This is a genomic window from Mesorhizobium sp. M0062 (assembly GCF_040323125.1).
Taxonomy (GTDB): Bacteria; Pseudomonadota; Alphaproteobacteria; order Rhizobiales; family Rhizobiaceae; genus Mesorhizobium.
This window is the reverse complement of record NZ_JAMYUO010000011.1, coordinates 109,750-165,534: the sequence shown is the minus strand read 5'-3', so window position 1 is coordinate 165,534 and position 55,785 is coordinate 109,750. Positions and strand designations below refer to the sequence as shown.

Sequence of the window (55,785 nt, the reverse complement as noted above, 5' to 3'; positions counted from 1 at the left end):
GACCGACGACCCCGCCACCATGATGGCGGCGACGATGGCCTCGGGGTCTTCGACCACCAGCGGCTTGACCCGTTGCGCGGTGTGGATGAAGCCTTCGCTGGCCATATGGTCGAGCAGCGCCAGCATCGGATCCCAGAACCCTTGAACGTTGGCGAAGACGATCGGCTTGCGGTGATGGCCGAGCTGGCCCCAGGTCATGATCTCGACGATTTCCTCGACCGTGCCGATGCCGCCGGGCAGCGCCACAAAGGCGTCGGATTTCTCGAACATCTTGTGCTTGCGCTCGTGCATGTTGTCGGTGATCAGCAACTCGTCGAGCCGGTCAAGCGCGGTTTCGGTTGCCTCCTTGTTGATGAGGAAGCGCGGAATGATGCCCGTTACCTTGCCGCCGGCCTTGAGCGCGCCTTCGGCGACTGCGCCCATAATGCCTTTGGTGCCGCCGCCATAGACCAGCCGCAGGCCGGCTTTGGCGAGCGAGCGGCCAAGCAGGTGCCCGGCCTTGGCATAGATTTCATCGCGGCCCGGAGACGAGCCGCAATAGACGCAGACGGATCGAATCGTGTTCATTCGTGATTGGTGATTGGGTCTGAATGCGGGGTCAAGCCCCAAGGGCTGACAAGCCCGGGCTTTTTCTTGTCGGTGCCGGCAAAACACGCTAGACCGGCTTCAGGTGGCTAAGGGGTAGGGGAAATATGGCTGTTAATCCATTGAAGGCGTTTCTGTTCGCGGCCGGTGGGACCGTCGCGGTCGTCGGAACCGCCTATGTATCGGGCGCACTCGACCCGTATCTGAATCCCACGCCGCCTGCGGCGATTGCATCGCTGACGCCGCCGGCTGAAAAGCCGGCCGATCCGGGGACCGAGGGAAGGCTGCCGCCGGCGCCCGCCGCGCCCACCGATGCCAAGGCTCCCGCAGCACCCGCGCCTGCCGACGCAACGGCTCCCGCGACCGAAGCTGCGGCTCCGGCGGCACCTGCCGCGCCCGCTGCTGCCCCAACAACCCCAGCGCCGGCCGCGGCCGGCCCGGTTGCGCCGAGCTTCGACGTCGTGCGCGTCGAAAGCAACGGCTCGATCGTCGTTGCCGGCAATGCTGCGCCCAATTCGAAGGTCGAGATCCTCAACGGCTCCTCGGTACTTGGCTCGACTGTCGCCGGTCCGGACGGCGCCTTCGTCATCGTTCTCGACGATCCGCTGAAGCCCGGCGACTATACGATTGGGTTGCGCGCGACGGCCGGCGATGTGGTTACCCCTTCCGTGCAGACCGCCGTCGTTTCGGTTCCCAAGGACGCCGCCGGCCAGGTGCTGGCGATGGTCGAGGAACCCGGCAAGCCGGCCGAGCTGCTTAGCGTCCCGGCGCCTGAGACCAAGCCCGCGGCACCGGCCGCCGGCGATCAGGCCGCTGCCCCAGCCGCTGAGGCGCCTGCTACGGCTGCGCCTGCCGTGGCCGCTGAAACAGCACCTGCTGCTCCGGCTGTGGAAGCCGCAACTGCCCCTGCAGCGCCAGCAGTACCTGCAGCGCCGCCGGCGGCAGGCGTGGCTGCACCCAAGATCGTCGTCGAGGCGGTCGAGATCGACGGCAACAAGATCTTCGTCGCCGGTCTGGCTGACGCCGGCCGCAAGGTGCGCGCCTATGCCAATGATATCCTGCTTGGCGATGCGGTGACCTCGCCCGACGGTCATTTCCTGGTCGAGGCGACGCGCGACATCCCGGTCGGCAGCTACACCATCCATGTCGACGGTCTCGACGCCGACGGCGTGAAGGTCGTGGCCCGCGCCGCCGTGCCGTTCGAGCGCGAACCCGGCGAAGCGATCGCCGCCGTGGCGCCCGCGGAGGCCAAGCCCACCGAGACCAAGCCCACCGAGACCAAGCCCGCCGAAGCAAAGCCTGCTGAGCCGGCCGCACCGGCTGCTGCCGAAGCACCGGCCGCTCCGAAGCCTGCGGCGCCAGCCACTATCGCGGCTGCCCCTGCGAAGCCCGCACCGGCTGCTGCCGCATCCGCACCAGCCGCACCGGCGGCTGAAGCGCCGGCTCCGGCTGCCCCGGCGGTTGCCGGGGCACCTGCGGCACCGGCAGCGCCCGCCGCTGAGGCTCCAGCCGTCGTCGCGGCGGCAACGCCCGACGTGCCCGAGACGGTGGCGCCAAAGCTCGAACATGCAGACGGCGCGGTCATCATCCGCAGGCACGACACGCTGTGGCGGATCTCACGGCGCGTCTACGGTCACGGTGTGCGCTTCTCGACCATTTATCTCGCCAACCAGGACCAGATCAGCGATCCCGACCGCATCTGGCCGGGGCAGGTGTTCAAGGTTCCGGAAAAGTCCAAGGAAGGCGAAGCCGCCGACCTCAAGGCGATGGGCGAGCAGGTGACAACGGCGCCGGTGAAGACGCAGTAGCGGCCGAGCGCTTGATCTCCTCCCTTGAGGGGGAGATGGCCGGCAGGCCAGAGAGGGTCGCCGCGCATAGAACGCCGACCTTCTCTTTGCTGCAAACGACGTTGCGTCAGGACGTACCGACCCCCTCTGTCGCCTTCGGCGACATCTCCCCCTCGAGGGGGGAGATTAGGTCGCTCTACCCATCGGGTTAGCTTGCCACGCACCCGTTCATCGTCTATCGCCGATGAACGATGGCAGACTCGCTCACTGAACCAGACCACGCAAACTGCGCACCGCCCCAAAGCCGCGCCGTTGCCGCTCGCTTCGCCGCACTCTCGCACCCGGCGCGCATCGAGATCCTTAGACATCTCTCGGCCAGCAATTCCTGCTGCTGCCGCGAGGTGGTCGATCATCTCGATCTGGCGCAGTCCACCGTGTCCCAGCATCTGAAGATCCTGGTCGAAGCCGGGCTGGTCCGCTTCCAATCCGACCGTCAGCGCTCGCGCTACGAAGTCGACCGCGCCGCGCTCGCCGACGTTTCCGCATCGCTGACCGCACTCGTCAACTCCTGCTGCTCCGGCCGCTGACCTCTCACCCCAAAGGCAAGACAAGTGGCAGAAAAAACCGTTTCCGATAGCTCGACCTTCGGCACCTTGCGCAATCTGTGGCCCTATATGTGGCCGGCCGACCGCCCCGATCTCAGGGCACGCGTCACCTGGGCGACGCTGCTTCTGGTCGTTGCCAAGCTGACGCTGGTTGCCGGGCCCTATTTCTTCAAATGGGCGACGGATGCCCTGGCCGGCGACGCCAAATCGCCGCCGCCGCTGCCATCTTTCCTGCTGGCGCCAGTGATGCTGGTCGTCGCCTACAATGTCGTGCGGCTGGTGCAGCTTGGCTTCAACCAGCTGCGCGACGCGCTGTTTGCCCGCGTTGGCCAATATGCGGTGCGCCAGCTCGCGTTCCGCACCTTCGTTCACATGCACCAGCTGTCGCTGCGCTTTCACCTCGAGCGCCGCACCGGCGGCCTGTCGCGCATCATAGAGCGCGGCACCAAGGGCATCGAGACGATCGTGCGCTTCATCATGCTGAACACGGCGCCGACCATCCTCGAATTCGCGCTGACCACCGGCATCTTCGCCTACACCTATGGCTGGAAATATGTGGTCGTGGTGGCGGCCACGGTGTGGCTCTACGTCTGGTTCACGGTTCGCGCCAGCGACTGGCGCATTTCGATCCGCCGCGACATGAACGACAGCGACACCGACGCCAACACCAAGGCGATCGACTCGCTGCTCAACTACGAGACCGTCAAATACTTCAACAACGAGGGTATGGAGGCTGAGCGCTTCGACCGTTCGATGGCGCGCTATGAAATGGCGGCGACCAGAATATGGACCTCGCTCGGTTGGCTGAATTTCGGCCAGGGCATCATCTTCGGTCTCGGCACCGTCATCGTCATGTGCATGTCGGCGCTGGAGGTGCAGGCCGGCACGCAGACGGTCGGCGATTTCGTCTTCATCAACGCCATGCTGATGCAGCTTGCGGTGCCGCTCAATTTCATCGGCTTCATCTACCGCGAAATCCGCCAGGGGCTGACCGACATCGAGCAAATGTTCGACCTGCTCGATGTGCCGCAGGAAATCACCGACAAGCCGGATGCCAAGCCACTGGCTGTTACAGCCGGCAAGGTCGAGTTCCGCGACGTGCACTTCGCCTACGACCCCAGCCGCAAGATTCTGAAGGGCGTCTCCTTCGAGGTTCCGGCCGGCAAGACGGTGGCCATTGTCGGTCCGTCCGGCGCCGGCAAGTCGACGATTTCGCGGCTCTTGTTCCGCTTCTACGACGTCCAGGGCGGTCAGGTGCTGATCGACGGCCAGGATGTCCGTGATGTGACGCAGGCGAGCCTGCGCGGCGCCATCGGCATGGTGCCGCAGGACACCGTGCTGTTCAACGACACCATCGCCTACAACATCCGTTACGGTCGCATCGGTGCCAGCGAAGAGGATATGCAGAAAGCCGCCGAGCTTGCCCAGATCGGCCCGTTTATCGAACGGCTGCCGGAAGGTTATCGCTCGATGGTCGGTGAGCGCGGGCTAAAGCTGTCGGGCGGCGAAAAGCAGCGCGTGGCGATTGCCCGCACGATTTTGAAGGCGCCGCCGATCCTGATGCTCGACGAGGCGACCTCGGCGCTGGACAGCCACACCGAACAGGAAATCCAGGCCGCCCTCGACCTGGTCAGCAAGGGCCGCACCACCATCGTCATTGCGCATAGGTTGTCGACGGTGATCACCGCCGACGAGATCATCGTGCTCAAGGACGGCGAGATCGCCGAGCGCGGCACCCATGCCGAGCTGATGCAAAAGCATGGCCTCTACGCGTCGATGTGGGACCGCCAGCGCGAAGCGACAGAAGCCGAAGAGAGGCTTCGAGTTGCACGCGAGAGCGATGAGCTGGGTGTGGTTGTGCGCAGGCGGACTTCGGAGGTGAGCTAGGCGGCGGAGCGCCGATCTCCCCCCTTGAGGGGGAGATGTCGCCGAAGGCGACAGAGGGGGTCGCAGCGCGTGGAGCGCTAACCTTCATCGGTCGCAAGGGGGGCGCATCCAGTCGAACCGACCCCCTCTGGCCTGCCGGCCATCTCCCCCTCAAGGGGGGTGATATGCAGCGTCGTCGCCATCATCACCACCGAAAATTTCCCCTTGACCTCAACCTAAGTTGAGATCGCAAACCCGTTCCTGAGCCACCGAACCCAAGTCGTTCAAGAACGGAGACAGATTCAAATGGATAAACTTGCCGAGGCAGCCGTGTTCAGGGTCGACAAATTCGTCGTTCCTGCCGAGGCCCGTGAAGAAATCCTTCGCAAGGTCAGGGCAACGCATGAACTGCTGCGCCTGCAGCAAGGCTTCGTCCAGGATTTCGTGCTCGAGCAATTTTCGGGTCCGGGTGAGTTCAACCTGGTCACCATTGTCGAATGGGAAAACCAGGCGGCCGTCGACAATGTCGTGCCGATCGTCAAGGCGGCCCACGAGCGGGCGGGCTTCAACCCGCAGGAGACCATTGCCCGGCTGGGTGTGAAGGCCGATATCGCCAACTATCAGCGTCTGCCTGAGATGTAGGAGGGCCAGCCCGTGCCAGGTGCTGGCGCCTCGACGCTCAGCACCTGGCCGGTGCGGGCATCGCTGATCATGTTCTCGAAACCACGCCATTCGGCGGCGACGATGAACAGTGTCGTGCCATCCGGCCCGCCCAGCATGCAGGCAAAGCAGCCGCGATCGGCATCGACTGTCTGCAACACCTCGCCACCTTCGCGCACCCGCACACAGCGTTTGTTGGGAACATCCGCATACCAGGCAGTTCCTTCGGCATCGAGGCAGACGCCGTCGGGAAAGCCATCGAGATCGGCCCAGACCCGGCGGTTGGAAAGCCCGCCATCCTCCGCGATATCGAAGGCGGTCAGCCGGTTGGCATGCGACTCCGCCACGATCAGTGTCCTGTTGTCCGGCGTCACCGCCATGCCGTTGGCGAAAGCGATGTTCTCGGCCACTTGTCGAACCGAGCCGTCCGGCGTGATCAGCACGATGGTGCCGGGCCCGAAATGCTCGCCCGGTGCAGGCGCCGACCCGCCGCCATTGACATAGATGTTGCCGCGCCCGTCGACGACGATCTCGTTCCACGGGCTGTTTGACAGCGACCGAAGATCGGAATGGGTGGCCAGCGTTCCATCCGCCTCCTGCCGCAGCAACAAGCCATCCCGACCCGAGATGACCAGCAGCCGCCCGTCCGGCAGCCAGTCGATGGAATAGGGCAGGGTGGCTGGTATCTTGAGCAGGATCTCGCTGTCGCCGTCTGCATCGACGGCGACGATCTCGCCGGTGCCCCAATTGCAGAGCCACAGCCGTCCGTCATGCCAGCGCGGCGACTCCCCGAACGCGAGGCCGGCGGCAACGAGACGCGTCTGGTTCAGCATTTTGGGGTAACTCCTTGTTGGGTGCGCAATCATGGCAAGGAACCATGATCGCCGTCTCACCAAGGACGGGTGAGGGGTGGTTTTGCCGACAGCAGGTTTACTGTTTTTCGCTCAGGAAGAACGTGCCATCGGCATGGCCGTTGGCACCGCATGACAAGGGATCCGATCTGCCATCCTTGCCGGCGCCGCTCTGCTCGACGACAAGCGCATCGCCGTCGCGTCGGAAGGTAAAGACAAAACCGGTTGGGTTGTCGTTGTCGTCGGTGTCCTCAAGTCGAAGCGTATTGCGCTCCTCGACCGTGCCGTCGATCTCGCATGACCCACTTCCCGAGACTGGATTGGAAACGACCTCTTCCGAGATCTCGACCTTGCCTCCGCCAACAGCCTTGATGTCGACGCTGCCGCGCACGCTGCTCCATGTGCCGATCAAGCCGCCATCAGCCGGCTTGCGTATGCCGGACAGGAAGGTTGCGCGGTCGCGCAGGAATTCGCCGAGATCGAAAGCCTGTTGGTTCTTGGGCGAACTTTCGTTGAAACCGGCGATCTGATCGCGATAGGCGATGAAATCGCTTTGGTCGTCCCGCAGCGCCTTGCCGGCATGAGCATCGAGCCTCTTCAGCAGCGCGGCATAATTCTTCGCGACCTCGGCATCGGCCTGCGCCAGGGTCGGATCGGCGCATATGGCCTTTTCCGCCACGCTGGCGGCCTTGGCGCAATCGAAGGATGGCTTGCCTTGCGCCGCTGCGTGGTCGCTCGCTGCCAGGAATACGGTCAAAACGGCACCCATGGCTGCCAGTCGTATGGCAACAAGGTACGCTTTGCCTGTGTTTGGCATCATGGGCGGTCGGCCTTTTCGCCGCGCACTGAGCCAGCGGCGGTATGAACTCTGGCGGCAAAGCCGCCGGCAGGCAAGCACGTGACCGTTCCTGCCGGCTGCGGCCGATGCGGCCTTGCCCAATGTTGCGTTGCGGCCGCGGAGCCTTTCCGGTATTGAGGCCGGACCTGAAACAGGGACCGCCCCCAGCCCATGAGCTCCAGCCAATGAGCCTCGTCGACTCGATCAAGAATGCCTTCGTTCCGATCCATCGCGAGGGCTATCCGTTCATTGCCGCCTTTGGTGCGGGCACGCTGTTCCTCGGCTATTTCTCCTCGGTGCTGTTCTGGATCGGCCTGATCCTGACCGCCTGGTGCGTCTATTTCTTCCGTGACCCCGAGCGTGTCACCCCGGTCGATGACAGGCTGGTGGTCAGTCCCGCCGACGGCGTCATCTCGGCGGTCGGCCCGGCCGTGCCACCGCGCGAGCTCGGCCTCGGCAACACCGAAATGACCCGCATCTCGGTGTTCATGAATGTCTTCTCCTGCCATGTGAACCGTGCTCCCGTGCGCGGCCGCATCACCAAAATCGAGCACCGGCCGGGCAAGTTCCTGAATGCCGAACTCGACAAGGCAAGCTCGGAGAACGAGCGCAACGGGCTGGTCATAGACAGTCCCAACGGCATCGTTGTCGCCGTGCAGATTGCCGGCCTGGTGGCGCGCCGCATCGTCTGCTGGGCCGAGACCGGCGGCTCCATTGCCGTCGGCGAACGCTTCGGCTTGATCCGCTTCGGCTCGCGCGTCGATGTCTTCCTGCCTTCGACCGCGGTGCCGCGCGTCGCCGTCGGCCAGACGGCGGTCGGCGGCGAAACCGTGCTCGCCGAATTCGGCGGCGTCGCCGCAACCCCGCTCGTCAGGATTTCGTAAGCGGTGGGCGCGCCGTTCAAAAAGTTCGAGGCCCATGGCAGCGGCGGCCCGCGCATCCGCGAGATTCCGATGCGCATGGTGCTGCCCAATCTGGTCACCGTACTTGCCATCTGCGCCGGCCTGTCCGGCATCCGCTTCGGCTTCGAGGGCCGTTTCGAGCCGGCCGTGGTGATGGTGCTGCTCGCCGCCTTCCTGGACGGCATAGACGGGCGCCTGGCGCGCATGTTGAAGGCGACATCCAAATTCGGCGCGCAGATGGATTCGCTGGCCGACATCGTCAATTTCGGCGTCGCGCCGGCACTGGTGCTCTACGCCTTCCTGCTCGACCGCGCCGGCTCCTTCGGCTGGATCGCAGCTCTTCTGTTCACCATCGCCTGTGGCCTGCGGCTGGCGCGCTTCAACGTGCTCGACGAAGACCATGACCGGCCGATCTGGCAGAGCGAATACTTCGTCGGCGTGCCGGCGCCGGCCGGCGCCGTGCTGGTTATGCTGCCGCTCTATCTGTCCTTCCTCCGGCTCGGTCTCGAGCCGGACCGCCTGACGGCATTCGTCGCCACCGGCTTCACTGTGCTGGTCGCTTTCCTGCTGGTCAGCCGGCTGCCGGTCTATTCCGGCAAAAGCCTGAAAGTGCCGGGCGACAAGGTGCTGCCGATCATCCTGGCGGTCGTTCTATACGTCCTGCTGTTGATGACCTATCCCTGGTACACGCTGACCGCCTCTGTCGCAGGCTATCTCATCTTCCTGCCTTTCAGCGTGCGGGCGTATTCGAAGCGCGCCAAGCGCGAGGGCGAAAAAGTGCCGCCGTCGGATATTGGGTAGTTGTTATCTCCCCCCTTGATGGGGAGATGTCGCCGAAGGCGACAGAGGGGGTCGGTACGCCCCGGACGCGACCTCGTTTGAGCGAAGAGGACGTCGGCGCTTCACGCGAGGCGACCCCCTCTGGCCTGCCGGCCATCTCCCCCTCAAGGAGGGAGATACGCTAAGCCGCCAGGCCCAGCCCCAGCTTCTCGATCGCCAGGTTCCGCGTCGAGACATAATCCGTCTTACCGGAACCCAGCACCGGGATCTCCTCGACCTTGACGATGTCGTTGGGCACCATCAGTTCGGCCGCACCTGCCTTCTTGCCGAAGGCGCGCAGTTCTTCCGGATCGGCGTCGTCGGCGGTGGTGACCAGCACGATGCGCTCGCCGCGCCTCTTGTCCGGCACCGCCACCGCGGCGTGGCGCTCTTCCGGCCACAGCGACTGCACCAGCATCTCGACGGCGCCCAACGACACCATCTCGCCAGCGATCTTGGCGAAGCGTTTTGCCCGCCCGCGAATGGTGATGAAGCCTTCGCGGTCGACCGAGACGATGTCGCCGGTGTCGTGCCAGCCGTCCAGCGGCTGCAATTCGCCGGGCCGGTCAGCGGTCATGTAGCCCATCATCAAATTCGGCCCGTCGAGCCACAGGCGGCCGGCACCCTCGATACCCTCGACCGGTTCGAGCTTCATGCGCATCGCCGGCAACAGCCGTCCGACCGTGCCGTCGCGACCATGGATGGCGGTGTTGACGGCGACGACGGGAGCGGCCTCCGTCAGCCCGAACCCCTCGATGATCGAGGCATCGAAGCGCTCGCGATAAACGCGCCGCGTCTCCGGCTTCACCGCTTCCGCGCCGGCGACGACGAAGCGCAGGCTTGAGAAATCGCCATCCTTGGCGGTGCGGGCATAGTTGGCAAGGAAAGTGTCGGTGCCGAACATGATGGTCGGCTTCACCTTGCGGGCGATCTCCGGGATGATCTTGTAGTGCAGCGGTGACGGGTAGAGGAACAGTTTCACCCCGGTCACCAGCGGCAGGATGGTACCGCCGGTCAGGCCGAAAGAGTGAAAAACCGGCAGCACGTTGAGCAGGATGTCGGACGGCGAAATGGTAATGCGCGCCTCGGCCTGCATGGCGTTGGCGTGGAGATTGCGGTGCGACAGCACCACGGCCTTGGGCGTGCCTTCCGAGCCTGAGGTGAACAGGATTGCGGCGGGCTTGGCCGCATCCTGCCGCTGCAGCGGGAACCGCCACAGCACCGCTGCTGCGAGCTTTTCCAGCGTCGTGACGCTTGCGCGCACATCCTCCAGCCACAGCATTTTGGCGCCGCCGGCCTCGATCGCGGCGATGATGTCGGCAAGCGCCGCCTTCTCGACGAACGCGCGCGAGGAAACCACCGTTCGGATGACTGCCGCGCGCACCGCGGCGGTTACGCTGGCCGGCCCTGCCGTGTAGTTGATCATCGCCGCTACCCGGCCGGCCGAGAGCAGGCCGACGAAGGACAGCACCACGCCATTGGCGTTGGGCAGCAAAACCCCGACCGCTTCGCCGGGCGCCGCCACCGCCTGGAAACGGCGGCCGAGCACGCGCGCGCCGATGAACATTTTTCGATAGCTGAGCGAGCCGCTGATCACATCCTCGATGATCGGATGCGAGGCGCCGGTCCGATCCGCGGCATCGCGCATGGCCAGGAACAGGCCGCGATCGAGGTTGCTGCCATAAAGCCGCGCCTCGGCGATGCGGTCGAACAACGCATTGGTGTTGGAAGCCTGGTCGGGGTTGCGCGCCACCAGTTCGGCAATCGTCATTGGCTCCAGCACGCTGATCGAGAGTTTTGGGAACCAGTGGCGCGGCGCCCGGTTCTTTGGCGTCAAGGAAACCGGCAGGTCGCGCGAGCCGGTGACGAAGATCGGCACGATGCGGGCGTCGGCCTGCATGGCGATGCGGGTGACGGCGCGGAACAGGCGAAACGTCTTCACATCGGGCTCGACGTCATCGGGCAGATAGACGGCAAGCCGGCCTTTACCCTTCAGCACCCTGACCAGCCGCCGGCTGACGAAGAGATGCTCGGCGTTGAAGGCGATGGTGCGGCCAAGCTCGCGCCAAGGCTCCATCCAGGGCGAGCGCGCCGAGGCCTCGTCGAGAATGTGCAGCGTGTCGTCGGGCAGCAGCGACAGCATCAGCGCCGGCTCGAAGCGTGACTGGTGCGAGACCACATAGATCACCGGCGTCGGCGCGTTGCGGGCAATGCGGATGCGCCGGTCATCTATCCGGTAGGCGAGCTTGAACGGCACATAGAGTAGCGCCTGGGTAAAGCGCAGGTCGAGACGAAACGTCTCGATCGCGCCAATCAGCAGCCAGGCCAGCACGAGGCCTGCAAGCAGCGCCAGTGTCAGGATCATGCCGCGTCTCTCCCAACGGTCCGGTATGCGGCTCTTCGTCCGCTTCGAGAGCAGAGGGTAGCGCAATGGGGAGCAAGGTCAATGCGCGGGTGCGAGGGAGCGGTGTTCCACCTGACCTCACCAGGCAATGACCCAAACGCAGGCCTTGAAATGTTGCGACACGTGTCGTAAATAAAGCGACACGTGACGGAGAGGTAATATGGCCAGTTCCCCGCTGGGTTTTGCCGAGGCACCACATATGGAGCCGGAGTTCGAACGAATGGTCGACCTGTTTGGTGGACGGAAGGTTCTTGGATTCTCGGTAGCCAGTCCTCTTGAGGCACATGAAATGATCCTGCATGGAATTCCGGGCCAGGCGCTCGAAAGCCTCGTCAGGCATCTGATGGTCATTGATCCCGCCGATGCGTTTGAGACCGCATTCGGCATGAGCGAGCGGACATTTCAGCGGCACAAATCGGATCACTCCAAGACCCTCAGTCGGGAGCAAGGTTCCAGAACCTGGAACTTCGCCAAGCTCCTGACAAAGGCCACGTCCGTGCTCGGGACTCAGGAAGACGCGGAAAAATGGATGATCGAGTCTGCCATGGGTTTGGACAATCGCCGGCCGATCGATCTGCTGGCCACGGCGGCGGGCACTGCGCTTGTGCAGGAGTTTCTTGAGCGGCTCGACTATGGTATCTACGCGTGACGCCTTTGCCGGGCTCCCTCGGAACAGGGCAGTTGTTGGGCTGGAGGCTTGATCACAGACGCTTCAAGGCGAGCTGGGACAGTGGCGAAGGAGCCTTCAAGCTTGGGGGAAGGTGGAACAGCAAAGGGATCAGAGCCGTATATGCGTCCATCGACCCATCGACCGCCATCTTGGAGGTGGCGGTCCACAAGGGGTTTCGCACGCTGGATACTGTCCCTCACGTGCTGACGGCATTCGACATCGTCGATCCATCAGAGATTTATGTGGTCCAAACCGACGATATTCCGAACGCGAACTGGCTGCGTCCCGGCATCCCGGGCGCGGGACAGCAGCAGTTCGGCGATGGTCTGCTGGCAAAGCATCCGTTCTTTCTGATCCCCAGCGCGGTATCCCAGCACAGCTGGAACCTGGTGTTCGATCCCAACCGGGCGGCAGGCCTTTATAGCTTGCATCTCCGGGAGGATTTCGCGCTTGATACAAGGCTTCATCCTCCCGCTGGGTAGCAATCAGGCCGTGGCCTTCAGCCGCCCACTGATGAACCGGAACTCCTGGCTCTTGCCGCCATAGCCATAAGCTGCGGCCGGAACCTCGTGCACGAAGGCATAGCTCTCCTCATGCACGCCACCGAGCAACTTACCGAAGGCCTCAAAGATCGCCTTCAGATAGGCTTCCAGCTCCAGCTTGGTGTTGGTGCCGTCGACCACCTTGATGTCGAGCCAGAAAGTATTGGCGCCATGCTCTGCCAGCGACTTGCCGCCGGCGAACCAGTGCTGCGGGTCGATATAGGTGACAGCGACGGCGGTGATCGTCGGGTCCTTGCGCAGATGGGTTGCGGTCAGGCCGGTGATTTCCTTGGCGATTGTGGCGGACAGCTTGGCGTCGGGCTTACCAGTGACGCTGATGTTGATGATGGGCATTTTTCTCTCCTTCGTTTGAGCGGCGTCTGTTTGCCGTTGGAGAGACAATGCCATCATCTTGGAATCAAAAAAATCGAATTGTTTCGAACAAAAGGTTCTGTATTATCGAATTATGCAGGCGCTCGATCCCGATCTGCTCAAAACCTTCCTTGCCTTTGTCGATGGCGGCTCGCTGGCTCAGGCTGCGTCTGCTGTCGGCCGCTCGCCCTCGGCGGTGACCGCGCAGATGCAGCGTCTGGAGGAGATCGTCGGCGAACCGCTGCTGGTGGCGCAGGGGCGCGGGCGCGGGCTGACGCCGGCCGGCGAGGATCTTGTCGGTCATGCCCGCCGCATTCTTGCCGTGCACAGCGAGGCCTGGCTGGCGCTCAAGGGCGCGCGTGCCGCTGGTCGCGTCGCCATCGGCACGACACAGGATTTCGCCGATAGCGGCCTGCCGGAGCTGCTGCGCGCCTTCGCGACCAGCCATCCGCGCGTCAGGGTCGAACTCCGCGTTGGCCGTTCGGCCGAGCTTGGCGAGGCGCTGCAGGCCGGGCAGCTCGATCTGGCCATTGTCATGCGCAAGACGCCGGCCAATGACGAAGTCGGGCTGTTCAGTGAGCCGATGCTGTGGCTGTGCTCGCAAAAAAGGGCTTGCCGTGCGGGAAGAGGAATTGCCGCTGGCGCTGCTCGACCCCTATTGCGGCTTTCGCGAAGCAGCACTCGCGGCCCTCGATGCTGCCGGCCGCCGCTACCGCATTGCCGCCGGCAGCGCCAGCCTTGCCGGCTTGCGCACGGCGGTCAATGCCGGCATCGCGCTGACCTTGCGCACCGCCCGCTTTGCCCATTCAGGCATTGCCGAAGCACCGCGCGAATTCGCCCTGCCGCCGGTGCCGACAGCGCAATTCGCGATAAAACTCGGCCAGGGCGCCGAGCGGCCGGCGCGCGATCTTGCCATCCTGCTCAGCGACAACCTCGCCTTGCCCGGCTTTGCCGGCTGATGTCCAAAGAAAAAGCCGACCTTTACGGTCGGCTTTGAGGAGGACGGGTCGAGGGGTTTGGGGGGACTTGGGGGGTGACCCGTCGCACCATAAAACTGCCTGATCCGCATGATGGTTCCATGACTTGGAAAATAATTATTGGGTTGCCGCACTTTTTCTCGCGGCCAGCCAGTCGCGCCCCGCATGGGCGAAAACCGCGCACAGTACTATGGCGCCGCCGATCAGGCTGGCGGCCGGCGCGATCTCGCCGAGGAACAGGAAGGCGAACAGGATCGCAAACGGCACTTCGGCGGCACCGAGAAGGCCGGACTCGGGCGCAGGGATCAGCCGCGAGCCTTCCGTCCACAGGATCGACGCCGCCGCAAACGATCCTCCGAAGGCGACGAGCAGCACGGCGTCGCGAGCAGAAATCGCCAGGGGGTCGGTGACGAACCAGCCGAGCACGAACAGCAGAAGCGCCGAGACTGCGCCCGCCCACACCACCGGCGTGTCGCGGAAGGCGCGCACCATGATCATGTAGAGCGCGCTGCCGGCGGTCATCAGCAGCGCGAGCCCATCGCCAAACAGATGACCGCTGCCGAAGCCGGAGCCGACCATCATCGCCACGCCGCACAGCGAAACGGCGGCGGCGGCAAGCGTCTGCGCCCGGAACGGCTCGCGCACCAGCACGAAGGCGAGCAGCGCGGTGATGAAGGGCGCGGTGGCGTAGATGACCGCGACATTGGCGACATAGGTGAATTTGAACGCCGAGATGAAGGCGATGCTGGCCGCGGCGCCCTCGAGGGCCAGCAACCAGCCGCGCCAGCCAAGCCGCAAGCTTTCCCGCCCGCCGGAGCGGCGCCGGCGCCACAGCACATAGAAGGTGATCAGGATCGCGCCGACAAAGCCGCGCCAGCAAGTGATGGTCAGCGGGTCGGCGTGGATCGATTTGGTCAGCACGCCGGTCAGGGCGAAGAAAGCCGCCGAGGCCGCCACCAGCATGATGCCGAGCGTACGATCGGCAGCGGTATCTGTGGTGCCTGGGCCGTCGAGCGCTTCCGTCATCTCAGCAGCCTATCCGTCTTCTCCTGCCACCATGCTGTCAGCACGGGGTACTCATAGCCGCTTGCGGAAATGCTCGTTGCCGATGATCAGCAGGCCGGCGCCGACGATCAACGCCGCCCCCAGAAACACCTCGCGACGCGGCACGTCGCCCCAGATCGCAAAGCCGAGCCCGAAGGCCCAGACCAATGAGGTGTATTCGAACGGCGCCACGATCGACACCGGCGCCCGCTTCATGCCTTCGAACAGCATAAATTGCGCCACGCCGCCGAGCGCGCCGACGCTGATCAAAAGCAGCAACTGGCGCCAGTCCGGCATCTGCCAGACCAACAGCGCCGGCACCGTGGAAAACACCAGGAAGTAGAAATTGTTGAGCACAAGCTGGATCAGCGTGCGCTCGGCCAGCGCCGTCTTGCGCAACAGCACCACGGCAATGCCCCACAGCACTGCCGCAGCCAGTACCAAGAGCATCGGCACGGACAAGCCGAGACGAGTGGGATCACAGGCGATGAAGACGCCGACGAAGCCGATGAACACCGCCAGCCAGCGCAACAGCGGCACCTTTTCGCCAAGCATCACCACCGACAGCACGGTGACGATGATCGGGGCGGCGTAATAGATGGTGGTGAGTTCGGCCAGCTGCAGGGAGCGGGCCGCGTTGTAGTAGCAGAGCCAGGCGCCGAGCGTGAAGGCGCTGCGCACCAGCATCGGCCGCACGATGGGCGAGCGCATTGTGTCGGCAAAGATGGGCGGTCCGCCGATTGCAGCACAGCCGATAAGCACAGCGATCGAGCGGAAGAACATGATCTGCCAGACGCTGATGCCGACGACCAGAAGCTTGATCGCGGCGTCCTGCGTCGAAAACAGGAAATAGGCGCAGCCGGTGAACAGGATGCCGGCAAGCACCCTTTCGCGGGTTTCCAGAATGGCAATATCGGCCATGCGGCGTGTCCGGCGCTGTCAAGAGGACGAAGAAGAAGCCTGCCCCAATCAGGCTCCCATTGCAGGCTACACGGGCGAAAGCCTGCGGGGCGCTACGCCAGTGGCAAGCTTGCGTTGGCGCAGCCTGGCCGACAGCGTGGGCACGCCGTTCACTGTGTTGCCTGGTAGAGCTCCGAAGCGGCCTCCTTCAGGGCGCGCCGGCCGCCCGGCCTGAGATACATCATGTGGCCGCCCTCGATGACGTCGAGACGGATGGGTTTTGCCCCGCCGAGCGTCGGGATTTGGCTCACCAGATAGCGTGAGGCCAGATAGGGAGTGACCAGATCGGTGTCGCCGTTGACGATCACCACGCCGAGCCCCGGGTTGAGCGAGCGCGCCCGCTGCAGATCGTCCATCACCCCGGCATAGCCTTGCCGCGAGCCGCCATAGTCCCAGGCGTGGGTCACATCGCCATTGAGCAACCTGTAGCTGACATCGGTGCGAAAATTCAGCTCGTCGCGCGCATAACCGACAAAGGCCGAGGTCAGCGCCGGCACGCTGCGGTCGAGCACCGGATCTGGGCCGGCGCTGCGGGCGCTCTCCGGGGCGATGTCGCTGGTGGCGATGGTGCCGTCATACGGGCTGAGCACTTTGCCACTGGGGCGCTGGAATTCGCGCGCGAACAGGGCGGTCGGGATGCGGGCGAAATTGCGTTGCACGAGGTCGAGCGGCAGGCCGGTGATCTCGGCCACGCGCTGGCTGGCCAGCCGCCCACCCTGTTCCAGCCCGCCGGCCAGAGCGGTGAGGTAGTCACCCATAGCATAGTGTTCGACCTCGGCGAGCTTTTCGCGCAGCGCCTCGCCGCTGAGGCCTTCGCTGCGCAGGCGCACCGCCGCCAGCGAGGGCAGTTCCAGCGCCCAATGCAGTGGCTGGAATTCGTCGGGCAGCACCAGCGTGAACTCCAGTGCAGGCGAGATCAGCACGATGCCGTTGGGGCTCAGGCCGACATCTTCCTGCAGGGTCCTGGCGAGAAGTGCCGCGCGGAACCCGCCATAGCTTTCGCCGGCAAGGAAGAGCGGCGATCCGGTGCGGCCGTTCTGGGCGAGATAGAGCCGGATGAAAGCGCCGATCGAACTGGCGTCCTGGCTGACGCCCCAAAAATCTTTTGTGTCCTGGCCGGGGGCCTCGCGGCTGTAGCCGGTGCCGACCGGATCGACGAAGACGAGGTCGGTCATGTCGAGCCAGCTGTCGGGATTGTCGATCAGCTTTTGCGGCGGCGGCAGGAATTGGCCATCGGCGCCGGTCGCGACGACACGCGGGCCGAGTGCGCCGAGATGCAGATAGGCGGATGCCGCGCCCGGGCCGCCATTGAAGACGAAGGTGATGGGGCGAGCCTTCTCCGCGCCCGCCAGTGGCGGCAGCGTATAGGCGACATAGAAGATTTCCGCGGTGACCTCGCCCTTGCCGGATAGCAGTGACAGCGTGCCGGCCTTAGCCTGATAGTCCAGCTTGCGCCCGGCAATGGTGATTGAATGGCTGGTCGTCTGCGGTGCCGGCAGCAGCGACAGCACGCCGCCTGCCGGTGCGGGGCGCTCGGGCGTTTCGGCGACGACTGGCTGCGCGAAGGCTGCAAGCACCAACAGGGTAAGCGAGATCAGTTTCAGCTTGAACGGCATGATGCCTCCGCGGGAATGACTCTGCTTAGGTATGGCTCGGGCGGTCGAAGTCAAAGTAACTCTTCGCGAGCTAGCGTTCCTTCACGCCCCCTCTGTCCTGCCGGACATCCCCCACAGGGATGGAGATTGGATGTCGCGACCGCCTTCGCTAATCGCCGGCGTAGAAAGCGCCATCGGCGAAGCTGCAGATCTCCCCCCTGTGGGGAGGTGGCCGGCAGGCAGAGGGGGGCGCTGTCTCGCCGGCATATCAGTGCTATCAAAGCGCGACGGACTCGAAAAGGAATGCAACATGGACGCCACCGCACTCAAGGCCATGCAGGCACCGATCAAGGAGGCTTATCGCGACGATTCCTCGCGAGCGCTGATCACGCTTCGCGCCAAAGGCTCCATCGACGACCAGTCGATTGCCTGCAAGGTCGAGACGGGCAGGGCGCTGGCGGTCGCCGGCCTGCATCCGGCGACCGGCGGTTCCGGGCTCGAATTGTGTTCGGGCGATATGCTTTTGGAGGCGCTGGTGGCGTGCGCCGGCGTGACGCTGAAGGCAGTGGCGACGGCGCTGGAATTCAGGCTTGGCGCAGCCACCGTCGAGGCCGAAGGCGATCTCGACTTTCGCGGCACGCTGGGCGTGGCCAAGGACGCCCCCGTGGGCTTTCGCGCCATCCGGCTGAATTTCAACCTCGACACGGATGAGCCGCAGGCGCGCATCGATTCGCTCATCAAGCTGACCGAACGCTATTGCGTGGTGTTCCAGACCATCAACAGCAAGCCGGAGCTGACGGTGAGTGCGCGCGCCTGATCTCCCCCCTTGAGGGGGAGATGTCGCCGAAGGCGACAGAGGGGGTCGGGCCGACTGGACGCGACGCCCTTTGTGCGGAAGGAGGTTGGCACTCTACGCGAGGCGACCCCCTCTGGCCTGCCGGCCATCTCCCCCTCGAGGGGGGAGATTGCGCTACTGCGCAGCAGGCTCTTCCGCGTCGCCCTCATCGGTAAACGGCGAGGCGCTCGGCACGCAGTTGACCGCCCAGCCGGCCGGCGTCGGCTGCTTCTGATATTCGGTAATCGCGTTTGTGCACTGTTCGCGGGTGTCGAAGGTGCTGGGCAGCACCACCATGCCGCCTTGCGGGCCGGCGATCACCAGGTACCAGACCAATGCTACGCTGGGAGCAGCCATGGGAATTCCTCGCTTTGCTGAGTGTCGGAGTCGGGTCGACCCTAGCAACTCCCGGCTGATGGCGAAAGCAGGGCGAGCGGGGAGGGACCTGCCGGATCATCACAGACCCGTGAACGAACCGCTCCCAGACGTCTCTCAGTTCGTCGCAAAGCAGTAGAACAGGCCGTCGCCGCCGGTGCCTTTCAGCGCCTCCTGGCTGCAGCCGCCGCGCGAGGCATGCGAGGAGTTCCAGGATTTCGCCGCCGCCGACTCATCAAGGCCGGTGCGGTCGTGATGGCCCATCATCGCCGCGCCCTCCGCGCCGCTCAAGGTCCAGTCGCCGCAGGTCTGGTCGGCGAGCTTGGTGCCGTCAGGCTTCGAGCCGGTCAATATGTCGTGCCGGTTCGGCTTGTCGCCGCGGCCATTGACCACTTGGCCCTTCTCGGTCAGCGCCGTCTGCTTGTTGATGGCGTTGGCGTTGCTGTGCAGCGAGGCGACGTCATCGGCAATCTTCTCGCCCTTGGCGTTGACCCAGGGACCCTTGCCGATACGGTCGCGCGCATCGACATTGGCGCTCGAGAGATAGGCGTGCCATTCCTTGCCGGTAACCCCAGCCGCTTCCGCCAGCGAGGCGCAATGCGCGTCGGCACCCTTGAGACCGCCGAGATCGGCGCCCTTGCCGGAACCGACGCTGGTGACGAAGAAACTCATCTTGGCGTCTTGCGCCAGCGCCACCCCGGCTGTGGCGGCAATCGCGGCGGCGGCAACGAGAAGAAGTCTACGCATGTCGGTCCTCCGGTTTCGAATGTCCTACATTCGAAGAAACGTAACTGGAGGCCTGTTTAATCCCGCTACAACCCGGTTTATTCCGGCTGCCGGTAGGCGACGAAGCGGTTGTTCTTGACCTGGAAGATCAGCCCCGTCTCTTTCATCTCGGGGCTCGCCAGCGGCACGATGCGTTTTGCCACCTCTGACGGGTGCGGCAGCGTTTCCGGATCCTCGCCGGGCGCGGCCTGCGCACGCATGGCGGTGCGGGTGGCGCCGGGGTCGACGGCATTGACGCGGAGCGGCAGGCTCTGCGTCTCATGCGCCCAGGAACGCGTCATGGCTTCCACCGCCGCCTTCGACGCCGCATAGGGCGCCCAGAAGGCGCGCGCCGAATGCGCGGAGCTGGAGGACATGAGAATGGCGCGGCCGGCGTCGGACAGCCTGAGCAGCGGGTCGACCGAGCGGATCAGCCGCCAGGTCGAGGTGACATTGATGGTCATTACCTTCTCGAAGGTTTTGGCCTCGACATGGCCGATCGGCGAGATGACGCCGAGCACGCCGGCATTGGCCACCAGAATGTCGAGCTTGCCCCAACGCTCGTGAATGGCCCCGCCCAACCGGTCGATGCCGGCCATGTCTGAGAGGTCGAGAGGCACCAGCGTCGCTTCGCCCTTGCCGGTTTTCACACGTTCGGCCTTGATCTGGTCATCGAGTTCTTCCAGCCCGCCGACGGTCCGGGCAACCGCAATGACATGGGCGCCAGCGGCGGCAAGTTCCCTGGCGATGAAGTAGCCGATGCCGCGCGAGGCGCCGGTAACGACCGCGACGCGGCCGGAGAGGTCGAGGGTCATGCGAGCGCTTTCAAGGATAGCAGTTGGGCTTTACGCCCCGCTGTTCGCCAGCAGCGACAGCGTGCGCACATTGTCGTGGCCTTCGAAGTCGAGCAGGCGGGTCGGGTACTGGCCGGTGAAACAGGCGTCGCAGAATTGCGGCTGCTCATTGTCGCGGCTGGCTTCGCCGACGGCGCGGTAGAGCCCGTCAATGGTGAGGAAGCCGAGCGAATCGACACGGATGAACTCGGCCATTTCCTCGATCGACATGCGCGATGCCAAAAGCTTCGACTTCTCCGGCGTGTCGACGCCGTAGAAGCACGACGCGCTGGTCGGCGGCGAGGCGATGCGCATATGCACTTCCTTGGCGCCGGCGTCGCGCACCATCTGCACGATTTTCTGGCTGGTGGTGCCGCGCACGATCGAATCGTCGACCAACACCACGCGCTTGCCCTCGATCATCCGGCGGTTGGCGTTGTGCTTGAGCTTGACGCCCATATGGCGGATCGAATCGCCGGGCTGGATGAAGGTTCGGCCGACATAGTGGTTGCGGATGATACCGAGTTCGAAGGGGATGCCTGCCGCCTGGGAGAAGCCGATTGCCGCCGGCGTGCCGGAATCCGGCACCGGCACGACGATATCGGCCTCGACCGGGCTTTCCTGCGCCAATTCGGCGCCGATACGCTTGCGCACTTCGTAGACATTGCGGCCTTCGACCGAGGAGTCCGGGCGGGCGAAATAGACATATTCGAAGATGCAGAAGCGGGTCTTCTGCGGCTCGAAGGGGAACAGGCTCTCGATGCCCTTCGAGGTCACCACGACCATTTCGCCGGGCTTCAGGTCGCGCACGAAGCGGGCGCCGATAATGTCGAGCGCGCAGGTTTCGGAGGCCAGGATCCAGGCGCCGTCGAGGTCGCCGAGCACCAGCGGGCGGATGCCGAGCGGATCGCGGCAGCCGATCATCTTCTTGGAGGTCATCGCGACCAGCGAGAAAGCGCCTTCGACCTGACGCACGGCGTCGATGAAGCGCGAATTCAAATCGCGTTCCTTACTGGTGGCAACGAGATGCAGCAGCGTCTCGGTGTCGGAGGTCGACGAGAAGATCGCGCCCTGCTTCTGCAGCGCGCGCTGCACGGTCATGGCGTTGGTGAGATTGCCGTTATGGGCGACGGCAAAGCCGCCATCGGCGAGTTCGGCGAAGAAGGGCTGGATGTTGCGCATGCCGGCGCCGCCGGTCGTGGCATAGCGCGTGTGGCCGATGGCACGGTTGCCTTGCAGGCTGTCGATGACGTGCTGCTTGGTGAAGGTGTCGCCGATCAGGCCGACATGGCGTTCGACATGGAACTGCGTGCCGTCATAGGAGACGATGCCGGCCGCTTCCTGGCCGCGATGCTGCAGCGCATGCAGGCCTAGCGTTACGATGGCCGCAGCGTCCTGCCGGCCGAAAATGCCGAACACCCCGCATTCGTCGTGGAAATGATCGTCTGCTTCGGCGGAAAGCACGTCGTCCGCGTCTGCCTTCGAAACTGCCATGGGGCTCAAGCTCCGCTAAAATGGCCATATAGTGCGATAGCGCCGCGAAAGCAACGTAGTCAGGCCGGAACTGCCGGGATGGCGCCTGTCCGGCACCATCCGTCCGTATCAGTTTGCCGGCGCGGCCGGAGCCGGAGCCGGAGCAGCGGGCGCGGGTGCGTTATCGGCCGGAGCGTCGGTCTCGTCGTCGGGCGCCGGCGTATCGTCACCGGTTGCCGGAGCATCCGCCGCCGGTGCATCGGCCGCCGGAGGCGTCTCGGCTGCCGGCTGATTCGGATTGAGCTTCTTCAGGATGGCGTTTTCCGGATCTTCGGGCAGCAGGCTTTCCAGCTTGGCGCCGATGGTCTCGAGCAGCGGCTTCGACTTGGCGTTGGCGATCCAGGCAGGGGCCTTGGCGCCGGCCAGCCAGTTGAAGAACAGCAGCGCCACGGCGACGACGAGGACGCCGCGCGCGGCGCCATAGAGGAAGCCCAGCGTACGGTCGAGCGCGCCGATCCTGGAATCGATGATCCAGTCGGCAAGCTTCATGGTGATGACGGAAACGACGATCAGCGCGATGAGGAAGACGATGCCGGCGGATGCCGCCATGGCGATCTTGTCGCTTTCGACATAGGGCTGAACGTAAGGCAGCACCGGCTTGTAGAAGAAGAATGCCGCCGCGGCGGCAGCCGCCCAGGACACGACGGACAGGATTTCGCGTGACAGGCCGCGAACCATGGCGAGCATCGCCGAGACCAGGGTGAAGCCGACGAGAATTCCGTCCAGCAGCGTAATCGGCATGTCTTTCGCCCCACTCAGATTGTCTTTTCACGGCTCGGGCGAGCCGCGTCAATCTTCCACGTCGACACGGCTGCGCCGTGAGCCGGCTATGCGTGCGACGAGATCGGCAAGTTCGGTCGGCTGGAAAGCGCCGGCCCCGATCCCCCCGACAACCTCCTCGCTGCCCAAGGGCAGAACCGCACTTCCAAAACCCAGCTTTTCGGCCTCTTTAAGGCGCTGCTGCGCATGCGCAACCGGCCTCACTGCGCCCGACAGGCTGATTTCGCCGAAATAGACGCAATCGGCGGGAAGGGCAAGACCGGTGAGCGACGAAACCAGTGCAGCGGCAACCGCCAGATCGGCCGCCGGCTCGGAAATCCGGTAGCCGCCGGCGACGTTGAGGTAGACATCGTGGGTGCCGAAGCGCACGCCGCAATGGGCTTCGAGCACGGCAAGGATCATCGACAGCCGTGCGCCGTCCCAGCCGACGACGGCACGGCGCGGCGTGCCCAATGTGGACGGCGCCACCAGCGCCTGGATCTCGACCAGCACCGGACGTGTGCCTTCCATGCCGGCAAATACCGCGGCACCCGGCGATTTTGCGTGGCGTTCGCCGAGGAACAGCTCCGACGGATTGGCGACCTCGCGCAAGCCCTTGTCCGACATCTCGAAGACGCCGATCTCGTCGGTCGGCCCAAAACGGTTCTTCACCGTGCGCAGGATGCGGTAGTGATGGCCGCCTTCGCCTTCGAAATAGAGAACGGCGTCGACCATGTGCTCGACGACGCGCGGACCGGCGATCTGGCCTTCCTTGGTGACATGGCCGACCAGCACGATGGCAGCACCGGTGGATTTGGCGTAGCGGATCATCGCTTGCGCCGAGGCGCGCACCTGGGTGACGGTGCCGGGCGCCGAGTCGGCCATGTCGGTCCACAGCGTCTGGATGGAATCGAGGATGACGAGGTCCGGCCTTCTGCCATCGGCTATTGTTGCCAGGATATCCTCGACATTGGTCTCGGCGGCAAGTTCGACCGGCGTGTCGGCGACGCCAAGCCGCTGCGCCCGCAGCCGGATCTGCGCGACAGCCTCTTCGCCCGAGACATAGACGATGCGGTGGCCTTTTGATGCCAATGCTGCTGCGGCCTGGGTAAGCAGCGTCGACTTGCCGATGCCGGGATCGCCGCCGACCAGCAGCGCCGAGCCGCGCACGAAACCGCCGCCGGTGGCGCGGTCGAGTTCGCCAATGCCGGAGATGATCCGAGGCGCATCCTCGATGTCACCGGACAGGCTGGTCAGCACCACGGCGCGGCCCTTGCGCGCATTTCGCGTGTTGGCCGGTCCCGAGCCGATGCCGCCGGACGTGCCTTCCTCGACGAGTGTGTTCCACTCGCCGCAGGCATCGCATTTACCGGCCCAGCGCTGATGCACCGACCCGCAATTCTGGCAGATGAACTGGACGCGCGATTTAGCCATGGAGTGATGCTGCCTGCAAATGACCGAAGGAGGGTGATCCTGCACACCCCTCTCTGTCCTGCCGGACATCTCCCCCGCAAGGGGGGAGATTGGCTATCGTCGCTGCTTTCGCCAATCGCCAACGTCGCAAGATGAGCGCCATCCGCAAAGCTGCTGATCTGCCCCCTTGCGGGGGAGATGGCCGGCAGGCCAGAGGGGGGTGTGACGGAGCGCTGCGGTAGGCCAAAAAGCTACTCGAACCTCTCCGCAATATGATGCTCTTCGGCGAGGTCGGAAAACCGTGTGAACTCGCCATGGAAGGCGAGGCTCACCGAACCTGTCGGGCCGTGGCGCTGCTTGGCGACGATGACTTCGGCCTTGCCGCGCATCTCGTTCATCTCGTGTTCCCACTTGATGTATTCGTCGGTGCCGGGCTTCGGTTCGCGGTTCTTCAGATAATATTCCTCGCGGTAGACGAACATCACCACGTCGGCGTCCTGCTCGATCGAGCCGGATTCGCGAAGATCGGACAGCTGGGGGCGTTTGTCTTCGCGGCTTTCGACCTGACGCGACAGCTGCGACAGCGCGATGATCGGAACGGAGAGTTCCTTGGCCAGCGCCTTGAGGCCGGTGGTGATCTCGGTGATTTCCTGCACCCGGTTCTGCGACGATTTCGCGCTCGACCCCTGCATCAGCTGGATATAGTCGATGACGATGAGGTCGAGGCCGCGCTGACGCTTCAGCCGCCGCGCCCGCGCCGACAGCTGCGCGATCGAGATACCGCCGGTCTGGTCGATGAACAGCGGGATCTTCTGCATGGTCTGCGAGCAGGCGACCAGCTTTTCGAAATCCATCTCTGAAATCTCGCCGCGGCGGATTTTTGACGACGAAATTTCCGTCTGTTCGGAAATGATGCGGGTGGCGAGCTGCTCGGACGACATTTCCAGCGAGAAGAAGCCGACGACGCCGCCATTGGCTGCCTTGAACGAGCCGTCGGCCTGCTGCGCCGGCTCATACATCTCGGCGATGTTGAAGGCGATGTTGGTGGCGAGCGATGTCTTGCCCATGCCCGGACGGCCGGCAATGATGATCAGATCCGACGCCTGCAGGCCACCCATGCGGCGGTCGAGGTCGCGCATGCCGGTGGCGAGGCCCGACAAATGGCCGTCGCGCATATAGGCGGCGTTGGCCATGTCGACGGCGGTCTTGACCGCATCGGTGAAGCTTTCGAAGCCGCCATCGTAACGGCCGGTTTCGGCCAGTTCGAACAGCCGCCGCTCGGCATCCTCGATCTGTTCGGACGGCGCCATGTCGACCGGCGCGTCATAGGCGATGTTGACCATGTCCTCGCCGACGGTGATCAGCGCGCGGCGCGTGGCCAGATCGTAGATGGCGCGGCCATAGTCGGTGGCGTTGACGACGGTGACGGCTTCGACCGCCAGACGAACCACATATTGCGCCACCGTCATGTCGCCGACCTTCTCGTCGGCCGGCAGGAAGGTTTTCAGTGTGATCGGCGTCGCCACCTTGCCCATGCGGATGAGCTCGGCCGCGACCTCGAAGATTTTCCGGTGCAGCGGCTCGTAGAAATGGCCGGCCTTGAGGAAGTCGGAGACGCGGTAGAAGGCATCGTTGTTGACGAGGATGGCGCCGAGCAGCGCCTGCTCGGCCTCGATGTTGTTCGGCGCTTCACGATAAAGCGGTTGCTGCTCCGCCACGCCGAATTTTCGCGCTGCCTCTGCCATGATGTCCCCGATTTTGATCCCGGCTTCTCGATATCAGAACGAGATAAATCGGTGCTGACCTTTCTGCATCACCGCACGACCAATCAACCTCGATGCCCGTTGTTCACAGGGGCGGCAAACCGTCCACAGAAGAGTGTTTCCGCGCCCCGATTCCGGTTGACTCAGAAAGGCGCTGACTTTTATCCGAGTCGTTGGAACAGAGCAAGAACAATCTCGGTGATTATCCGCTTCTTCCGTCCAGTGTATCGCCCCAGTCCAGCCGCCGCGCTGCCTTGAACAGCTCGCCCTCGCGCTTGGTGAAAAGTGTCTCGCCGGCGCCGCCATCCGGCTGGCACAGTTTGAGCAGCACCTTGCCGGAGCCCGATTTCGGCGGCGCAATCACGCGGGGCGGATGTACAGGCGCGGGTTGCCGCGACGCCGCGACGTAGATGAATTTCTCGTCCTCCCACGGCACGTCCGCGTCTTTGGCCAGGCGATGAAGGCGCGAGCGGGCGACGCGGCGCGAAAAATGGCACCAGTCGGGCGGCTCAAGCGGGCAGGGCGCCTCATGCGGACAAGGCGCCAGCACATGCGCCCCGGCCTCCAGCAATTGCCTGCGCACTGCCAGGATGCGCTGCCAGCCTGCCGGTGTGCCGGGCTCGACGATCAGCAGTGTGTCGCCGGTCAAATGCCAGAGCCGGCCGACAAGCTTCGGCAGCGATGCCGGCGCGATCTCGTCCAGCACATAGGCGCAGGTGACGAGGTCGGCAGGCTTGAGATCGGCAAGGTCGATGGTCACGTCGCCGGCGCGCCAGTCCATCCTGGTGGCGATGGTATCAAGGGCGAGCGACTGGCCAACCTTGCGCACCGCGGCGCTTGCTTCAACCAGAACCGCCTCTTCGAGGTCGGGCCACAGGTCTGTAGCGGCCCAAAGCACCGTGCCAGGACCGGCGCCGACATCGAGCAAGCTCGTTGGCTGGAAATCGGGCCGCGCATAGGCGAGTTCGTCGAGACCGGCCCGTACCGCCGCGTAGGTCGCCGGCAGCCGCGTCGCCAGATAGGCTTTTACCGCCATCTCTTCGGCCATGTGCAGGCGGCCGTCGCGCAATTCGGCGCGGTAGCGGTCAGACAGCGTCTTCGCCGCCTGGCGCAGCACCGCCAGCGGTATCGTTTCGAACAGGCGCTGGACGCCTTGTCGCAGCGAGGCGGGGAGTTCCACGCTCAGGCTCCGCGTGGCGCGAGCACCGAGGCGCCGGCGAACTCGACAAGGGTGGTGGCGATGGTGGGCAGGCAGGTCATTAAAAAAGGTCTCGCGAGAACGAGACCTTTTTCAGTGTCAGAGCCGTCAATGGCAAGCGGCAATCGCAATCGAGGCGTTATTCGCGATCCGCCACCTTGCGACGGCGCGCTGGCTTGGCCGCAACGGACCTGACAGCAACGGACCTGGCAGGCACAGACCTGGCGACAGCAGGCTCGGCGGCCGCCGCCTCCTGACGATGCCCCATTTCGCGCATTTCGAGCGCCTTTTCACATTTGGCCATGTAGTCGCGCGTCATCGGCAGCGTGTCGTTCTTCTTGGCGATCTGGATCTGGAAGATGACCAGATCCTGCCAGCGGAAGGCGGCTTCCGAAGCCGCCAGATAGAACTCCCACATCCTGCAGAAGCGCTCGTCATAGATGGCCTTGGCCTTGTCGCGGTTGGCGGCAAAGCGCTGGCCCCAATGCTTCAGCGTATCGGCATAGTGCAGCCGCAGAATCTCGATGTCGGTGACCACAAGCCCCGACTTCTCGATCGCCGGCATCACCTCCGACAGCGAGGGAATGTAGCCGCCCGGAAAAATGTACTTGCGGATAAAGGCGCTGGTCGCCCACGGCACGCCGGAGCGGCCGATCGTGTGCAAGAGCATGACGCCGTCGGGCTTCAACAGCGTCGCCGACTTGTCGAAGAAGGTTCGGAAGTGGTTGACGCCGACATGCTCGAACATGCCGACCGAGACGATGCGGTCGAAGCGTTCGTTGAGTTCGCGGTAGTCCTTGAGGTCGAAATGCACGCGGTCCTGCAAGCCTTGCGCATGCGCCCGGTCGGTGGCGACGCCGTGCTGCTCGGTCGACAGCGTCACGCCTTGCACGTCGACATCGAAAGCCTTGGCGAGATAGAGGCCGAGCCCACCCCAGCCGGAGCCGATATCGAGCACGGTCTGGCCGGCCTTCAGCCTGAGCTTGGCGGCGATATGGCGTTTCTTGGCCATCTGCGCCTCGTCGAGCGTCATGTCCGGCTGTTCGAAGTAGGCGCAGGAATACTGCATGTCGTCGTCGAGGAAGAGCCGGTAGAGGTCACCCGACAAATCATAGTGGCGCTGCACGTTGCGGCGCGCCCGTGATGCGGTGTTGATCTGCTGCAGGCGGCGAAAGGCGTGGCGCAGACCCTCGATGGCCTTCGACCAGGTGGCGTCGATACCGCCACTGCCCATGTTCTGGAAGGCGATGCGCATCATACCCAGTACGCCGCCCTCGATGATGTCGAGTTCGCCGTCCATATAGGCTTCCGGCACGGCCAGCATCGGATCGAAGGTAATGGCGCGCTCGGCATGCGCGGTCTTGATGTGCATATGCACCGGCTCGCCGCTGCCGTCGCCGAAAACCACTGTCGAGCCCTTCGGGCCGGTGACTTTCAGATTGCCCGTACGCACTAGGCGGTCGAGAACGCGCTTCAACAGAATATTCATCACCAAATGTCCCCTCACGGTCAGACTGGCGGACCAATTCTGCAACAATATATAGGGGTTCGAAAAGTTCCATTTGGCACAAAAATGCCCGGGCGAGAGGCCCGGGCATTGGTCCAGAAAGGCTGGATCACGAGGAAGTGATTGGAGCGCTGCTCCCCTTGCTTCCCGATCAGGCCCCGTGCGGGATCAGGCGTTGTCTTCTTCGCCGCCTTCGAACTCGGTGTTCGGGTCGAAGAAGTTCTCCGGCCGTGCGTTGTCGTTGATGTCATCGCCATAGATGGCTTCGGCGGTGGTCAGCGTCTCGCCCTTGGCCTGGCGCTCGGCTTCGTCGGCCGTGCGGGCGATGTTGAGGCTGATGGTGACCTCGACTTCCGGATGCAGCGCAATCGCCACATTGGTGACGCCGATAGTCTTGATCGGCTGGTTGAGCTGGATCTGGTTGCGGTTGACCGAGAACCCTTCGGCGGTCAGCAGGTCGGCGATGTCGCGGGTCGACACCGAACCGTAGAGCTGGCCTGTCTCGCCGGCCGAACGTACGGCGATGAAGCTCTTGCCGTCGAGCTTTTCGGCAACCTGGCTGGCTTCCGACTTGCGCTCGAGGTTGCGGGCTTCGAGCTGCGCGCGCTGCCCTTCGAACTTCTTCTTGTTGGCTTCGTTGGCGCGCAGCGCCTTGCCCTGCGGCAAGAGGAAGTTGCGGGCAAAGCCGTCCTTGACCTTGACGGTATCACCCATCTGGCCGAGGCGGGAAACGCGTTCGAGAAGAATCACTTGCATGGTCTTGTTCCTTCGTCTGGCACCGACCGCGGGATCGGCGCCGAATTGAATGGAACAGGTCAGGAAGCTCTGAGCGCCTTGGCGCCGGTGTCGCTGTCCTGCCTGTCGCGGCAGTTAGAGGCTTTTCAGCTCAACTCGGGATTTCAATGCATGTCGCCAAAAGTGGTCCCGGTTTTGGGACAACGACATGCATCATCAAATTACCCCTGCGGCGCCCGTCGCCGTGGGAGAAGGAAGCAGGCGGCGAACCGCCCGCTCGAAAGTCTTAGCGAACCACGTAGGGCAGCAGGCCGAGGAAGCGGGCGCGCTTGATCGCCTTGGCGAGTTCGCGCTGCTTCTTCTGGCTGACGGCGGTGATGCGCGACGGCACGATCTTGCCGCGCTCGGAAATGTAGCGCTGCAGAAGACGCACGTCCTTGTAGTCGATCTTGGGCGCGTTGGCGCCGGAGAACGGGCAGGTCTTGCGGCGGCGATGGAACGGGCGCCGGGTCGGGATCTGATTGATGTCGACCATTATTCTGCACCTCCTTCAACGCCTTCGCGCGGACGGCGCGGACCACGATCGCCACCGGCGTCGCCAAATGAGCGCGGCGGACGATCGCCACGGTCGCCGCGATCACGGTCGCCGAACGAGCGCGGACCACGATCACCACGGTCGCGGTCGCCGAAGCCGCCGCGTTCCGAGCGCTCTTCGCGCTTCTGCATCATGGCCGACGGGCCTTCCTCATGCGCCTCGACCTTGACGGTCAGGAAACGCAGCACGTCCTCGGACAGGCCCATCTGGCGCTCCATCTCGTTGAGCGCTGCCGGCGGGCAGTTGAGGTCCATAAGCGTGTAGTAAGCCTTCCGGTTCTTGTTGACCCGGTAGGTGAGGGACTTCAGTCCCCAGTTCTCGACCCGGCCGACGGACCCGCCATTTGCGGAGATGACGCCCTTGTACTGTTCGACAAGCGCATCGACCTGCTGCTGCGAGAGGTCCTGCCGGGCAAGGAACACATGTTCGTATAGAGCCATAGTGGTTCAGTGCCTTTCTTCGTTTCTCTCCCGGATCCTCGCGGCAAAAGCCTCTGCAACTTCTCTGACCCGCTGATCCCGAAGGGGCGGGGAAGAAAGGAGCATTTCGAGACGGTCGAGAGCGGAGACACGGGAGGCGGAAGCGCTTCTGGCTTCACACGAAGGTTTTGGGTAAAACCTCCGGCCCTCCGTTCAGCCCCCAGCAAGGACCGGCAGATTGCGGGCGTCTATATAGCAATTTGGCTGGAAGGCAAGGGTAACGCATGCTCCGGACAGCGTCCTGGCGTCGCAGGGTTGGATAAAGACCAGGCATCAACTCGTATGCGGGGTACCACCGTTGATCGTTTCGGGGAAGAAGTCCGGAGCCGCCTTACGCTTGCCGAACATCATGTCGTATTGCAGCAAGCGGTAATCGTTGATCGCCGGATCAACGTCCTTCTGCCGCGCCCAGTCCGGCGTGGCCTCACCTGACGGTGTCAAAAGCAGATTGCGGTCGACGACGCGATAGCGTTCGCGCAGCGCGCCCAGGAAGCCGGTGTAGTAGGGGTGCGTGATCCCGGCCGTTGTCAGGATGTGGTAGGGCAGGAAGGCCGGGCTCACGGCGCCCATATCCTGCGCCGGACCGGTGCGGTTAGACCAGATGACCAGCGGCGTCTGATGATGCTCCAGTGCCGCCGCCGGCGTCGGTTCCTTGCGCGGCGCGACATTGTCCTTCAGGTAACCGGTTTCGACATAGACGGGGCCGAGCGGCGGCAGATGGTCGCCGAAGAAGGCGATGACCGTCGGCCGGTCGCGCTTCTTCGCCCATTCGATCAGCCGCTCGAGGCCGCGATCGGCATCGGCGGAGCCTTCGGCATAGCTGAGCAGCGATTCCCGCGCCCATGTGCTGATCGGCGCCGCGACCTTGTGGGTCGGATTGTAATAGCGGTACGGCTCGTAGGGACCGTGGTTCTGCAGGCTGACGGCGAAGAAGAACACCGGCCGCTCGCTGGCGTCGGCCTCTGCGATGATCTCGTCGGTCATCGAGGCATCGGAAGCCAGCGGCCCGCGCTTTTCCAGTGGCGGCAGCGTCTCTTCCGAGCGGAAATCGTTGAAGCCGAAATCGGCATAGACGGCGCCCCTGTTCCAGAACCAGTTGGTGCCCGGATGGATGGCGCGCGCCCGGTAGCCCTCGCTTTTCAGGAAGGTCGCCAGCGACGGCGTCGGCGTGCGCACATATTGCTGGTAGGGGATCGAGCCCGCCGGCAGGAAGGCATTGGAAAAGCCGGTCAGCGCCTCGAATTCGATGTTGGCGGTCATGCCGCCGAATTCCGGCGAAAACATATAGCCGGAACGCAGCGCCCTCACATTGGGGATCGGGTCAGGCGTGATTGTGACGCCGGGCAGCTTGGTCGGATCCCAGAAAGATTCGCTCATCACCACGATGATGTCGGGTTTCTCATCCGGTACCGAGGCCGCCACAGCAGGCCTGTCGATCGCGTCGATCGCCTTGTCGGAATAGCCCGCCGGCGCCGAGACATGCGCCATCGGCACGTTGAGCGCGAAGGCCAGCGCAAACCCGTTGGAGGCGTAGTTCTCCTTCTGGTCCCACATGATCGGGATGATCTGCAGCCGGTCGCGGGTCCACGAGAAGGTGGCGTAGTCCATGATCGAGACGAAGAAGGCGAGCAGCGGCACTGCCAGCGTCAGCCGCGCCAGCCGCCCTTTGCGGCTGAGGATCGGAACCTTGCGGCGCCACAACCGCCAGCCATAGATCAGCAGCGACAGGCCGGCGACGATGCCGACCGCCATGGCGAGCGCCGTCCAGGGCCGTTCGCGCACCAGGAGCGGCATCAGTGCCATGATCTGGCGCGAATAAAGAAAATCGGTTGGGTAGAGCGGATCGCCGAGATAATGCGACTTCTGATGCCCGACAAAGGCCAGCGCCAGCGTCAGCGGCGCCACGATCATCAGGCTCTGGTGACTGCGGCCAAGCACGGCGTCCAGTCCCATCAGCACCAATGCAAAGACAATGATGGTGGTCCAGCCCGGCTTGAATGGCTGCAGGAAGAAGTCGACCGTGCCGAAGAAGTCGCCGCGCACGATCCATTCGATGGCGAACACCAGGATGGCGGAGGCAAGCAGCGTGACCAGACCGTAGCGGATGACCGGCCATCTGCGCCCCGGCAGGTAGCCGGTGGACGGATCGTCTTCCAAGAACTGTGGCGCGGGTACGGTCGCGCCCTTCCTGATCCTAGCCACGTCTCTTCCCCCGGCCCAAGCAACGCGCATTTCCACTCGCGCCACCGTTCTGTCATAGAACTGTCATGCAAAAGCTAGCGCCTGTGGCGAAAATAAGAAGAGCCAGCAAACGATTCGTGAGCGGTTTTCATCAGGTGTGATCGGCAAAAAGCCTTTGGGAACAGGGACTCGAGGTCAGCTCCGGTTCAAGCGAGAGCCGAAATGCCGCCTTCGGGCTTGACTTGGCGGTCCGCCTTGCGTCACAGGCAGGAAAAATCAGCCGCTGGAGAGCGCCCAAATGGCCGTCGCATTCACCTTTCCGGGACAGGGCAGCCAGGCTGTCGGCATGGGCAAGGACCTCGCCGACGCCTTCCCCGAGGCACGCAGGGTGTTCGAGGAAGTCGATGATGCGCTGGGCGAAAAGCTGTCGAAACTGATCTGGGAAGGCCCGGAAGAGGCGCTGACCCTGACTGCCAATGCCCAGCCGGCGCTGATGGCGGTCTCGCTGGCGGGAATCCGCTCGCTGGAAGCGCGCGGCTTTTCGCTGAAGGACAAGGTTGCCTACGTTGCCGGTCATTCGCTCGGCGAATATTCCGCCCTTGCCGCGGCCGGTTTCGTTTCGGTCGCCGATGCCGCCCGGCTGCTGCGCATCCGCGGCAACGCCATGCAGGCGGCGGTGCCGGCCGGCGAGGGCGCCATGGCGGCGATCATCGGACTGGAACAGCCCGACGTCGAAGCCGCTTGCACCGAGGCCGCAACGGGATCCGGCAAGGTCTGCCAGATCGCCAACGACAATGGCGGCGGCCAGCTGGTGATCTCCGGCGCCAGGGCGGCGGTGGAACTCGCCGCGAAACTGTGCACCGAAAAGGGCGCCAAGCGGGCGCTGATGCTGCAGGTCTCCGCACCCTTCCATTCGGCGCTGATGGCGCCGGCGGCCGATGTCATGCGCGAGGCGCTGGCCGGCGTGACCAAGAATGCACCGGTGGTGCCCGTCGTCTCCAACGTCACTGTAGTCCCGACCAGCGACCCCGACGAGATCGCGCGCCGCCTGGTCGAGCAGATCACCGGCCGCGTGCGCTGGCGCGAAACGGTGGAGTGGTTCGGCGCCAATGGCGTCGCCACGCTCTTTGAGATCGGCGCCGGCAAGGTGCTTTCCGGCCTGGCGCGGCGGATCAGCCGCGACATCGCCACATCGGCCGTCGGCACGCCGGCCGATGTCGAGGCGGCGCTGGCCGCGCTTGCATAATCCACTGGCGATTCAACCCCTCCCGTGGGAAGGGTGTTCTCTTAAGATCAGGAGACGAAAATGTTCGAACTGACCGGCCGCAAGGCGCTCGTCACCGGCGCATCGGGCGGCATTGGCGAGGCGATTGCCCGGGTGCTGCATGCGCAAGGCGCCATTGTCGGCTTGCACGGCACCCGCGTCGAGAAACTGGAGACCCTGGCCGGCGAACTCGGCGACCGGGTAAAGCTGTTCCCGGCCAATCTTGCCGACCGTGACGAGGTCAAGGCGCTTGGCCAGAAGGCCGAAGCCGAACTCGAAGGCGTCGACATACTGGTCAACAATGCCGGCATCACCAAGGACGGCCTGTTCGTGCGCATGGCGGACGCGGATTGGGACAGCGTGCTGGAGGTGAACCTCACCGCCGTGTTCCGGCTGACCCGCGAGCTGACCCATCCGATGATGCGCCGCCGCTATGGCCGCATCATCAACATCACCTCGGTGGTCGGCGTCACCGGCAACCCAGGCCAGACCAATTATTGCGCCTCCAAGGCCGGCATGATCGGCTTTTCCAAGTCGCTGGCGCAGGAGATCGCCACCCGCAACATCACCGTCAACTGCGTCGCCCCGGGCTTCATCGAATCGGCCATGACCGACAAGCTCAACGACAAGCAGAAAGACGCGATCATGGCGGCGATCCCGACGCGCCGCATGGGCACGAGTGTTGAAGTGGCGTCGGCCGTCGCCTATCTCGCCTCCAACGAAGCCGCCTACGTCACCGGCCAGACCATCCACGTCAACGGCGGCATGGCGATGATTTGACGGGACAGGGTCGGCTTGTGAAAAGAGACCATTTCGCCTTGGACCTTAGCCAATTTTCGTGTAATGCGGCCCGCAACCCGGCGGTTCGGGCAAAAACCGGTCCGGCACCGTTGCGTTTCCGGCAGGACCATCTTTCAGCTTGATTAGCGGCATTCTGCCCGCTAACGAAGACAGACAAACAAAAGACGAGGATGCCCAAATGAGTGACACCGCAGAGCGCGTCAAGAAGATCGTCATCGAACATCTTGGCGTCGATGCCGACAAGGTGACGGAGCAGGCGAGCTTCATCGATGATCTGGGCGCGGACAGCCTCGACACGGTCGAACTCGTCATGGCGTTCGAAGAAGAGTTCGGCGTCGAGATTCCGGACGATGCGGCCGAGACCATCCTGACCGTCGGCGATGCCGTGAAGTACATCGACAAGGCTTCGGCCTGACGCTATCCGCAGTCATCACCGGGGAGGACCTGCGATGAGGCGTGTCGTCGTCACGGGCCTCGGCCTGGTTTCACCGTTCGGCATGGGCTTCGAGCACAGCTGGAAGGAACTGCTGACCGGCCGCAGCGCCGCCAAGCGCGTCACCGAGTTCGAAGTGGAAGATCTTGCCTGCAAGATCGCCCACGTCATTCCGCGCGGTGACGGCACCAACGGCACGCTCAATCCCGAAGCCGTGCTCGAGCCCAAGGAACTGCGCAAGATCGGCGACTTCATCCTTTACGGGATTGCGGCCGCCGACGAAGCGCTGAAGGATTCCGGCTGGGAGCCCAGCACCGAAGCCGAGCGCTGCGCCACCGGCGTCATGATCGGCTCCGGCATTGGCGGCCTCGAGGGCATCGCCGAGAACGCTATCATCCTGAAAGAGCGCGGACCGCGCCGTATCAGTCCATTCTTCATTCCCGGCAACATTATCAACCTGGTATCTGGCCAGGTATCGATCCGGCATGGGCTGAAAGGCCCCAACCACGCCGTCGTCACCGCCTGCTCGACCGGCGCGCACGCCATTGGCGATGCCGCCCGGCTGATCATCTTCGGCGATGCCGACGTGATGCTGGCCGGCGGCGCGGAATCGCCGGTGACCAGACTATCGCTTGCCGGCTTCGCTGCTTGCCGGGCACTGTCCACCGACCGCAACGACACGCCTGAGAAGGCCTCGCGTCCCTATGACCGCGACCGTGACGGCTTCGTCATGGGCGAGGGCGCCGGGGTCGTCGTGCTGGAAGAACTCGAACACGCCAAGGCGCGCGGCGCCAAGATCTATGCCGAGGTCACCGGCTACGGCCTGACCGGCGATGCCTATCACATCACTGCACCGGCCGAAGACGGCGACGGCGCCTTCCGCTGCATGACGGCGGCGCTGAACCGGGCCAAGCTGACGCCCGCCGACGTCGACTACATCAACGCGCACGGCACCTCGACCATGGCCGACACGATCGAACTCGGCGCCGTCGAGCGGCTGGTCGGCAACGCCGCCTCGAAAATCTCGATGTCATCGACCAAGTCGTCGATCGGCCATCTCCTGGGTGCCGCGGGCGCCGCCGAGGCGATCTTTTCGATCCTCGCTATCAGAGACAACATCGCGCCAGCCACCATCAATCTTGACAACCCGGAACGCGAAACCGCGATCGATCTTGTTCCGAACACGCCACGGCATCGCCAGGTCGACGTGGCGCTGTCCAACTCCTTCGGCTTCGGCGGCACCAACGCTTCGCTGGTATTCCAGCGTTATACAGGCTGATTGCGGTATCGACCGGCGCGCCAGCGGTCTGTCGTCAATTTTGCCATATTCAAGCCTACTCTGCCGCTGGGGATTCGTCGCATCGGCCTGAAACCGAAGGCGCTTTTTTTAAAAGCACGATGCGTAGGCTTGAAATGTTAGGGCACGCTGTGCGTCCAATCGGGCGCATGGTCGCTCTAAGAGATCAGATGGTAGGGCGCTAATGAACACCAATCCGGGCGGCAGCGGACAATTCGGACAAAACCAGCAGACCGGCCCGATCGTGCCGAAGACCGCGGCCGAAGCTTTGCGCCCGGAAGCCGGCACACCACCACCAAAGCGCTCGCGCGCCTCGCGCAGCCAAGTCGTCGTGTTCATGAACTTCGTCATCTCCGCGGTGATGTTGATGATCCTCGCCGCCGGCGTTTCGCTCTATTTCGGCAAGCAGGCATTCAACGAACCGGGCCCGTCGGCGGCCGGCGACACCTTCCTGGTCAAGCCGAGCACCGGCGTCCAGGATATTGCCGACCAGCTCGAACGGCGTGGGCTGATCAGCGATGCCCGCATCTTCCGCATCGCCGTGCGGGTCTATGGCAATGATTCAGCGCTGAAGGCAGGCGAATACGAGATAAAGCCGCGCGCCTCCATGCGCGACATCATGGAGCTTCTGAAGAGCGGCAAGTCGGTGATGTATTCGCTGACCATTCCCGAGGGCCTGACGGTCGAGCAGGCGCTGCAGCGCATCGCCGAGCAGGATGCGCTGACCGGCGACATGCCGGCCGCCAAGCCGGCTGAGGGCAGCCTCGCCACCGACACGCTGCGCTTTACCCGCGGCGCCACGCGCCAACAGATGGTCGACAAGCTGCTCGCCGACCAGAAGAAGCTGGTCGACGAGGTCTGGCAGCGGCGCGCGCCCGACCTGCCTCTGGCCAATGTCGACGACTTCGTCACCTTGGCCTCGATCGTCGAAAAGGAAACCGGCCGGGGCGACGAGCGCTCGCGCGTTGCCGCCGTCTTCCTCAACCGTCTGGCCAAGGGCATGCGGCTGCAATCCGATCCGACCATCATTTACGGCCTGTTCGGCGGCAAGGGCAAACCCGCCGACCGGCCGATTTATCAATCTGACATCCAGAAACAGACGCCTTACAACACCTATCTGATCAATGGCCTGCCGCCGACGCCGATCGCCAATCCCGGCCGCGCCGCGCTCGAAGCCGTCGCCAACCCGTCGAAGACCGATGATCTCTATTTCGTCGCCGACGGCACCGGCGGCCACGTCTTTGCCACCACGCTTGCCGAGCACAATGAGAACGTTGCCCGCTATCGGGCACTGCAGAAGAAGCAGGCTGAAGACGCCGCCAAGGGCGCCAAGACTCCGGGCCAGACCGATGCGCCGGCGGATGGCGACGACAACGGTGACGCAAGTGGCGATGCCGCCGGTGACAGCGGTGATGCCGGCGATACGGGTGCCGCCCAGTAGCAGGCCGGCGCTTTCAGACGGATCGACCTTAAGCGATGCGGACAGAGGCGGACGCGCTGCTGCTTTGAACGAACAGCGGGGTTCGAAGCGTTTTCGGTCTTGCTCGGGTGCCTCTGCTTCTCGATTTCAGCCCAGCGAGATCGAAACGACAGCGGAAATCAAGATCTTGCCGGTATTGCGATTCTGACATTCGCGCTGCCCGTGATATCGAACGCATGCGCAATTGTTAGAATCGGACCATCAGGGAGACACGAGCCGCATCATGAATTTGCAGAGCATGACCGGATTTGCACGCACTGTTGCCGAACATGACGGCGCCTCGATCGCCTGGGAGGTCAAGTCGGTCAACGGCAAGAGCGTCGAGGTCAGGTTGCGGCTGCCGCAAGGTTTCGAGCGGCTCGAACCGACTGTGCGGCAGACGCTGCAGAAGCGCTTTTCGCGTGGCAATTTCCAGGCGACGCTGACCGTCGGTCGCGCCGCCGGCCAGCAGGCGCAGCCAGTGGTCAACGAAGCCTTCCTCAGGGATCTGGCGGGCTTGGCCAAGCGGCTGCAGGACCAGTTCGGTGTTGGTCCGGCAACTGCCGACGGTCTGCTTTCCCTGCGCGGCGTGCTCGATATCCCTGAAACCAGCGAAACCGAGGAGGTGCGGGCAGCACTCGACGCGTCAATCCTGTCCGCGCTGGAAACGGCGCTTACAGGTCTCGAGCAGGCACGCCAGAACGAGGGCGAAGCGCTGCGTTCGCTGCTTTCCGGCCATATCGACGCCATTGAGGCGCTGACGCTTCAAGCCGAGGCCGACCCGTCGCGCGAACCGGCGGCGATCCGCGAGCGGATCGCCGAACAGGTGCGGCTGCTGATGGATGCGTCGGCCAATCTCGATGCCGGCCGGCTGCACATGGAAGCGGCGTTCCTGGCCACCAAGGCCGATATCCGTGAAGAGATCGATCGGCTGAAGACGCATGTGGCGTCGGGCAGAGCGCTGCTGGCAAATGGCGGCGCCATCGGCCGCAAGCTCGATTTTCTGGCGCAGGAATTCAACCGCGAATCGAATACGCTGTGTTCCAAGTCGAACGCCGCCACTGTCACCGCCATCGGGCTGGAACTGAAGGCGGTGGTCGACCAGTTTCGCGAACAGGTCCAGAATCTGGAGTAAACCCGAATGGGTGGCAAGAAGCCGATGGTTGCCAGGGATCTCGGATCCCGCATTCGCCGCCGCGGGCTGATGCTGGTCCTGTCGTCGCCGTCGGGCGCCGGCAAGTCGACGATCGCGCGCAACCTGCTGGAAAGCGACGGCAGCCTGGAATTATCGGTCTCGGTCACCACCAGGCCACGCCGCGGCTCGGAGATCGAGGGCGTCCACTATCACTTCCGCACCACGCGCGAGTTCGAGCGGCTGCGCGATTCCGACGCGTTGCTCGAATGGGCCGAGGTGCACGGCAATTGCTACGCGACGCCGCGCGAGCCGGCCGAACTGGCGCTGGCGCAGGGCCGTGACATGCTCTTCGACATCGACTGGCAAGGCGCCCAGCAGCTCAAGGAGAAGATGCGCGCCGACATCGTCTCGATCTTCATCCTGCCGCCGTCGATGAAGGAATTGAAGTCGCGCCTCAAGCGCCGCGCCGAGGACCAGGAGCACGTGATCGAGACCAGGCTGAAGAACGCCCGCAACGAGATCGAGCACTGGAAGGAATATGACTTTGTCATCGTCAACGACGATCTCGACCGCGCCTTCGCCGAAGTGCGTGGCATCGTGACGGCGGAAAGGCTGCGGCGCGACCGCCGGCCCGGGCTGTTCGATTTCGTCTCGGGGTTGCTGGACGAGAAGACGGAATAGGCAGCTGTCGTTCCCCGATGGCCGGCTGTCCCCATGAAGGGCGTCTTTGGCAAACGATCTGGCAATATGACGCTGTGGACATCTGTTACTGGCTGGCGATATCTTTTATGAGTTCTGCCAATGGGGTTTCCTCGCCGGCAAAGCTCTCAATCATCGCATTCAGGACGTTTTCGCGACCGAGCATATCGGCATTGAATGGGAATCCTGCATTCTCCATCAGCATTGCCAGAAAGGTAAGCTGCGTGCGGCCGTTGCCTTCGCGAAACGGGTGGACGGCATTGATTTCGGCCAAAACATGCGCGGCCCGAACGGCGAAGGCGTCGAGGTCGAGTTCGCAGAGATAATCACCGTCGGCGAGTTCGCCGAAAATTCTATGCATTTCCTGGTTGATATACTCAGGATAGCAGAACCAGTTGCCCCCCTTGCCGATGGGGATGGCGCGAACCTCTCCCGCCCATTCATAAACGTCCTGGAACAGGTGATGATCGACGCCTTGTAGTGCTCGAAATCCAGACGGCCTGCGGGGATATGTTCGTCGGCCCTGGTCAGGAAAAGTGCCAACTCGAATTCATCGAGTTGGGCCTGGTCTTTGATATTCAGCCTGTTGCGGAGAACGGTCGTGCCTGGGTAGCACAGCGGATCATGTTCAGCGGCATAGACCACCTGCCGATCCTACTTCTTGCGGGTTACTTGGTCCTTGATAAGCGCCCTGCGCTCATCCCCGCTCAGGCCGCGCTCACGGCTTTCCTTCAGAATGAAGCCCATACGTTGCGATAGCTTCAAGCCTTCAATCGCGCTGATTTTTTCGCCCCTGCCGCTGGTCAGGACAAACTGGCCATTTTGGGTCGGGCGGAGGCTTGAGGTACTCTTTTTCATATGACGACAATATCACGCTCGGCGACTCACCGGCAACTGCATGCCGCTATATGCTGCTTGTCGTCGCTGTCACACAGGATGCGATTTGGGTCCACGGCCGACTAGCGCCGCCGGTCAAACCGCGTTTGTCAGCCGCACGAATTCCTCGACGCTGAGCGTCTCCGCACGCCGGGTCGGATCGATGCCGGCGCGCGTCAGCAGTGCCTCGCCACCCAGGCTCTTCACGCTCTGCCGCAGCATTTTCCGGCGCTGGCCGAAAGCGGCTTCGGTGACGCGACCGAGTTTTTTCACGTCGGTTGACAAAGGGCTGGCGCGCGGCACCAGATGCACCACCGAGGACGTTACCTTGGGTGGCGGCGTGAACGCTTGCGGCGGCACGTCGAAGGCGATCCTCGCCTCGGTCCGCCAGCCCGCCAGCACGCCGAGCCGGCCATAAGCATCGCTGCCGGCACCGGCGACAATGCGCTCGGCCACCTCGCGCTGGAACATCAGCGTCATCGATTGATAGAAGGGTGGCCAGTCCGCCACGGTCAGCCAACGGATCAACAGCTCGGTGCCGATATTGTAGGGCAGGTTGGCGGCAATCCTCACCGGGCCGCCTTGTGACGCGGTCTTGGCAAGAGCGGCAAAATCCGTCTTCAGCGCATCGCCGCTGATCACCTCGAGCCGGCCCGGATAGTGGTTGGAGACCTCGGCCAAGGCCGCAAGGCAGCGTTCGTCGCGCTCGATGGCGACGACGCGGCGGGCACCGGCAGCGAGCAGCGCCCTGGTCAGCCCGCCGGGGCCGGGGCCGACCTCGATTACCGTACTGTCGCTAAGGTCCCCGGCGACGCGCGCGATCTTGCCGGTCAAATTGAGGTCGAGCAGGAAATTCTGGCCAAGCGCCTTCTTTGCCTGCAGTCCATGGCGCTCGATCACCTCGCGCAGCGGCGGCAGCCCGTCAATGCTCATGAATTTTGGGCTCATGATTTGGGCTCATGATTTGTGGCTCATGCAGCTGCGGGCTTTGCGCCGGTATCGGCCAGCCGGCGGGCCAGCTTTAGCGCCGCGATCAGGCTGTCGGGACGTGCGATGCCCTTGCCGGCGATGTCGAAGGCTGTGCCGTGATCGGGCGAGGTGCGGATGAACGGCAGGCCAAGCGTGACGTTGACGGCCTGGTCGAAGGCCAGCGCCTTGGCCGGGATCAACGCCTGGTCATGATACATGCAGACCGCCACGTCGTAGCCGGCGCGGGCGCGCGCATGAAACATCGTATCGGCCGGCAGCGGTCCGAAGGCATCGATGCCTTGCGCCCGCAACATGTCGACCGCAGGACGAATGATGTGCTCGTCCTCTGTCCCCATGGCGCCGCTTTCGCCGGCATGCGGATTGAGGCCGGCAAGCGCGAGCCTCGGCCTGGCGATGCCGAAACGGCGTGCAAGATCGCCGGCGGTGATGCGCGCGATGGCAACGATCAGCTCCGTCGTCAGCGTCTTCGGCACCTCGGCCAGCGCGATGTGGATGGTGACAGGAACGGTGCGCAATTCGGGGCCGGCGATCAGCATCACCGGCGTCACCGTGCCGCCGGTGTGGAGCGAGGCCAGATGCGCCAGATACTCGGTGTGGCCGGGAAAGCCGAAGCCGGCATCGTAGAGCGGCTTCTTCGCGATCGGACAGGTGACGACCGCGGCCGCGTGACCGGCAAGGCAGTCGGCGACGGCGCGATCGATGGCCTCGATGATGCCGGCGGCATTGGCCGGGTCGGGCCGGCCGGGATCGTCGGTGAAGTGGGCCGCCAGCGGCACCACGGGCAAGGCGTGTTGAAAGACACCAGCTGCTTGGGCCGGCACCGTCTCGGCGATTGCCACCGCCGCGCCGAGCCGGCGCGCCCGCGCGGCAATCAGCGCCGGATCGGCGAGAAGGTAGAAGGGCGCGGCACCGGAACCGCGGGCGCTCTGCCACGCGGCAATGGCGATTTCCGGACCGACGCCGGATGGATCGCCGACGCTCAGCGCCAGCGGAAGCTCTGTCTCACGCACGGCTGGGCCGGTTCAGCGCGTAACGATCTTGGCTTTCGCCTTCAGCTCTTCGACATATTTGGCCGAGAGCTCGTCGGCGTTCTTGTCGCCGCTGCCTTCGCTCTGGAACACCATCTGGGCCGCCTTGTCGTCGGAAACCTCTCGCGACGAGCAGATGCCGATGAATTCAATGCCGCGATCGGTCTCGCGCACGGCCGTGGCGCCGCCCAGCTTGGTGGCCTTGATCTGCTCGGCCCAGTCCGGCGGCAGTTGCGGCGCCAGCAATCGGGGGAGGTCGCGAACGGTGACGTCGATCAGGCCCTTGGCGAATTCACGCGTGGTGTTGCAGCCATTGAAGCGGGCGCGCATGGCTTCAGCCTCGCGCTTGCGTTTGGCGAGTGTGGCACTGCGCTCGGCCTTCGGCACCACGAAGATCACCTGCTGCAGCATGTACTCGGTGGCGCTTGGCTTGGCGCCGCCTTTTTCGAGCATGCGCTTGACCAGATCCTGTTCGCTCACCTCCCCGCCGCCGCCGCTGTAGCGTGCGCTCAGCGCCTGGTTCCACGCCATCTGGGAGCGGATGAATTCCTTGAAATGCTCCTTGGTCACGCCGGACTGCGCCATGACACCGTCGAGCTGCTTGAGCTGCATCTTGTTGCTCGAGGCAAAGCGCTGATAGGCAGCCTCTACCTGGGCGTCGGAGATGCGGATGCCGAGACGCCTGGCCTCCGCCATGCGCAGCGTCTGGTCGATCATTTCCTGACCCGCGTCACCCTTCTTGCGCTGCAGTTTCAGGAAGGCAGCCCGGTGCGCGATGTCGCCGGTGGTGATCGGCATGTTGTTGACGACATACTTGATTTCACTGGCGAAGGCCGGCGGTACCATCATGGTGACAGAGACCGAGGTCGCCGCCAACAGGAGCGCGAATCCTGCCGAAAACAGGTATTTCCTCATCGAAAGCATCCCAATTCTACCCGGTTTTGGCCGATTCCAGCCCGATATTGGCGAAATCCGTGCCCGCTTTATGCGGCAAAACGATGTCGTCAGCCGGCTCTACTGGATGGAGTCGATCGAGCTTTGGGACGAGCCGAAATCGCCGAGCGTGCGGAACGACAGGTTGAAGCCGACATTCTGCGACACTTCCTTGGTGTTGATGTCGCGTGATTCCGAGTACGTCATCAGGTAGGTGAAGCAGGAATCATTGTAGGCAAAGCCGACGCCGTCCTTGACCAGCACGCTTTGTTGCAGGTCGTAGGTGCCGGTGCCGAAGACGCGCCAGTTTTCGGCCAGGTGTGTCGAGGCGCCGAGCGTGACTTCGTGGCGGTCGGTGGTGAAACCATAGAGCGGCTGCGCCTGGATGAAGGCGTATTTGGCGCTCAGCGAAACCGGCAGCCCGGAATAGGCGGCCTTCACCTCGGCACGGCGAACTTCGAAGGTCTGCTCGTCGAAGCGGCCGCTGAGCGAACCGGAGAAGCCGCTCGGGCTGCTGAAGCCGACAAGGCCGACATAGTCGGAGGTCGAAGTCTCCAAGCCGGAATCGGCGCCCGCATTGACCAGATCCGGTGAATCGAACGAGTTGCGCCCGCCCAACTGGTAGGATTGGCCGAAGATCGCGTTGGTGCCCCAGCCATTGTCGTAGGCGCCGGAATAGCGGAACCCGACATTGGCGCGGCTGCCGCCTTCGACGCGGTCGTAGCCGGAGAACTTGTCGCGCTCGAACAGCGTCGTGGCGTCGAAGACGAAGCTCTGTGCATCCTCGTTGGGAACGGCGAGCCCGCCGACATACTGCTCATTCGGGCGCATGAAGACCTGCGCCATCGGCTCGACGATATGGCTGGAGCCGGTCATCGAGAACAGCACCGGCCAGCGCATTTCAAGTCCGGCGGTCGCCATGTACCGGGCGAAGGAAGACCGCATGTCGTCGGCGGCACCGACATTCGTTGCCATCTGGTTTACCGCAGTCAGCGAAGCCGAAGAAGCGTTGAGATAGTCGACGTCGCCCTGCAGAGCCAGAAGGGGCGTCAACTGCAATCCGCCGTCCGTGGTGAAGGTACGCTTCCATTCGGCTTCGGCGGTGAGGCGACCGGATTCGCCCTCGATGCCGCGCACGCGCTGGACGCCTGAGCCCGGCACATAGGGGGTAAAATAGGCCTGATCGAGATCGTCGCGGCGAATGACTCGTGCATTGACGTTGAACGACAGCTGGCCGCCGGCCACCGACATGTCGGGGATGTAGGCATAGTCGAGCGACGGCAACACCCAGGGCTGCTTGTCGCTGCGCGATGCGACGTTGCCGTCCGGTGTGTTCTCCTGAACCTGGAAGCGCATGGCGCGCACATCGAAATAATTGCGGTCGTTTAGGCCGGTCAGGTAGACCGACGATTGATGCACGGCGTCGTTGTAGCCTTCGATCGTATAGGTACGCGAAAAATTCTTGTCGGTCTGAAGCAGGATATCCCAGCCGAAGTCCCAGCGCGGATTGATGGCGAACTGGCCCTTGGTGCCCATCATGCCGCGGAACTTGTTCGGATCGCCTGCTGGCCCCGAATTGACATTGTAGCCGCCGGGGAAAGCCGCGAAATCACGGAAAGCGCCAGGGTCCTGCTGGTTGATTCCGGCAAGCTTCAGCGTGTACTGGCCATTGTTGAAGCGCTGGCGCCACTCGGCCTCGCCGAGGAAACCCTGCTTGGTGTAGCCGCTGCCGGTAATGGTGAGGTCGTAGGTCGGCGACAGGGCAAAATAGTAGGGGACTTTGACGCCGACGCCGAGACGGTTGTTGTAGCCGATGCTGGGGATCAGGAAGCCGCTTTTGCGCTTGACCGTAGGGTCGGCGATCTCGAACGCCGGCAGGTAAGCCAGCGGGAAACCGAAGAATTCGAAATTCGCATTCTCGAAGCGAACCGTTTTCTTTTCGCCGTTCCAGATGATCTTCCTGGCTTTGATCCGCCAGGTCGGCGCCTTGTCCGGCTTGTCTTCGCAAGGCTCGCAGGCCGTATAGACGCCGTTGTGGAACGTTGTCAGCACGCCGCCCATGCGCTCGGCGCTTTCGGCGGCGAAATAGGCTTTTTCGGGCGTTTCGACGCGCAGCGCATTAACGAAACCGTCAGCGAAATCGTCGGTAATATCGATATGCTGCGAGTTGATCTTGGTGCCGTCGCTGTTGACGATCTCCACATTGCCGCTGGCAACCAGCCGCTTGGTGTTTCGATCATAGACGACGCGCTGGGCGACGAGCTTGTTGCCGCCATAGTCGATCTGGACGCCGCCGATGGCGGTGACCGTCTGGTTGTCATTGTTATAGACGAGCGTGTCGGCCGCCAGCAGCATCTGGGAGCCGGAGGGAACCTTCGTTGCCACGTCGGTAACGTCCTGCGCCAGCGCAGGGGCCGTCAGCACGCCGCAGGCGAGCAGGCATGCCAAGGCGCTCGCCGAATAGAGGCGCGCCAAACCGGCCTGCCTATGGCTGCGCAAAGCCGCCTCCCTCACTAGCCGTCTTCCTTGTATAGCAGGAATGTCACCCCAAAGAACATAGCCACGACAACCGGAACCCATGCAGCCACGGCTGTGGGCACGAATCCCGCAACGCCGAATGCCTTGACCAATACCGAAACGACATAAAGCAGAAAGCCGGCGAGGACGCCACCCAGAATCATCGTTGCCGACTGCCCCATCCTCGCAAATCGCATTGAAACTGTTGCCGCAATCAGCGTCATGGCCACAAGCAGGAACGGTAACGCCACCAGCGAATCGAACTGCATGGCGAAGGCATTTGCCTTGAGGCCGAAGGAGCGGGCAACCTCAATCTTGCCGGGAAGGTCGTAAAACGGGATGGTTTCGGGGCGCGCCAGCCGTTCCTGCACGAATTCCGGCTTGAGGTTGGTCGGCAACTGGTCGGTCGTTTCGGAACGGATGTTGCCGTCCTTGAACACCTTGACGTCCTGCAATTCCCAGTAGCCGTCGCGCAGAAAGGCCCGCGCCGCGTCCTTGCGCTCGACGATATTGCCCTGCGGATCGAGGACGAAGAACACGGTGTCGGCCATTTCCAGGCCCTGGTTCAGGATGGCGCGGGCGCCGATGATGGTGTCGCCGGAGTTGGTTTTCTGGCGGATCCACGGCGTGGCATCGGCCGCCACCACGTTCGAATTGCCGGATCGCAGCTGGTTTTCCATCTGCTCCGACCATGAGAAGCCATGCGCGGCGATCGGATTGAGCACGCCGACCGACAATATGCCGAATAACAGCGCACCGATGCAGCAGGGCAACAGAAACTGCCAGGCCGACACTCCGGCCGAGCGCGCAATCACCAGCTCGTATTTTCGGTTGAGCGAGACCAGCGTCGCCATCGCCGAGAACAGGCCGACGAACGGCACCGTCTGCAGCATGATCATCGGCATCCTCAGCGCCGAGATCGCGACCGCCGTGCCGTAGGTGAAGCCCGGCAGGCCGGTGATGCGGCCGGACAGCTCGGTGAAGTCGATCAGGAACACCAGCGCCAGAAGGCCGATGAAGAACCAGATCGTGATCGACACGTAGCGAAAGAAGAAGTAGCGGCCCAGGGTCCAGCCCATCGTCAGGCTCCCTGGCCGGATGTGTAGCGCCGATTGAGGCGCAGCTTGAGCGCCGTCCAGCCATCGCTGACGCGGCCGGCGAAATTCGTCATCCAGTCGGCCCAGCTGCCGGGCAGTTCCATGCTTCGCGAGGTGACGATGAACCAGATGGCGACCGCCGAGGCGATGACCGGCACGCCATAGACCATATAGGCGTATTGCGGGATCTTGTCCGCCTTGCCGGCGGCAAAGAAGCCCAGCCAGCGCACGAACAGCGCAATGGCGATGGCTGTGATCAGCGGGTGGATGCGCGCCTCGCGGTGTGAGCGCGCATCGCCTGCCACGGCCAGCGCGATCAGCGCGAACACCAGCGAATAGGACCATTCGGAAAAGCGCTGGTCGAGCTCGGCCTTGTAGGCGCCGGGCCTGCGCTGGAAGATCTTGTCGTTCGGATCCGGGTTGAGCAGGTATTGCGTCGTTCGGTCCTTGGGCAGGAGCATGATATCGTTCGCCGCCGACATGAAGGCGGAAAGGTCGAAGGCGTAGGACGTGAAGCGGATGACCGACAGGTCGCCGGTCAGCGTCTTGCGATGAATGATGCCGTCATTCATCATCAGCACCTTCTCGTCACCCTTTTCGACGACGCTGCCGCTCTTGGCATAATAGATCAGATTGGCGCCTTCTTCGCGCGAATCGGCCACGAAGATGCCGCCGAGCCGGTTGTCCGGCAGCCGCTCGCCTATCTGCAGGAACAGCCCGTCGTCGATCTTGCGGAACGTGCCTTCCTGGATGATCAGCGACAAGAGATCGGCGCGCGAGGATGCTATCAGCTGGCGGTTCTTCTGCCTGGCATAGGGTTCGACGCCATTGTCGACCGCGAAGGAAAAGACGCTGGCCGCCAGCGCGATCAGCAGGACCGGCCGCACAATCGTCCAGCGCGAGGCGCCGGCGGCGTTGATGACGGCCAATTCCGAATCGGAGTTCATGACGCTGAGCGTCTGGGCCACCGCCACCACCAGGGCGAATGGCACCACGATCGGGATGATGGTGGGGATGATGAGGCCCGCGACCTCGAAAAAAGTCAGCGCCGATTGGCCACTGTCGGTGACCAGGTCGATGCGGGCAAGCACCTGCGTCGTCCAGACAATGGCCAGCGTCCAGATCAGCGCAGCGAGAAACACCGCCAGTGCGCGACGCATGATGTAGCGTTCAACGACCTTCATGTAAGGCTTTTCTCGATTTGCCGAACGGCATCATGCCCGCCGACAAGGTAGTCGTCCGGCTGCGGCTGTACAACTGGGTGCGTTTGGCCATTTCTTTCAGGCGGTTCGATCCGATTCTCCGTCCCACATCGCCCGTCCCGCAGGCCGGAGTGTCGGCGGCAATGGATAAGAAAGGGAGAACATCGATGGTTAACAACAGGTTGCGGCAGGAAAGCGGAGCCGTGCCGCGACGAATCGTTATCGATTCCGCTGCGCATATGAGCCCTGATTCCGGCAAAGTCTTGCCAAATCAAGGAAAACGACCAAATGTCGCGCATCTTCCCTGAGAATGCATTTTTCCTGAAAATCTGAGCCGTTTCCCGAAAGCAGGACCTGATGACTTTGAGACCATTGATCGCCTTCGCCAAATTTGCCGCACCCAAAAAGGGCAGCATCTTCGTGCTGGCGGCCGACGATGGTGGTCTTGGCGAACCGGCAAAGGCCTGCGACCCCTCAGGAACGCTGGCGCGGGCGTTTCCGGTGGCGGAGTTTTCCGGAAAATTCGCCGGTGTCGTCGAAGTGCTGGCGCCGCAGGGAACATCGCTCGACCGACTGGTGGCGGTCGGCGCCGGCAAGGTCGCCGGCCTCGATGACTTTGCCTGGCTGAAGCTTGGCGGCACCGTCGCCGCGTCCCTGCGCAAGGCAGCGGAGGTGGCCGTCATCCTCGATGTGCCGGGCGCAAAGATTGGCGGCAGGCAAGCGGCGAACCTTGCCGCCGGCATCATTCTGCGCAGCTACTCCTTCGACAAATACAAGACCAGGAAAGACAAGGACGATGCCGAGCCGAAGAAACCGGTCAAGGTGACCATCCACACCGCCGATCCTGCCGCGGCGAAAAAGGCCTTCGCCGACGAGGTTGCGGTCATCGACGGCGTGCTTCTGGCGCGCGACCTTGTCAACGAACCGGCCAATACGCTCGGCCCGATCGAATTCGCCGCCCGCGCCAAGGAACTGGAAGCGCTCGGCGTCGAGGTCGAGATCCTCACCGAGAAGGAAATGAAGAAGCTCGGCATGGGCTCGCTCCTCGGTGTCGCGCAAGGCTCGCCACGCGGCGCCCGGATGGCTGTCATGCAATGGAAGGGCGGCAAGGCCAAGGACGCACCGGTCGCCTTCGTCGGCAAGGGCGTCACCTTCGACACCGGCGGCAATTCGATGAAACCGGCCTCCGGCATGGAAGACATGAAGGGCGACATGGGCGGCGCCGCGGCCGTCATCGGGCTCATTCAGGCGCTAGCCGCGCGCAAGGCCAAGGCCAATGTCGTCGGCATCGTCGGGCTGGTGGAAAATGCCGTCGACGGCCATGCCCAGCGCCCCGGCGACATCGTCACCTCGATGTCGGGTCAGACCATCGAGGTGCTCAACACCGATGCCGAAGGACGCCTCGTTCTGGCCGACGCGCTGTGGTATTGCAACGACCGCTTCCAGCCGAAATTCATGGTCAATCTGGCGACGCTGACCGGCGCCATCATGGTCGCGCTCGGCCAGCATTATGCCGGCCTGTTCTCCAACAATGACGAACTTTCGGACAGGTTGACGGCGGCCGGCCAGGCGAGTCAGGAGCGGCTGTGGCGCATGCCGCTTGGGCCCGAATACGACAAGCTGATCGATTCCAAGAACGCCGACATGAAGAACATCGGCGGCCGCTATGGCGGCGCCATCATCGCCGCGCAGTTCCTGCAGCGCTTCGTCAAGGAAACGCCGTGGGCGCATCTCGACATCGCCGGCACCGCGATGGGCTCTCCGCCGAGCGAGATCAACCAGTCCTGGGGCTCGGGTTTCGGCGTCAGGCTGCTCGACCGGCTGGTGCGCGACAATTACGAGGGATAAGGCAGGGAATGGCCGATGTCCTGTTCTACCACCTGACCGAATCGACGCTGGAGGATGCGCTTCCCGGCCTGCTCGAGCGCAGCGTCGATCGCGGCTGGCGCGCCGTGGTGCAGACCGGGACCGAGGAGCGGCGCGATGCGCTCGACCTGCATCTGTGGACATTCAGGGACGATTCGTTCCTCGCGCACGCGACCGACCGTGAAGCCCATCCGGCCGAACAGCCAATCCTGCTCACCACGAGCGACGCCAACCCCAACCAGGCGCAGATACGCTTCCTCGTCGATGGCGCCGCACCCGCCGATCTCGCCGGCTACGAACGCGCCGTGTTCCTGTTCGACGGCCATGACGCGGCCCAGGTCGAAGGGGCGCGGACGCATTGGAAGGTGTTGAAAGAAGCGGGCCACGCTGTCACCTACTGGCAGCAGACGCCCGACCGTCGCTGGGAGCGCAAGGCGTAAGTCGCGTTATCGGTCGCTGATCGTAACCTTGTTTATCTTCGCGCCCTGCGGGAGATCTTTCACCTGCCGATGGATTTGGCCGGCGATATGCACCTTCACAACGAAAAACGTCGTTTCCATCTCTCGCAGACTCATTTCGCCGCCAAGCACCGGCGGCTTCTTGAAATCATAGCATTGGCCGGCTGCCGGAATCAGTCGGTTCTTTCGGGCGGCAACGACAAGGCCCGCCAGCAGCAACTCGTCGCGGCGCGCTTCATTCTGCAAGTCGGCCTGAAATTCCGCCCAATGACCCGCAATTCTGGTCAATTTCCCGTCGAGCATATCGAGATGACGAACCGACCCGTCGCCGGCACGGAAAAATATGTCGCCGAAAGCTGACACCGCAGCTGGTTCAAGGCCATCCAGTCCGATCCACTTCCAGCCGTCCAACGCTTCCGCGACTTCGTTCGCAGGTGGTTCGATAAAGAGGAACTGATAGTCATGGGGCCATTCGGCTCTGATCAAGCCCCCTGTATTGGCTCTGTTGGCCTCGGCTTTTCCTTCCTGTCTGGCGTCGGACGCGCCAAAAATTGAAGAAATAAAGCGGAAAAAAGATCTGGCCATAATCGCCCCCGTACGGGTCTTTATACTTGCGAGAGATTCTAGCCGCAATCCACTGAAGGCTCCATAGTTCCCACGCATTCGTCTTGATGATGGCCATCACATTGGATCCGTTTTATGGATTGACTGGATGCAGGCTCATTGGGCGGGCTGAGAATGCGGATCAGGATCATCGGAACCGGGCGGGCCGTGCCGGCTCGATGCGTGACGTCGCGCGCCCTCGATGCGCGGCTGGGGTTTGGCGATGGACATTTCGAGGCCGCGACCGGCGTCATCGAACGCTATGTCTGCGACGCCGAATCGCAGGTCGACCTTGCTTGTGCCGCAGCCCGTCTGGCGCTTGCCGATGCCGAACTTGAGGCAGGCAGTGTCGATCTGGTCATCGGCGGTTGCGGCGTGCCTTACCAGCCGTTGCCGTCGACGGCGCCGCTGGTCATGCAGCGCCTCGGCCTTGCCGATGGGTCGGCGGCCGCTTTCGACGTCAACAGCACCTGCCTGGGCTTCCTCACAGCCTTCGAGACCGCGTCGCGCCTGATCGAGGCCGGGCAATGCCGGACGGCGCTGGTGTTCTCGTCTGAAATCGCCTCGCGCGCGCTGCCGTGGCAGGACCAGCCGGAAATTGCGGCCCTCTTCGGCGATGGCGCGGCGGCCGCCGTGCTGCAACAGGCAGCCCCTGCCGAGGGTCGAGTCGCGGCCAACCTGATGCGCACCTACCCTTCCGCCTATGAGGCCTGCAGCATCGGCTCCGGCGGCACCCGGTTCGACTTTCATCGTGAGCCTGAGGAATTCGCCCGCCACAGCCTGTTCCACATGGAGGGTAAGGAACTGTTTCGCGTCACGTCACGCCATTTCAACGGCTTTGTAGCGGAGTTGCTCGATCGCGCCGGCTGGCGGCACGACGATGTCGACCTCGTCGTGCCGCATCAGGCGAGCCCTTTGGCGCTCGCCCACATGGCGCGCCAGACCGGCTTCGCCAGGGAAAAGCTCGTCGACATCGCGGCGCGCTACGGCAATCAGATCGCCGCTTCCATCCCGTTTGCGCTCGACGTCGCGCGCCGCGAACAACGCATTGTGCCCGGCGCCAAAGTGCTGTTCCTCGGCACCTCGGCCGGCGTGTCGTTCGGCGGCATGGCGCTGGAAGCATGACCGTGGGACGCGTCCTCGTCACCGGCGCCAGCGGCTTCCTCGGCGCGCATGTCATGGCGCGGCTGGCTGCACTGGGTACACCGGCGCTGGGTCTTGGCAGGGACGCCAAACGCTGCGCGGCGCTCGAAGCCGCTGGTCATCGGGTCGTTCGGCTCGATTTGTCTCAACCATTCGATGCAGCTGCCGCGCGCGCTCTCGACGGCGTCGATGCGATCATCCACTGCGCGGCACTTTCCGCGCCCTTCGGCAGGTTGGCGGATTTCCAGACGGCAAATGTCACAGCTACCCGCAACCTCAGCGATTTCGCGCGCGGGCAAGGCGTGCGCCGCTTCGTCCATATCTCCAGCCCGACGGTCTGTTTCGCCTATCGCGACCAGCTCGGAGTTTCCGAGAATGCGGCCTTGCCCCCTCCGGTCAATCACTATGCCCGCACCAAGCGGCAGGCTGAGGAGATCGTGCTGGCGGCGCCTGAGATCAGCCCGGTGGTGCTGCGGCCGCGCGGCCTCTACGGTCCCGGCGATCGCACGCTGCTGCCGCGTCTGCTGCAGGTGGCACGGCAGCGCCCGCTGCCGCTGTTTCGCGACGGCAAGGCGCGCATCGATCTCACTTATATAGAGGATGTCGTCGATGCGGTGCTTGCCGCGCTCTCCGCCGGCAGCGCTGCCGAGGGACAGATATTCAACATCTCCGGCGGCGAAGTGGTGCCGGTCCGCCGCATTGCCGAGGCGGCCTGCGCCCGCGCCGGCGTGCAGCCGCGCTGGCGCAGAATGCCGCTCTGGCCCGCCATGCTGGCGGCCGTGATAGCGGAGACGGTAGCGAATATATTGCCCGGCCGCCCGGAACCGCCGGTGACGCGCTACGGTCTTGGCCTGTTCGCCTATGCGCAGAGCCTCGATCTTTCCAAGTCAGGCCGCATCCTCGGCTGGGCGCCGAAAGTGTCGTTCGAGGAAGGGCTCGATCGCACATTCGGCAAGGCGACGGAAAGCAGGGAAGCTGCGTGAAGATCGTCTTCGCCAACAGCGCCTCTGTCGGCGCAGTCGAGCGCCTGATCCTGCGCGGCGGCAGCTGGGCGAAGGTCAGGCTACGTGTCCGCTACGGCCTGATCATGCATCCGCAGGCCGGCCCCGTACTGATCGATACCGGCTACACGCCGCATGTGACACAAGGCAGCGAGCGCAGCACGGCGCTGCGTTTTTACGGTGCGATCCTCCGGCCCCAGCTCAACGAAGCCGAGCAGCCGCTGGCGGTACTGGCGCGCTTCGGCCTCTCGCCGCAGGACGTGCGCACCGTCATTGTCACGCATTTCCATGCCGACCACATGTCGGGCCTGTCGCTGTTTCCCAACGCTCGGCTTATCGCCAATGACACCGCGTGGGCGCGGGCGAAGGCCAAGACGTCCCTGCAGAATCTGCGCCATGGCGTCTTCAAGGAACTGTTCCCGTCTGACTTCGAGGCCCGACTCGACGGGCTGTCGTCGAAGCGGCAGGTCGAGCCGCGTGGCGGCGTACCCGGCGGCGCCGATCTGTTCGGCGACGGCAGCGTCGTCGCCGTCGGTCTGCCCGGCCATGCCGATGGCCAGTTCGGCCTTTTGTTCCCAAATCAGGAGCGGCCGCTGCTCTATGCCGTCGACGCGCAATGGTTGATCGCGGCCCTTGTCGAAAACCGAACTCCCGGTCTGCCTGCAACCCTGCTGGCCGAGGATGCCGCCGCGATCGAGCCGACCAGCGTAATGTTGCGTCGGTTTCTGGCGACCGGCGGCGAGGTTGTTCTTTGTCATGATCCGGCCGTGACGGCCTACGATGTGGCCGGAGAGAGCGCGTGAACGGGCCGGCCGAAGCGATCCGCTCGTTTGCGCTGACGCAATGGGTTTCGCGCAAAAGCCGCGAGAGTTTCGAGCGCTGGCAGGCGCAAGCCTTGCGCCGCTTTCTCGACCGCGACCTGCCGCGCGCGCCGTTCTACGGCAAGGCGCCGCGTCATCTCGGCGATCTGCCGGTGACCGACAAGGCGACGGTGATGGGCAATTTCGAGCGCTTCAACATCCGCGGCGTCTCGGCCGCCGAGGCCTGGAAGGCGCAGGCCGGCGATGGCCGCATTGGTGAACTGACAGTCGGCGCAAGCACCGGCACGTCGGGCAATCGTGGCCTGTTCGTCATTTCCGAGGCGGAAAAATACCGCTGGCTGGGCACCATCCTGGCCAAAGCCGTGCCCGATCTGCTCTGGCGCCGGCAGCGCGTTGCGGTGATCCTGCCGCAAAACACCGGGCTCTACGATAGCGCGCGCAAATCGCGGCGTATCGACCTGCGCTTCTTCGATCTGACGCGCGGTCCGGAGAGCTGGCGCGGCGCTCTCGAAGATTTCGCGCCGACGGTGATCATCGCGCCACCGAAGATACTGCGGCACTTCGCGGCCGAGGGCTTTCGGCTCAAGCCGCAGCGTGTCTTCAGCGCCGCCGAAACGCTCGACCCGGTTGACCGGCCGGTCATCGAGGCATTCTTTGGTGGTCAGGTCGACCAGATCTACATGGCGACCGAAGGGCTGTTCGCCGTCACCTGCCGCCAGGGCGGGCTGCATCTGGCCGAGGATTCGGTGTTCTTCGAGTTCGAACCGGCCGGCGACGGCCTGGTCATGCCGCTGATCACCGCCTTTCGCCGCCGGACCCAGATCATGGCGCGCTACCGGATGAACGACTTGCTGCGGCTGTCCGAAAAGCCATGCCGCTGCGGCTCGCCGCTGCGCACGCTGGACGAGATCGTCGGCCGCATGGACGACGCTTTCCGGCTAGCCTCGCCGCACGGGCAGCTCCTCGTCACGCCCGACATACTACGCAATGCGGTGCTCAAGGCCGACCGGCGCATCGACGATTTCCGCCTGGTCCAGACCGCTGAAGATGCAATCGAACTCAGCCTCGCCCCCGGGCTTGCCGACGAAGCCGCCACCGCCGCCCATCAGTCCGTGCGCAATTTGCTGGCGGCGCGCCAGGCGACAGCTTCGGTCAGCCTTGTTCGCAGGGACCTGCCGTTGGAGACCGGCCGCAAACTGCGTCGGGTCGAATGCCACCTGGGAGCGGCATCATGAACCGGCTCGCTATGTTGCCACTCGATCAGACGAACCGGGTAGAAAACAACCCGCGTGAGGTCGAAGCCTTCGTTCAGCTTTTCAACGAGGTGCCGGTGCGCGACCTCGTGCGCAATCTGACAGTGGCTGTCGAAACCTTCGAGATCGCCGGCCGCTCCTTTCCGCTGACGCTGAACGACAGAAGCGAAGCGCCGAACTGCTACATCTGCTGCCCGTCCAGCGCCTATGTCGACTATGCCATCGACGAGACCCGCAATTTCGTCTCCTCGCCCTTGCTGCAAAAAACGATGCGGATGCTGATCGGCCTGTGCGCGCCGCTGGTCAGGATGAGCGGCCTTGACCATCAGGTTCAGGTCAACAACTGGCTCTATTCGACCAATCCGGTGCCGCTGCTCGATCGCAACGCGGTCGCGGCGATGCGCGACGATCTCACCGCGCGTTTTCCCGATCGCGCTGTTCTCATCCGCTCCCTGAACGAG

At 63.8% G+C, this 55,785-nt stretch carries 55 protein-coding genes (2 of these 55 cut by a window edge); 25 read left to right on the top strand and 30 right to left on the bottom strand.

All coding sequences use genetic code 11. From position 1 onward, the window contains the following. Positions 1-567: the 5' portion of an LOG family protein gene (locus NKJ64_RS15910; RefSeq protein ID WP_023673582.1), read on the bottom strand. It extends 45 nt beyond the left edge of the window; the window shows 567 of its 612 coding nt (coding positions 1-567); the start codon lies at positions 565-567; its stop codon lies beyond the left edge, outside the window. A gap of 125 nt (positions 568-692) precedes the next feature. On the opposite strand from NKJ64_RS15910, the gene NKJ64_RS15905 reads away from it, so the two are divergent. The 4 genes from NKJ64_RS15905 to NKJ64_RS15890 all read left to right on the top strand — a co-directional run bounded on the left by NKJ64_RS15905 (position 693) and on the right by NKJ64_RS15890 (position 5,485). Next, complete coding sequence (locus NKJ64_RS15905) at positions 693-2,393, top strand: LysM peptidoglycan-binding domain-containing protein (RefSeq protein WP_352462903.1); 1,701 nt, start codon at positions 693-695, stop codon at positions 2,391-2,393. Positions 2,394-2,623: 230 nt separating this feature from the next. Further along, complete coding sequence (locus NKJ64_RS15900; protein ID WP_023826913.1) at positions 2,624-2,959, top strand: ArsR/SmtB family transcription factor; 336 nt, start codon at positions 2,624-2,626, stop codon at positions 2,957-2,959. Positions 2,960-2,983: 24 nt separating this feature from the next. Beyond that, the gene (locus NKJ64_RS15895; protein ID WP_023826914.1) at positions 2,984-4,864 is read left to right on the top strand and encodes an ABCB family ABC transporter ATP-binding protein/permease; all 1,881 of its coding nucleotides are present in this window, start codon (positions 2,984-2,986) and stop codon (positions 4,862-4,864) included. A gap of 285 nt (positions 4,865-5,149) precedes the next feature. Further along, entirely contained in the window at positions 5,150-5,485 is a 336-nt protein-coding gene (locus tag NKJ64_RS15890; RefSeq protein WP_023685667.1) for an antibiotic biosynthesis monooxygenase, read from the top strand. Here the strand turns inward: NKJ64_RS15890 and NKJ64_RS15885 are convergent. Beyond that, a complete protein-coding gene (locus NKJ64_RS15885) occupies positions 5,464-6,336 on the bottom strand; it encodes an SMP-30/gluconolactonase/LRE family protein (RefSeq protein ID WP_031197140.1) in 873 nt (290 codons plus the stop codon). The genes NKJ64_RS15890 and NKJ64_RS15885 overlap by 22 nt on opposite strands. Positions 6,337-6,433: 97 nt before the next feature. Then, entirely contained in the window at positions 6,434-7,123 is a 690-nt protein-coding gene (locus NKJ64_RS15880; protein ID WP_050588142.1) for a lysozyme inhibitor LprI family protein, read from the bottom strand. Between the two features lie 92 nt (positions 7,124-7,215). Here NKJ64_RS15880 and NKJ64_RS15875 point away from each other — a divergent pair, with 92 nt between their 5' ends. Together NKJ64_RS15875 and pssA are read left to right on the top strand one after the other, a co-directional pair. Then, positions 7,216-8,076 carry a phosphatidylserine decarboxylase gene (locus NKJ64_RS15875; protein WP_348524271.1) on the top strand — a complete coding sequence of 287 codons (861 nt, stop codon included), beginning with the start codon at positions 7,216-7,218 and terminating at the stop codon, positions 8,074-8,076. Between the two features lie 3 nt (positions 8,077-8,079). Beyond that, the gene (gene pssA, locus NKJ64_RS15870; RefSeq protein ID WP_023672701.1) at positions 8,080-8,895 is read left to right on the top strand and encodes a CDP-diacylglycerol--serine O-phosphatidyltransferase; all 816 of its coding nucleotides are present in this window, start codon (positions 8,080-8,082) and stop codon (positions 8,893-8,895) included. 160 nt (positions 8,896-9,055) lie between these two features. On the opposite strand, the gene NKJ64_RS15865 is transcribed toward pssA, so the two are convergent. Beyond that, complete coding sequence (locus NKJ64_RS15865; RefSeq protein WP_023829036.1) at positions 9,056-11,278, bottom strand: AMP-binding protein; 2,223 nt, start codon at positions 11,276-11,278, stop codon at positions 9,056-9,058. Between the two features lie 199 nt (positions 11,279-11,477). On the opposite strand from NKJ64_RS15865, the gene NKJ64_RS15860 reads away from it, so the two are divergent. Together NKJ64_RS15860 and NKJ64_RS15855 are read left to right on the top strand one after the other, a co-directional pair. After that, a complete protein-coding gene (locus NKJ64_RS15860; RefSeq protein ID WP_023695606.1) occupies positions 11,478-11,966 on the top strand; it encodes an Xre family toxin-antitoxin system antitoxin in 489 nt (162 codons plus the stop codon). Continuing rightward, a complete protein-coding gene (locus NKJ64_RS15855) occupies positions 11,963-12,469 on the top strand; it encodes an RES family NAD+ phosphorylase (protein ID WP_023689127.1) in 507 nt (168 codons plus the stop codon). Before NKJ64_RS15860 ends, NKJ64_RS15855 begins: the two co-directional genes overlap by 4 nt. A gap of 3 nt (positions 12,470-12,472) precedes the next feature. On the opposite strand, the gene NKJ64_RS15850 is transcribed toward NKJ64_RS15855, so the two are convergent. Further along, the gene (locus NKJ64_RS15850; protein ID WP_023693979.1) at positions 12,473-12,883 is read right to left on the bottom strand and encodes a tautomerase family protein; all 411 of its coding nucleotides are present in this window, start codon (positions 12,881-12,883) and stop codon (positions 12,473-12,475) included. A 112-nt stretch (positions 12,884-12,995) separates the two neighbouring features. Between NKJ64_RS15850 and NKJ64_RS15845 the strand changes: the two genes are divergently transcribed. Beyond that, complete coding sequence (locus tag NKJ64_RS15845; RefSeq protein WP_352462902.1) at positions 12,996-13,898, top strand: LysR substrate-binding domain-containing protein; 903 nt, start codon at positions 12,996-12,998, stop codon at positions 13,896-13,898. Positions 13,899-13,995: 97 nt separating this feature from the next. Here the strand turns inward: NKJ64_RS15845 and NKJ64_RS15840 are convergent, their stop codons facing one another. From NKJ64_RS15840 to NKJ64_RS15830, 3 genes are all read right to left on the bottom strand, one after another. Further along, a complete protein-coding gene (locus tag NKJ64_RS15840) occupies positions 13,996-14,904 on the bottom strand; it encodes a DMT family transporter (protein ID WP_023727358.1) in 909 nt (302 codons plus the stop codon). A gap of 51 nt (positions 14,905-14,955) precedes the next feature. Further along, a complete protein-coding gene (locus tag NKJ64_RS15835; protein WP_023689123.1) occupies positions 14,956-15,843 on the bottom strand; it encodes a DMT family transporter in 888 nt (295 codons plus the stop codon). 149 nt (positions 15,844-15,992) lie between these two features. Beyond that, on the bottom strand, positions 15,993-17,498 hold the full coding sequence (locus NKJ64_RS15830) for a S10 family peptidase (RefSeq protein ID WP_023752519.1): 1,506 nt from the start codon (positions 17,496-17,498) through the stop codon (positions 15,993-15,995). A gap of 289 nt (positions 17,499-17,787) precedes the next feature. Here NKJ64_RS15830 and NKJ64_RS15825 point away from each other — a divergent pair, with 289 nt between their 5' ends. Next, positions 17,788-18,294 carry an OsmC family protein gene (locus NKJ64_RS15825; protein ID WP_023672710.1) on the top strand — a complete coding sequence of 169 codons (507 nt, stop codon included), beginning with the start codon at positions 17,788-17,790 and terminating at the stop codon, positions 18,292-18,294. Between the two features lie 153 nt (positions 18,295-18,447). Here the strand turns inward: NKJ64_RS15825 and NKJ64_RS15820 are convergent, their stop codons facing one another. From NKJ64_RS15820 to NKJ64_RS15760, 13 genes are all read right to left on the bottom strand, one after another. Continuing rightward, the gene (locus NKJ64_RS15820) at positions 18,448-18,669 is read right to left on the bottom strand and encodes a hypothetical protein (protein WP_023689120.1); all 222 of its coding nucleotides are present in this window, start codon (positions 18,667-18,669) and stop codon (positions 18,448-18,450) included. 135 nt (positions 18,670-18,804) lie between these two features. Beyond that, positions 18,805-19,434, bottom strand: a complete 630-nt coding sequence (locus NKJ64_RS15815) for a hypothetical protein (protein WP_023752520.1) — start codon at positions 19,432-19,434, stop codon at positions 18,805-18,807. Between the two features lie 77 nt (positions 19,435-19,511). After that, positions 19,512-20,267, bottom strand: coding sequence for an SDR family NAD(P)-dependent oxidoreductase (locus tag NKJ64_RS15810; protein ID WP_352462901.1), 756 nt, complete (start codon positions 20,265-20,267; stop codon positions 19,512-19,514). Between the two features lie 30 nt (positions 20,268-20,297). Then, entirely contained in the window at positions 20,298-21,779 is a 1,482-nt protein-coding gene (gene purF / locus NKJ64_RS15805) for an amidophosphoribosyltransferase (RefSeq protein WP_352462900.1), read from the bottom strand. 108 nt (positions 21,780-21,887) lie between these two features. Next, positions 21,888-22,559 (bottom strand): CvpA family protein, encoded by a 672-nt coding sequence (locus tag NKJ64_RS15800; RefSeq protein ID WP_023747919.1) that lies wholly within the window; start codon positions 22,557-22,559, stop codon positions 21,888-21,890. Between the two features lie 48 nt (positions 22,560-22,607). Continuing rightward, on the bottom strand, positions 22,608-24,011 hold the full coding sequence (radA, locus tag NKJ64_RS15795) for a DNA repair protein RadA (RefSeq protein ID WP_023672716.1): 1,404 nt from the start codon (positions 24,009-24,011) through the stop codon (positions 22,608-22,610). A gap of 230 nt (positions 24,012-24,241) precedes the next feature. Further along, a complete protein-coding gene (locus tag NKJ64_RS15790) occupies positions 24,242-25,735 on the bottom strand; it encodes a replicative DNA helicase (RefSeq protein ID WP_023672717.1) in 1,494 nt (497 codons plus the stop codon). Positions 25,736-25,955: 220 nt separating this feature from the next. Next, complete coding sequence (locus NKJ64_RS15785; RefSeq protein WP_352462899.1) at positions 25,956-26,933, bottom strand: small ribosomal subunit Rsm22 family protein; 978 nt, start codon at positions 26,931-26,933, stop codon at positions 25,956-25,958. A gap of 157 nt (positions 26,934-27,090) precedes the next feature. Further along, positions 27,091-28,440, bottom strand: a complete 1,350-nt coding sequence (locus tag NKJ64_RS15780) for a cyclopropane fatty acid synthase (RefSeq protein WP_023672720.1) — start codon at positions 28,438-28,440, stop codon at positions 27,091-27,093. 186 nt (positions 28,441-28,626) lie between these two features. Further along, positions 28,627-29,214, bottom strand: coding sequence for a 50S ribosomal protein L9 (gene rplI, locus NKJ64_RS15775; protein ID WP_023672721.1), 588 nt, complete (start codon positions 29,212-29,214; stop codon positions 28,627-28,629). A gap of 265 nt (positions 29,215-29,479) precedes the next feature. Beyond that, positions 29,480-29,728: a 30S ribosomal protein S18 gene (gene rpsR, locus NKJ64_RS15770; RefSeq protein ID WP_006203718.1), complete on the bottom strand. Its 249-nt coding sequence runs from the start codon at positions 29,726-29,728 to the stop codon at positions 29,480-29,482. Beyond that, positions 29,728-30,228, bottom strand: coding sequence for a 30S ribosomal protein S6 (rpsF, locus tag NKJ64_RS15765; RefSeq protein WP_023672722.1), 501 nt, complete (start codon positions 30,226-30,228; stop codon positions 29,728-29,730). Before rpsF ends, rpsR begins: the two co-directional genes overlap by 1 nt. Before the next feature lie 312 nt (positions 30,229-30,540). Then, positions 30,541-32,499, bottom strand: a complete 1,959-nt coding sequence (locus tag NKJ64_RS15760) for an LTA synthase family protein (RefSeq protein ID WP_031196569.1) — start codon at positions 32,497-32,499, stop codon at positions 30,541-30,543. A gap of 247 nt (positions 32,500-32,746) precedes the next feature. Here NKJ64_RS15760 and fabD point away from each other — a divergent pair, with 247 nt between their 5' ends. The 7 genes from fabD to gmk all read left to right on the top strand — a co-directional run bounded on the left by fabD (position 32,747) and on the right by gmk (position 39,518). Next, positions 32,747-33,694 (top strand): ACP S-malonyltransferase, encoded by a 948-nt coding sequence (gene fabD, locus NKJ64_RS15755; RefSeq protein WP_023705360.1) that lies wholly within the window; start codon positions 32,747-32,749, stop codon positions 33,692-33,694. A 60-nt stretch (positions 33,695-33,754) separates the two neighbouring features. After that, positions 33,755-34,492, top strand: coding sequence for a 3-oxoacyl-[acyl-carrier-protein] reductase (gene fabG, locus NKJ64_RS15750; RefSeq protein WP_352462898.1), 738 nt, complete (start codon positions 33,755-33,757; stop codon positions 34,490-34,492). Between the two features lie 199 nt (positions 34,493-34,691). Then, entirely contained in the window at positions 34,692-34,928 is a 237-nt protein-coding gene (locus tag NKJ64_RS15745) for an acyl carrier protein (protein ID WP_006203723.1), read from the top strand. A gap of 34 nt (positions 34,929-34,962) precedes the next feature. Then, the gene (fabF, locus tag NKJ64_RS15740; protein ID WP_023685687.1) at positions 34,963-36,225 is read left to right on the top strand and encodes a beta-ketoacyl-ACP synthase II; all 1,263 of its coding nucleotides are present in this window, start codon (positions 34,963-34,965) and stop codon (positions 36,223-36,225) included. Between the two features lie 202 nt (positions 36,226-36,427). Then, the gene (gene mltG / locus NKJ64_RS15735; protein ID WP_352462897.1) at positions 36,428-37,684 is read left to right on the top strand and encodes an endolytic transglycosylase MltG; all 1,257 of its coding nucleotides are present in this window, start codon (positions 36,428-36,430) and stop codon (positions 37,682-37,684) included. A gap of 262 nt (positions 37,685-37,946) precedes the next feature. Further along, on the top strand, positions 37,947-38,837 hold the full coding sequence (locus NKJ64_RS15730) for a YicC/YloC family endoribonuclease (RefSeq protein WP_023685689.1): 891 nt from the start codon (positions 37,947-37,949) through the stop codon (positions 38,835-38,837). A gap of 6 nt (positions 38,838-38,843) precedes the next feature. Then, complete coding sequence (gene gmk / locus NKJ64_RS15725; protein WP_031197142.1) at positions 38,844-39,518, top strand: guanylate kinase; 675 nt, start codon at positions 38,844-38,846, stop codon at positions 39,516-39,518. 85 nt (positions 39,519-39,603) lie between these two features. Here gmk and NKJ64_RS15720 read toward each other — a convergent pair whose 3' ends face one another. From NKJ64_RS15720 to lptF, 8 genes are all read right to left on the bottom strand, one after another. Continuing rightward, the gene (locus NKJ64_RS15720) at positions 39,604-39,954 is read right to left on the bottom strand and encodes a Fic/DOC family protein (protein ID WP_348524272.1); all 351 of its coding nucleotides are present in this window, start codon (positions 39,952-39,954) and stop codon (positions 39,604-39,606) included. Positions 39,955-40,190: 236 nt separating this feature from the next. Further along, positions 40,191-40,394: a hypothetical protein gene (locus NKJ64_RS15715; RefSeq protein ID WP_023754730.1), complete on the bottom strand. Its 204-nt coding sequence runs from the start codon at positions 40,392-40,394 to the stop codon at positions 40,191-40,193. A gap of 114 nt (positions 40,395-40,508) precedes the next feature. Beyond that, positions 40,509-41,345 (bottom strand): 16S rRNA (adenine(1518)-N(6)/adenine(1519)-N(6))-dimethyltransferase RsmA, encoded by an 837-nt coding sequence (gene rsmA / locus NKJ64_RS15710; protein ID WP_023826922.1) that lies wholly within the window; start codon positions 41,343-41,345, stop codon positions 40,509-40,511. Positions 41,346-41,383: 38 nt separating this feature from the next. Beyond that, on the bottom strand, positions 41,384-42,412 hold the full coding sequence (gene pdxA / locus NKJ64_RS15705; protein ID WP_352462896.1) for a 4-hydroxythreonine-4-phosphate dehydrogenase PdxA: 1,029 nt from the start codon (positions 42,410-42,412) through the stop codon (positions 41,384-41,386). Positions 42,413-42,424: 12 nt separating this feature from the next. After that, positions 42,425-43,354: a peptidylprolyl isomerase gene (locus NKJ64_RS15700; RefSeq protein ID WP_023695593.1), complete on the bottom strand. Its 930-nt coding sequence runs from the start codon at positions 43,352-43,354 to the stop codon at positions 42,425-42,427. Positions 43,355-43,444: 90 nt separating this feature from the next. Further along, on the bottom strand, positions 43,445-45,877 hold the full coding sequence (locus NKJ64_RS15695) for an LPS-assembly protein LptD (RefSeq protein ID WP_352462895.1): 2,433 nt from the start codon (positions 45,875-45,877) through the stop codon (positions 43,445-43,447). Continuing rightward, the gene (gene lptG, locus NKJ64_RS15690; RefSeq protein ID WP_023702945.1) at positions 45,877-46,959 is read right to left on the bottom strand and encodes an LPS export ABC transporter permease LptG; all 1,083 of its coding nucleotides are present in this window, start codon (positions 46,957-46,959) and stop codon (positions 45,877-45,879) included. The genes NKJ64_RS15695 and lptG overlap by 1 nt, the downstream gene beginning before the upstream one ends. A 2-nt stretch (positions 46,960-46,961) precedes the next feature. Then, positions 46,962-48,161: an LPS export ABC transporter permease LptF gene (lptF, locus tag NKJ64_RS15685; RefSeq protein WP_352462894.1), complete on the bottom strand. Its 1,200-nt coding sequence runs from the start codon at positions 48,159-48,161 to the stop codon at positions 46,962-46,964. Between the two features lie 32 nt (positions 48,162-48,193). Here lptF and NKJ64_RS15680 point away from each other — a divergent pair, with 32 nt between their 5' ends. From NKJ64_RS15680 to NKJ64_RS15670, 3 genes are read left to right on the top strand one after another with little or no spacing between them, the layout of a single operon-like run. Beyond that, positions 48,194-48,487: a hypothetical protein gene (locus tag NKJ64_RS15680; RefSeq protein WP_155923279.1), complete on the top strand. Its 294-nt coding sequence runs from the start codon at positions 48,194-48,196 to the stop codon at positions 48,485-48,487. Between the two features lie 49 nt (positions 48,488-48,536). Next, complete coding sequence (locus tag NKJ64_RS15675; RefSeq protein WP_023689105.1) at positions 48,537-50,027, top strand: leucyl aminopeptidase; 1,491 nt, start codon at positions 48,537-48,539, stop codon at positions 50,025-50,027. Positions 50,028-50,035: 8 nt separating this feature from the next. Further along, the gene (locus tag NKJ64_RS15670; protein WP_023672739.1) at positions 50,036-50,485 is read left to right on the top strand and encodes a DNA polymerase III subunit chi; all 450 of its coding nucleotides are present in this window, start codon (positions 50,036-50,038) and stop codon (positions 50,483-50,485) included. A gap of 6 nt (positions 50,486-50,491) precedes the next feature. Here the strand turns inward: NKJ64_RS15670 and NKJ64_RS15665 are convergent, their stop codons facing one another. Continuing rightward, on the bottom strand, positions 50,492-51,088 hold the full coding sequence (locus NKJ64_RS15665) for a T6SS immunity protein Tdi1 domain-containing protein (protein WP_023693959.1): 597 nt from the start codon (positions 51,086-51,088) through the stop codon (positions 50,492-50,494). 201 nt (positions 51,089-51,289) lie between these two features. On the opposite strand from NKJ64_RS15665, the gene NKJ64_RS15660 reads away from it, so the two are divergent. The 5 genes in view from NKJ64_RS15660 to NKJ64_RS15640 are tightly spaced (each overlapping or abutting the next) and all read left to right on the top strand, a layout consistent with a single transcriptional unit that may run on beyond the window. Next, the gene (locus tag NKJ64_RS15660) at positions 51,290-52,231 is read left to right on the top strand and encodes a 3-oxoacyl-[acyl-carrier-protein] synthase III C-terminal domain-containing protein (protein ID WP_352462893.1); all 942 of its coding nucleotides are present in this window, start codon (positions 51,290-51,292) and stop codon (positions 52,229-52,231) included. Further along, positions 52,228-53,232, top strand: a complete 1,005-nt coding sequence (locus NKJ64_RS15655) for an NAD-dependent epimerase/dehydratase family protein (protein ID WP_352462892.1) — start codon at positions 52,228-52,230, stop codon at positions 53,230-53,232. The genes NKJ64_RS15660 and NKJ64_RS15655 overlap by 4 nt, the downstream gene beginning before the upstream one ends. Next, entirely contained in the window at positions 53,229-54,053 is an 825-nt protein-coding gene (locus tag NKJ64_RS15650) for an MBL fold metallo-hydrolase (protein WP_352462891.1), read from the top strand. Before NKJ64_RS15655 ends, NKJ64_RS15650 begins: the two co-directional genes overlap by 4 nt. Then, positions 54,050-55,306: a F390 synthetase-related protein gene (locus NKJ64_RS15645; RefSeq protein WP_352462890.1), complete on the top strand. Its 1,257-nt coding sequence runs from the start codon at positions 54,050-54,052 to the stop codon at positions 55,304-55,306. The genes NKJ64_RS15650 and NKJ64_RS15645 overlap by 4 nt, the downstream gene beginning before the upstream one ends. Beyond that, positions 55,303-55,785: the beginning of a GNAT family N-acetyltransferase gene (locus NKJ64_RS15640; RefSeq protein ID WP_352462889.1), read on the top strand. Its footprint extends 651 nt past the window's final position; only the first 483 of its 1,134 coding nucleotides appear in the window; the start codon lies at positions 55,303-55,305; the stop codon falls past the right edge of the window. The genes NKJ64_RS15645 and NKJ64_RS15640 overlap by 4 nt, the downstream gene beginning before the upstream one ends.

Coding starts and splice junctions, on each gene's coding strand:
- rpsF (WP_023672722.1), bottom strand. CDS start 30,228: ATGGCTCTATACGAACATGTGTTCCTTGCCCGGCAGGACCTCTCGCAG.
- NKJ64_RS15865 (WP_023829036.1), bottom strand. CDS start 11,278: ATGATCCTGACACTGGCGCTGCTTGCAGGCCTCGTGCTGGCCTGGCTG.
- gmk (WP_031197142.1), top strand. CDS start 38,844: ATGGGTGGCAAGAAGCCGATGGTTGCCAGGGATCTCGGATCCCGCATT.
- NKJ64_RS15835 (WP_023689123.1), bottom strand. CDS start 15,843: ATGGCCGATATTGCCATTCTGGAAACCCGCGAAAGGGTGCTTGCCGGC.
- NKJ64_RS15715 (WP_023754730.1), bottom strand. CDS start 40,394: ATGAAAAAGAGTACCTCAAGCCTCCGCCCGACCCAAAATGGCCAGTTT.
- NKJ64_RS15670 (WP_023672739.1), top strand. CDS start 50,036: ATGGCCGATGTCCTGTTCTACCACCTGACCGAATCGACGCTGGAGGAT.
- NKJ64_RS15800 (WP_023747919.1), bottom strand. CDS start 22,559: ATGCCGATTACGCTGCTGGACGGAATTCTCGTCGGCTTCACCCTGGTC.
- NKJ64_RS15745 (WP_006203723.1), top strand. CDS start 34,692: ATGAGTGACACCGCAGAGCGCGTCAAGAAGATCGTCATCGAACATCTT.
- fabD (WP_023705360.1), top strand. CDS start 32,747: ATGGCCGTCGCATTCACCTTTCCGGGACAGGGCAGCCAGGCTGTCGGC.
- NKJ64_RS15840 (WP_023727358.1), bottom strand. CDS start 14,904: ATGACGGAAGCGCTCGACGGCCCAGGCACCACAGATACCGCTGCCGAT.
- NKJ64_RS15860 (WP_023695606.1), top strand. CDS start 11,478: ATGGCCAGTTCCCCGCTGGGTTTTGCCGAGGCACCACATATGGAGCCG.
- NKJ64_RS15655 (WP_352462892.1), top strand. CDS start 52,228: ATGACCGTGGGACGCGTCCTCGTCACCGGCGCCAGCGGCTTCCTCGGC.
- NKJ64_RS15665 (WP_023693959.1), bottom strand. CDS start 51,088: ATGGCCAGATCTTTTTTCCGCTTTATTTCTTCAATTTTTGGCGCGTCC.
- NKJ64_RS15820 (WP_023689120.1), bottom strand. CDS start 18,669: ATGGCTGCTCCCAGCGTAGCATTGGTCTGGTACCTGGTGATCGCCGGC.
- NKJ64_RS15900 (WP_023826913.1), top strand. CDS start 2,624: ATGGCAGACTCGCTCACTGAACCAGACCACGCAAACTGCGCACCGCCC.
- mltG (WP_352462897.1), top strand. CDS start 36,428: ATGAACACCAATCCGGGCGGCAGCGGACAATTCGGACAAAACCAGCAG.
- rpsR (WP_006203718.1), bottom strand. CDS start 29,728: ATGGTCGACATCAATCAGATCCCGACCCGGCGCCCGTTCCATCGCCGC.
- NKJ64_RS15730 (WP_023685689.1), top strand. CDS start 37,947: ATGAATTTGCAGAGCATGACCGGATTTGCACGCACTGTTGCCGAACAT.
- rplI (WP_023672721.1), bottom strand. CDS start 29,214: ATGCAAGTGATTCTTCTCGAACGCGTTTCCCGCCTCGGCCAGATGGGT.
- lptF (WP_352462894.1), bottom strand. CDS start 48,161: ATGAAGGTCGTTGAACGCTACATCATGCGTCGCGCACTGGCGGTGTTT.
- NKJ64_RS15850 (WP_023693979.1), bottom strand. CDS start 12,883: ATGCCCATCATCAACATCAGCGTCACTGGTAAGCCCGACGCCAAGCTG.
- NKJ64_RS15880 (WP_050588142.1), bottom strand. CDS start 7,123: ATGGGTGCCGTTTTGACCGTATTCCTGGCAGCGAGCGACCACGCAGCG.
- NKJ64_RS15815 (WP_023752520.1), bottom strand. CDS start 19,434: ATGCGTAGACTTCTTCTCGTTGCCGCCGCCGCGATTGCCGCCACAGCC.
- NKJ64_RS15830 (WP_023752519.1), bottom strand. CDS start 17,498: ATGCCGTTCAAGCTGAAACTGATCTCGCTTACCCTGTTGGTGCTTGCA.
- NKJ64_RS15790 (WP_023672717.1), bottom strand. CDS start 25,735: ATGGCAGAGGCAGCGCGAAAATTCGGCGTGGCGGAGCAGCAACCGCTT.
- NKJ64_RS15845 (WP_352462902.1), top strand. CDS start 12,996: ATGCAGGCGCTCGATCCCGATCTGCTCAAAACCTTCCTTGCCTTTGTC.
- fabF (WP_023685687.1), top strand. CDS start 34,963: ATGAGGCGTGTCGTCGTCACGGGCCTCGGCCTGGTTTCACCGTTCGGC.
- lptG (WP_023702945.1), bottom strand. CDS start 46,959: ATGGGCTGGACCCTGGGCCGCTACTTCTTCTTTCGCTACGTGTCGATC.
- radA (WP_023672716.1), bottom strand. CDS start 24,011: ATGGCTAAATCGCGCGTCCAGTTCATCTGCCAGAATTGCGGGTCGGTG.
- NKJ64_RS15680 (WP_155923279.1), top strand. CDS start 48,194: ATGCCCGCCGACAAGGTAGTCGTCCGGCTGCGGCTGTACAACTGGGTG.
- NKJ64_RS15700 (WP_023695593.1), bottom strand. CDS start 43,354: ATGCTTTCGATGAGGAAATACCTGTTTTCGGCAGGATTCGCGCTCCTG.
- NKJ64_RS15760 (WP_031196569.1), bottom strand. CDS start 32,499: ATGCGCGTTGCTTGGGCCGGGGGAAGAGACGTGGCTAGGATCAGGAAG.
- NKJ64_RS15885 (WP_031197140.1), bottom strand. CDS start 6,336: ATGCTGAACCAGACGCGTCTCGTTGCCGCCGGCCTCGCGTTCGGGGAG.
- fabG (WP_352462898.1), top strand. CDS start 33,755: ATGTTCGAACTGACCGGCCGCAAGGCGCTCGTCACCGGCGCATCGGGC.
- NKJ64_RS15675 (WP_023689105.1), top strand. CDS start 48,537: ATGACTTTGAGACCATTGATCGCCTTCGCCAAATTTGCCGCACCCAAA.
- purF (WP_352462900.1), bottom strand. CDS start 21,779: ATGGCAGTTTCGAAGGCAGACGCGGACGACGTGCTTTCCGCCGAAGCA.
- NKJ64_RS15905 (WP_352462903.1), top strand. CDS start 693: ATGGCTGTTAATCCATTGAAGGCGTTTCTGTTCGCGGCCGGTGGGACC.
- NKJ64_RS15810 (WP_352462901.1), bottom strand. CDS start 20,267: ATGACCCTCGACCTCTCCGGCCGCGTCGCGGTCGTTACCGGCGCCTCG.
- NKJ64_RS15825 (WP_023672710.1), top strand. CDS start 17,788: ATGGACGCCACCGCACTCAAGGCCATGCAGGCACCGATCAAGGAGGCT.
- NKJ64_RS15875 (WP_348524271.1), top strand. CDS start 7,216: ATGAACTCTGGCGGCAAAGCCGCCGGCAGGCAAGCACGTGACCGTTCC.
- NKJ64_RS15890 (WP_023685667.1), top strand. CDS start 5,150: ATGGATAAACTTGCCGAGGCAGCCGTGTTCAGGGTCGACAAATTCGTC.
- rsmA (WP_023826922.1), bottom strand. CDS start 41,345: ATGAGCATTGACGGGCTGCCGCCGCTGCGCGAGGTGATCGAGCGCCAT.
- NKJ64_RS15780 (WP_023672720.1), bottom strand. CDS start 28,440: ATGAATATTCTGTTGAAGCGCGTTCTCGACCGCCTAGTGCGTACGGGC.